At 62.9% G+C, this 57,671-nt stretch carries 46 protein-coding genes (1 of these 46 only partly in view); 24 read left to right on the top strand and 22 right to left on the bottom strand.

Annotated features, from left to right (window positions below):
* Positions 1–442 precede the first annotated feature (442 nt).
* The 5 genes from CQ14_RS12980 (at position 443) to CQ14_RS13000 (ending at position 5,709) form a co-directional block, all read left to right on the top strand.
* A complete protein-coding gene (locus CQ14_RS12980; protein ID WP_057858278.1) occupies positions 443–1,246 on the top strand; it encodes a crotonase/enoyl-CoA hydratase family protein in 804 nt (267 codons plus the stop codon).
* Position 1,247: 1 nt separating this feature from the next.
* Positions 1,248–3,137: a feruloyl-CoA synthase gene (locus CQ14_RS12985; RefSeq protein WP_057858279.1), complete on the top strand. Its 1,890-nt coding sequence runs from the start codon at positions 1,248–1,250 to the stop codon at positions 3,135–3,137.
* Between the two features lie 31 nt (positions 3,138–3,168).
* Positions 3,169–3,930 carry an SDR family NAD(P)-dependent oxidoreductase gene (locus tag CQ14_RS12990; protein ID WP_057858280.1) on the top strand — a complete coding sequence of 254 codons (762 nt, stop codon included), beginning with the start codon at positions 3,169–3,171 and terminating at the stop codon, positions 3,928–3,930.
* Between the two features lie 99 nt (positions 3,931–4,029).
* Positions 4,030–4,449: an acyl-CoA thioesterase gene (locus tag CQ14_RS12995; protein WP_057858281.1), complete on the top strand. Its 420-nt coding sequence runs from the start codon at positions 4,030–4,032 to the stop codon at positions 4,447–4,449.
* A 108-nt stretch (positions 4,450–4,557) separates the two neighbouring features.
* Positions 4,558–5,709 carry an ABC transporter substrate-binding protein gene (locus tag CQ14_RS13000; RefSeq protein WP_057858282.1) on the top strand — a complete coding sequence of 384 codons (1,152 nt, stop codon included), beginning with the start codon at positions 4,558–4,560 and terminating at the stop codon, positions 5,707–5,709.
* Between the two features lie 215 nt (positions 5,710–5,924).
* Here the strand turns inward: CQ14_RS13000 and CQ14_RS13005 are convergent, their stop codons facing one another.
* The 4 genes from CQ14_RS13005 to CQ14_RS13020 form a co-directional block, all read right to left on the bottom strand.
* The gene (locus tag CQ14_RS13005) at positions 5,925–8,498 is read right to left on the bottom strand and encodes an EAL domain-containing protein (protein WP_057858283.1); all 2,574 of its coding nucleotides are present in this window, start codon (positions 8,496–8,498) and stop codon (positions 5,925–5,927) included.
* Between the two features lie 175 nt (positions 8,499–8,673).
* Positions 8,674–9,405 (bottom strand): ABC transporter ATP-binding protein, encoded by a 732-nt coding sequence (locus CQ14_RS13010; RefSeq protein ID WP_057858284.1) that lies wholly within the window; start codon positions 9,403–9,405, stop codon positions 8,674–8,676.
* On the bottom strand, positions 9,402–11,171 hold the full coding sequence (locus CQ14_RS13015; RefSeq protein ID WP_057858285.1) for a branched-chain amino acid ABC transporter ATP-binding protein/permease: 1,770 nt from the start codon (positions 11,169–11,171) through the stop codon (positions 9,402–9,404). Before CQ14_RS13015 ends, CQ14_RS13010 begins: the two co-directional genes overlap by 4 nt.
* A 5-nt stretch (positions 11,172–11,176) precedes the next feature.
* On the bottom strand, positions 11,177–12,217 hold the full coding sequence (locus CQ14_RS13020; RefSeq protein ID WP_057858286.1) for a branched-chain amino acid ABC transporter permease: 1,041 nt from the start codon (positions 12,215–12,217) through the stop codon (positions 11,177–11,179).
* Positions 12,218–12,453: 236 nt separating this feature from the next.
* Here CQ14_RS13020 and CQ14_RS13025 point away from each other — a divergent pair, with 236 nt between their 5' ends.
* Complete coding sequence (locus CQ14_RS13025) at positions 12,454–12,912, top strand: MarR family winged helix-turn-helix transcriptional regulator (RefSeq protein WP_245320340.1); 459 nt, start codon at positions 12,454–12,456, stop codon at positions 12,910–12,912.
* A 9-nt stretch (positions 12,913–12,921) separates the two neighbouring features.
* Here the strand turns inward: CQ14_RS13025 and CQ14_RS13030 are convergent, their stop codons facing one another.
* From CQ14_RS13030 to CQ14_RS13080, 11 genes are all read right to left on the bottom strand, one after another.
* Positions 12,922–15,069: a sensor domain-containing protein gene (locus CQ14_RS13030; RefSeq protein ID WP_057858288.1), complete on the bottom strand. Its 2,148-nt coding sequence runs from the start codon at positions 15,067–15,069 to the stop codon at positions 12,922–12,924.
* Positions 15,070–15,249: 180 nt separating this feature from the next.
* Entirely contained in the window at positions 15,250–16,539 is a 1,290-nt protein-coding gene (locus tag CQ14_RS13035; RefSeq protein ID WP_057858289.1) for a glycerate kinase type-2 family protein, read from the bottom strand.
* Positions 16,540–16,551: 12 nt separating this feature from the next.
* The gene (locus tag CQ14_RS13040; RefSeq protein ID WP_430650175.1) at positions 16,552–17,727 is read right to left on the bottom strand and encodes an ABC transporter substrate-binding protein; all 1,176 of its coding nucleotides are present in this window, start codon (positions 17,725–17,727) and stop codon (positions 16,552–16,554) included.
* Between the two features lie 269 nt (positions 17,728–17,996).
* Complete coding sequence (locus CQ14_RS13045; RefSeq protein WP_057858291.1) at positions 17,997–19,223, bottom strand: ABC transporter substrate-binding protein; 1,227 nt, start codon at positions 19,221–19,223, stop codon at positions 17,997–17,999.
* 158 nt (positions 19,224–19,381) lie between these two features.
* The gene (locus CQ14_RS13050; RefSeq protein ID WP_057858292.1) at positions 19,382–20,611 is read right to left on the bottom strand and encodes an ABC transporter substrate-binding protein; all 1,230 of its coding nucleotides are present in this window, start codon (positions 20,609–20,611) and stop codon (positions 19,382–19,384) included.
* 179 nt (positions 20,612–20,790) lie between these two features.
* Entirely contained in the window at positions 20,791–22,014 is a 1,224-nt protein-coding gene (locus CQ14_RS13055) for an ABC transporter substrate-binding protein (protein ID WP_057858293.1), read from the bottom strand.
* Positions 22,015–22,061: 47 nt separating this feature from the next.
* Positions 22,062–23,081, bottom strand: a complete 1,020-nt coding sequence (locus tag CQ14_RS13060; RefSeq protein ID WP_057858294.1) for a branched-chain amino acid ABC transporter permease — start codon at positions 23,079–23,081, stop codon at positions 22,062–22,064.
* 2 nt (positions 23,082–23,083) lie between these two features.
* Positions 23,084–23,962, bottom strand: coding sequence for a branched-chain amino acid ABC transporter permease (locus CQ14_RS13065; protein WP_057858295.1), 879 nt, complete (start codon positions 23,960–23,962; stop codon positions 23,084–23,086).
* An 11-nt stretch (positions 23,963–23,973) separates the two neighbouring features.
* Positions 23,974–24,687: an ABC transporter ATP-binding protein gene (locus tag CQ14_RS13070; RefSeq protein ID WP_057858296.1), complete on the bottom strand. Its 714-nt coding sequence runs from the start codon at positions 24,685–24,687 to the stop codon at positions 23,974–23,976.
* The gene (locus CQ14_RS13075) at positions 24,684–25,481 is read right to left on the bottom strand and encodes an ABC transporter ATP-binding protein (protein ID WP_057858297.1); all 798 of its coding nucleotides are present in this window, start codon (positions 25,479–25,481) and stop codon (positions 24,684–24,686) included. Before CQ14_RS13075 ends, CQ14_RS13070 begins: the two co-directional genes overlap by 4 nt.
* A 69-nt stretch (positions 25,482–25,550) precedes the next feature.
* Complete coding sequence (locus tag CQ14_RS13080; RefSeq protein WP_057858298.1) at positions 25,551–26,414, bottom strand: IclR family transcriptional regulator; 864 nt, start codon at positions 26,412–26,414, stop codon at positions 25,551–25,553.
* A gap of 165 nt (positions 26,415–26,579) precedes the next feature.
* On the opposite strand from CQ14_RS13080, the gene CQ14_RS13085 reads away from it, so the two are divergent.
* The 8 genes from CQ14_RS13085 to CQ14_RS13120 all read left to right on the top strand — a co-directional run bounded on the left by CQ14_RS13085 (position 26,580) and on the right by CQ14_RS13120 (position 36,673).
* Entirely contained in the window at positions 26,580–28,673 is a 2,094-nt protein-coding gene (locus CQ14_RS13085; protein WP_057858299.1) for a 3-hydroxyacyl-CoA dehydrogenase NAD-binding domain-containing protein, read from the top strand.
* Between the two features lie 127 nt (positions 28,674–28,800).
* Positions 28,801–30,489 (top strand): dicarboxylate--CoA ligase PimA, encoded by a 1,689-nt coding sequence (pimA, locus tag CQ14_RS13090; RefSeq protein ID WP_057858300.1) that lies wholly within the window; start codon positions 28,801–28,803, stop codon positions 30,487–30,489.
* 165 nt (positions 30,490–30,654) lie between these two features.
* A complete protein-coding gene (gene pimC, locus CQ14_RS13095; protein WP_057858301.1) occupies positions 30,655–31,845 on the top strand; it encodes a pimeloyl-CoA dehydrogenase large subunit in 1,191 nt (396 codons plus the stop codon).
* 167 nt (positions 31,846–32,012) lie between these two features.
* The gene (pimD, locus tag CQ14_RS13100; protein ID WP_057858302.1) at positions 32,013–33,152 is read left to right on the top strand and encodes a pimeloyl-CoA dehydrogenase small subunit; all 1,140 of its coding nucleotides are present in this window, start codon (positions 32,013–32,015) and stop codon (positions 33,150–33,152) included.
* Positions 33,153–33,276: 124 nt separating this feature from the next.
* Positions 33,277–34,050, top strand: a complete 774-nt coding sequence (locus tag CQ14_RS13105; RefSeq protein ID WP_057858303.1) for an SDR family NAD(P)-dependent oxidoreductase — start codon at positions 33,277–33,279, stop codon at positions 34,048–34,050.
* A gap of 228 nt (positions 34,051–34,278) precedes the next feature.
* Positions 34,279–35,778, top strand: coding sequence for a glycerol kinase GlpK (glpK, locus tag CQ14_RS13110; RefSeq protein WP_057858304.1), 1,500 nt, complete (start codon positions 34,279–34,281; stop codon positions 35,776–35,778).
* A gap of 6 nt (positions 35,779–35,784) precedes the next feature.
* Positions 35,785–36,378, top strand: coding sequence for a GNAT family N-acetyltransferase (locus CQ14_RS13115; RefSeq protein ID WP_057858305.1), 594 nt, complete (start codon positions 35,785–35,787; stop codon positions 36,376–36,378).
* Between the two features lie 4 nt (positions 36,379–36,382).
* Complete coding sequence (locus CQ14_RS13120; RefSeq protein WP_057858306.1) at positions 36,383–36,673, top strand: hypothetical protein; 291 nt, start codon at positions 36,383–36,385, stop codon at positions 36,671–36,673.
* 50 nt (positions 36,674–36,723) lie between these two features.
* Here the strand turns inward: CQ14_RS13120 and CQ14_RS13125 are convergent, their stop codons facing one another.
* Entirely contained in the window at positions 36,724–37,140 is a 417-nt protein-coding gene (locus tag CQ14_RS13125) for a DUF6636 domain-containing protein (protein ID WP_057858307.1), read from the bottom strand.
* Between the two features lie 127 nt (positions 37,141–37,267).
* Between CQ14_RS13125 and CQ14_RS13130 the strand changes: the two genes are divergently transcribed.
* Both CQ14_RS13130 and CQ14_RS13135 read left to right on the top strand, forming a co-directional pair.
* Positions 37,268–37,900, top strand: a complete 633-nt coding sequence (locus CQ14_RS13130; RefSeq protein ID WP_057858308.1) for a glutathione S-transferase family protein — start codon at positions 37,268–37,270, stop codon at positions 37,898–37,900.
* A 256-nt stretch (positions 37,901–38,156) separates the two neighbouring features.
* On the top strand, positions 38,157–38,726 hold the full coding sequence (locus tag CQ14_RS13135; protein ID WP_057858309.1) for a M15 family metallopeptidase: 570 nt from the start codon (positions 38,157–38,159) through the stop codon (positions 38,724–38,726).
* A 29-nt stretch (positions 38,727–38,755) separates the two neighbouring features.
* Here CQ14_RS13135 and CQ14_RS13140 read toward each other — a convergent pair whose 3' ends face one another.
* From CQ14_RS13140 to metF, 4 genes are all read right to left on the bottom strand, one after another.
* A complete protein-coding gene (locus CQ14_RS13140) occupies positions 38,756–39,658 on the bottom strand; it encodes a tetratricopeptide repeat protein (RefSeq protein ID WP_245320327.1) in 903 nt (300 codons plus the stop codon).
* A 320-nt stretch (positions 39,659–39,978) separates the two neighbouring features.
* Complete coding sequence (gene maiA / locus CQ14_RS13145) at positions 39,979–40,641, bottom strand: maleylacetoacetate isomerase (protein WP_057858310.1); 663 nt, start codon at positions 40,639–40,641, stop codon at positions 39,979–39,981.
* A gap of 210 nt (positions 40,642–40,851) precedes the next feature.
* Positions 40,852–44,700, bottom strand: a complete 3,849-nt coding sequence (metH, locus tag CQ14_RS13150) for a methionine synthase (protein WP_057858521.1) — start codon at positions 44,698–44,700, stop codon at positions 40,852–40,854.
* 4 nt (positions 44,701–44,704) lie between these two features.
* Positions 44,705–45,619, bottom strand: coding sequence for a methylenetetrahydrofolate reductase [NAD(P)H] (gene metF / locus CQ14_RS13155; protein ID WP_057858311.1), 915 nt, complete (start codon positions 45,617–45,619; stop codon positions 44,705–44,707).
* A gap of 387 nt (positions 45,620–46,006) precedes the next feature.
* Here metF and CQ14_RS13160 point away from each other — a divergent pair, with 387 nt between their 5' ends.
* Together CQ14_RS13160 and CQ14_RS13165 are read left to right on the top strand one after the other, a co-directional pair.
* On the top strand, positions 46,007–47,026 hold the full coding sequence (locus CQ14_RS13160; protein ID WP_057858312.1) for an LLM class flavin-dependent oxidoreductase: 1,020 nt from the start codon (positions 46,007–46,009) through the stop codon (positions 47,024–47,026).
* A 51-nt stretch (positions 47,027–47,077) separates the two neighbouring features.
* The gene (locus CQ14_RS13165; RefSeq protein WP_057858313.1) at positions 47,078–48,355 is read left to right on the top strand and encodes a serine hydrolase domain-containing protein; all 1,278 of its coding nucleotides are present in this window, start codon (positions 47,078–47,080) and stop codon (positions 48,353–48,355) included.
* Positions 48,356–48,393: 38 nt separating this feature from the next.
* On the opposite strand, the gene CQ14_RS13170 is transcribed toward CQ14_RS13165, so the two are convergent.
* Entirely contained in the window at positions 48,394–49,254 is an 861-nt protein-coding gene (locus CQ14_RS13170) for a prephenate dehydratase (protein WP_057858314.1), read from the bottom strand.
* Between the two features lie 21 nt (positions 49,255–49,275).
* Positions 49,276–50,016: a 3-deoxy-manno-octulosonate cytidylyltransferase gene (locus CQ14_RS13175; RefSeq protein WP_057858315.1), complete on the bottom strand. Its 741-nt coding sequence runs from the start codon at positions 50,014–50,016 to the stop codon at positions 49,276–49,278.
* Between the two features lie 199 nt (positions 50,017–50,215).
* Here CQ14_RS13175 and CQ14_RS13180 point away from each other — a divergent pair, with 199 nt between their 5' ends.
* From CQ14_RS13180 to CQ14_RS13205, 6 genes are all read left to right on the top strand, one after another.
* Entirely contained in the window at positions 50,216–50,767 is a 552-nt protein-coding gene (locus CQ14_RS13180) for a c-type cytochrome (RefSeq protein WP_057858316.1), read from the top strand.
* Between the two features lie 289 nt (positions 50,768–51,056).
* Complete coding sequence (locus CQ14_RS13185) at positions 51,057–52,970, top strand: extracellular solute-binding protein (protein ID WP_057858317.1); 1,914 nt, start codon at positions 51,057–51,059, stop codon at positions 52,968–52,970.
* 14 nt (positions 52,971–52,984) lie between these two features.
* Positions 52,985–54,868: an extracellular solute-binding protein gene (locus CQ14_RS13190; RefSeq protein WP_057858522.1), complete on the top strand. Its 1,884-nt coding sequence runs from the start codon at positions 52,985–52,987 to the stop codon at positions 54,866–54,868.
* Positions 54,868–55,980 (top strand): microcin C ABC transporter permease YejB, encoded by a 1,113-nt coding sequence (locus tag CQ14_RS13195; RefSeq protein ID WP_057858318.1) that lies wholly within the window; start codon positions 54,868–54,870, stop codon positions 55,978–55,980. Before CQ14_RS13190 ends, CQ14_RS13195 begins: the two co-directional genes overlap by 1 nt.
* Complete coding sequence (locus CQ14_RS13200; RefSeq protein WP_057858319.1) at positions 55,980–57,164, top strand: ABC transporter permease; 1,185 nt, start codon at positions 55,980–55,982, stop codon at positions 57,162–57,164. Before CQ14_RS13195 ends, CQ14_RS13200 begins: the two co-directional genes overlap by 1 nt.
* A gap of 4 nt (positions 57,165–57,168) precedes the next feature.
* On the top strand, positions 57,169–57,671 hold the 5' portion of the coding sequence (locus tag CQ14_RS13205) for an ABC transporter ATP-binding protein (protein WP_057858320.1). 1,123 nt of this gene lie beyond the right edge of the window; the window shows 503 of its 1,626 coding nt (coding positions 1–503); it begins with the start codon at positions 57,169–57,171; the stop codon falls past the right edge of the window.

Consider the following 57,671-nt stretch of genomic DNA (forward strand, 5'->3'; position numbering starts at 1 on the left):
CGTGCCTCGGCTGTACCTGTATGCTCGTGTGCGCATTTTTCTACACCCATTGCACACGAGACCGCGGGTGCAGCAAGCACCCGGCATTCCCTGCTCCCTTATTCGGGGAGAGAACATCAGATGCAAACCTCGGGCGGATACGTCGCGAGAACGCGAAACTGTGTCTGCGTCATTGCGAGCGCAGCGAAGCAATCCATCTATCCCCGTGCTGAGGCATGGATTGCTTCGCTGCGCTCGCAATGACGGGGAGGGACCGGTGCCCACGGAATCTGTAGCCCGGATGAGCGCAGCGACATCCGGGTCCACTCTCACACCGCCCCGGATATCGCTTCGCTCATCCGGGCTACGGCCCTAAAACCAATGCCTCCCCGACAGCCCGCCTTGACTCCTCCCGAAATCGTTATAAAATATAACTATTCTGCAGAGGAAGTAATATACGCCCATGGGAAACGCCGGCTCCACCGCATCAGCGGGTCAATCCGACCTGCTCAAGATCGAGCAGAAGGGCGCGGTGCTGACCGTCGGCCTCAACCGTCCGGCCAAGCGCAATGCGCTGAACGACGGCATCATCCTGGCGATCCAGGATTGTTTCTCCAGCCTGCCTGACGACGTCGGGGCTGTGGTCATCCACGGCGTCGGCGATCACTTCTCCTCCGGCCTCGATTTGTCCGAACTCACCGAGCACGATGCGACCGGCGGCCTGCTGCATTCCCAGATGTGGCACCGGGTGTTCGACCGCATCCAGTACAGCCGCGTTCCCGTGATCGCGGCGCTGAAGGGCGCGGTGATCGGCGGCGGGCTGGAACTGGCCTGCGCGGCGCATATCCGTGTCGCCGAACCATCCGCCTATTTCGCGCTGCCCGAAGGCCAGCGCGGCATTTTCGTCGGCGGCGGCGGATCGGTGCGGTTGCCGCGGCTGATCGGCGTGGCGCGGATGGTCGACATGATGCTCACCGGGCGGGTCTATTCGGCGACCGAAGGCTCGGCCTATGGCTTCTCGCAATACCTCACCGAGGCCGGTGGCGCGCTGCTCAAGGCGCTGGAGCTTGCGGAGCGCGTCGCGGCGAATGCGCCGCTGACCAACTTTGCGGTGCTGCAGGCATTGCCGATGATCGCGGAGGCCAATCCGCAAACCGGTCTTCTGATGGAATCCCTGATGGCGACGGTGGCGCAAAGCGACAAGGAAGCCAAACGCCGCATTCGCGCGTTTCTCGACCACAAGACCGCAAAGGTGAAGCCGACCTGACATGAGCGCCACGCCCTCGATGTCCGCCTCGACCGATTCAGCCGCGCGCGAAAATCACCCGCTGCGTCCGATCTCGTTCGGCACGCCTGCGGTGCATATCGAGCGCCGCGACGACGGCACCATCTATCTGCGCCCGAAGGCGCAACTTACCGACTATCCGGTGCGCATCACCGACCGGCTGCATCATTGGGCAGCAAGCGCGCCCGATCGCGTCTTCATGGCGGAGCGCAACGCCGCGCGCGGCTGGCGGCAGATCACCTATGCCGAGCTATTGACGTCATCGCGGCATATCGCCTCCGCATTGCTCGCGCGTGGGCTCTCCGCCGAGCGGCCCGTGGTCATCCTGTCCGGCAATTCGATCGACCATGCGCTGGTCGCGTTCGGCGCGCTCTATGCCGGCATTCCCTTCTGCCCGGTATCGCCGGCCTATTCGCTGGTGTCGCGCGATTACGGCAAGCTCAGCTATCTGATGAAACTGCTGACACCCGGCCTCGTCTTCGCCGACGACGCCACGAAATTCGCCGATGCGCTCACGGCCAACGTGTCCCCCGGCACCGAGATCGCGGCCTCGCGCGGCACGGTGGCGAGACGTGAGGTGACTAGCCTGGCCGATCTGATGGCGACGCCGCTGCATCCGCGCCTTGACGCTGTCCACGATGCCATCGGCCCGGACACGATCGCAAAGTTCCTGCTGACATCAGGTTCGACCGGCAATCCAAAAGCCGTCATCAACACCCAGCGCATGATCTGCGCCAACCAGGTGATGCTGCGCGATACGCTGGCCTTCCTGAAGGACGAGCCGCCGGTTATCGTCGACTGGCTGCCGTGGAATCACACCTTTGGCGGCAATCACAATATCGGGCTGACGCTGTACAATGGCGGCTCGATGTATCTCGACGAGGGCAAGCCGATGCCCGGCGGCATCGAGGAGACCGTGCGCAATCTCCAGGAGATTTCGCCGACGGTCTATTTCAACGTGCCCAAGGGCTATGAATCGCTATTGCCCTATCTGCGCGACGATGCAGCCTTGCGCAAAAAATTCTTCGCCCGCCTCCATGCCATGTTCTTCTCGGGTGCCGCGCTCTCGGCCTTCGTCTGGAACAGCCTCGACGACTTGTCCGTTCGCGAAACCGGCTATCGCGTGCCGATGCTGACCGGGCTTGGCGCCACCGAGACCGCGCCGTTCTTCATGTCGGTCAATCCGCACACCAGCCGCTCCGGCCATGTCGGGTTGCCGGTGCTGGGCAACGACGCGAAGCTCGTACCCAACAATGGCAAGCTCGAGGTTCGCGCCAAGGGGCCGAACGTGATGCCGGGCTATTGGCGTCAGCCTGATATCACGGCGAAGTGTTTCGACGAGGAAGGCTTTTACAAGCTTGGCGATGCGCTCAAGCCGGCCGTTGCAGATAATTTCGACGCCGGTTTCGATTTCGATGGCCGCATCGGCGAAGACTTCAAGCTCGCCAGCGGCACCTGGGTCAGCGTCGGCCCGTTGCGGGCGCGCTTCGTCGCGGCCTGCGCGCCGCTGGTGCGCGACGTCGTCATTGCCGGCATCAACCGCGACGAAATCTCGGCGCTGGTGGTGCTCGATCTCGACGGCTGCCGCCTGATCAATCCGACGCTTCCATCCGATGATCTCGCCGCTGTGGCGTCCGATCCGCTGATCGTGGCGGCTTTCCGCGAACGCTTTCAGCAGTTGCTGGCGGGTGCGACAGGCTCGTCGACCCGGATCGTGCGCGCGGTGCTGCTCGATACGCCGCTGTCGATCGACCGCGGCGAGGTCACCGACAAGGGCTCGATCAACCAGCGCGCGGTTCTGGAGAACCGCAGCGCGCTGATCGAGGAGATTTACTCGCCCGCGCCGCCGGCACGGGTGATCACGCTGTACTGAAGTCGAACAAGCGTTTCGTAGGGAGAGCACCATGCAGTTGAAGGATCAAGCCGCCATCGTCACCGGTGGTGCATCGGGATTGGGCGCAGCGACCGCGCGCCGGCTCGCGGCGCAGGGCGCCAAGGTCGCGGTCTGCGATCTCAACGCCAAGCTTGCGGAGTCTGTCGCCGCCGAGATCGGCGGCACAGCCGTGATCTGCGACGTTTCAGATGCAGCCTCGGCCGAGGCGGCCATCGCCAAGGCAGAGGCGGTCCACGGTCCGGCGCGCGTGCTGGTGAACTGCGCCGGCATAGGCGTTGCCAAGCGCGTGATCGGCAAGGACGGCCCGATGGCGCTCGGCGATTTCGACAAGGTGATCAAGGTCAATCTGATCGGCTCGTTCAACATGCTGCGGCTGGCGACGGCGCCGATGTCGAAGCTGGAGCCGCTTGCGACCGGCGAGCGCGGCGTGGTGATCTCCACCGCCTCGGTCGCGGCCTATGACGGCCAGATCGGTCAGTCGGCCTATTCGGCTTCCAAGGGCGGCATCGTCGCCATGACGTTGCCGATCGCGCGCGAATTGGCGCAGTTCGGCATCCGCGTGCTGACGATCGCACCCGGCCTGTTCCTCACGCCGCTGCTCGCCAACCTGCCGCAGGAAGCGCAGGATTCGCTCGCGGCCGCGATCCCGTTCCCGCGCCGGCTCGGTCAGGCCGACGAGTTTGCCTCGCTGGCGCTGCACATGATCGACAACCCGTATCTCAATGGCGAAGTGGTGCGGCTCGATGCCGCGCTCCGCATGGCGCCGCGCTAGCGCATGATCGCTAGAAAGTGCGAAGCGGATTTCATACGTAAACAAGGAAAGGAGATCATGATGCGACCTGTAAAATCGTATCATGACCGGGGGTAATCCATGTTCGTCAACCGGCGCGACGTGCAGATCCAGTGGGGCGATTGCGACCCCGCCAACATCGTCTACTACCCGCGTTACTTCGCGATGTTCGACGATTCGACCTCGATCATGTTCGAGGCCGCCGGCTTCTCGAAACAGGACATCATCCACAAATACGGCCTGGTCGGCATCCCCATGGTGGACACGCGGGCGAAATTCCATATCCCCTCCACCCATGGCGACTGGATCAGGATCGAAAGCCGGATCGAGAGCTTCAAGCGCTCCAGCTTCGAGGTGGTCCATAACGTGTTCAAGGGCGATGCGTTGGCGATCGAGGCGTTCGAGACCCGCGTGCTGGTCGGCAAGCATCCGGACGATCCGGCGAAGCTGAAATCGGCGCCGATGCCGCCGGAGATCATCGAGCGGTTCATGCGGGGCTGACTCGATGTCCCGGGGGCTGACTAAGTTCCCGGCATGACCTAAAGAAGGGGCTGAATAGTCCAACGAGTTTTGCTTAAGACAATAAAGAGATAATCAAGGGAGGAATGAATGAAGAAGGCCTTTCTGTCCGCAGCTTCCGCCGTAGCGGCGCTCGTTCTGGCGGGGTCGCCGGTGGTCGCGCAGACCAACGAGATCGTGGTCGGCATTTCCATCACCACTACCGGCCCGGCGGCGGCGCTCGGCATTCCCGAACGCAACTCGCTCGACTTCGTGCCGAAGGAAATCGGCGGCGTGCCGATCAAGATCATCACGCTCGATGACGGCGGTGATCCGACAACGGCGACCACCAATACGCGGCGCTTCGTCACCGAGTCCAAGGCCGACATCATCATGGGCTCGTCGACGACGCCTTCGACGGTCGCGGTGGCAACCGTTGCCAACGAGGCGGGCATTCCGCATATCGGCCTCGCGCCGTTCCCGATCACCGAAGCGCGCGTCAAGTGGTCGGTCGCGATGCCGCAGCCGATCCCGATCATGGGCAAGGTGCTGTACGAGCACATGAAGGCGCACGGCATCAAGAGCGTTGGCTATATCGGTTACTCCGATTCCTACGGCGATCTCTGGTTCAACGACTTCAAGGCCCAGGCGATCCCGATGGGCATGACGCTGGCGACCGAGGAACGCTTTGCGCGCCCGGATACGTCGGTGGCGGGCCAGGTGTTGAAGCTCGTCGCCGCCAATCCCGACGCCGTTCTCGTCGGCGCCTCCGGCACCGCCGCGGCGCTGCCGCAGACCACGCTGCGCGAGCGCGGCTACAAGGGCCTGATCTATCAGACCCACGGCGCCGCCAGCATGGACTTCATCCGCATCGCGGGTCCAGCGGCCGAGGGCGTCATCATGGCCTCGGGTCCGGTGATGTCGCCGGAATCGCAGCCCGATAGCGCGCTGACTAAGAAGCCGGGTCTTGCGCTCAATGCCGCCTATGAAGCCAAGTATGGCGCCAACAGCCGCAGCCAGTTCGCCGGCCACTCCTACGACGCCTTCGAAGTGCTCAAGCGCGTGGTGCCGGTGGCGCTGAAGACGGCGAAGCCCGGAACGCCGGAATTCCGCGAAGCGATCCGCCTGGCGCTGATCTCGGAGAAAGAAATCGCGGCCAGCCAGGGCGTCTACAACTTCACCGAAAAGGATCGCTACGGCCTCGACGACCGCTCGCGCATCATTTTGACGGTGAAGGACGGAAAGTACGTCCCGGCGAAGTAGGCTGGCAACCCTCATGGTGAGGAGGCGCGCAAGCGCCGTCTCGAACCATGAGGCCCGGCTCGTGCCATTCATCCTTCGAGACGGCGCTGACGCGCCTCTTCAGGATGAGGTCGGACAGTATGGGAGGGTGGGCAAAGCGATAGCGTGCCCACCATGGAGCGGCGAATGGGAGAGATCGTCGGCACGGCGCTAGCGCGCCTTTGCCCACCCGACAGCTAACCGCCCGTCGACGCGACCAGCAACGACGGCTTCGGCTGCGAACGGGCTTCATCGACATTCTTGCGCATCGCCCGCGCTTGCTCGGCGGCATGCTCGACCAGCCATCGCTCGAACGCTTGTGGCGCCATCGGACGCGCGCAGAGATATCCCTGCACGACGTCGCAGCCGAGTCCGGCCAACAGCTTGCGCTGCCCCTCGGTCTCGACGCCTTCGGCGACCACGGCCATCTTCAAGCTCTGGCCGACACGGACGACGGCGGTCGCGACCGCGAGCGCGCTGGCGTCGCGCTCGATGTTGCGCATGAAGCTGCGATCGATCTTCAATTCGCGGATCGGCAGATGCGCCAGCCGGCTCAGGCTCGAATAGCCGGTCCCGAAATCGTCCAGCGACAGGCCGACGCCAAGCTTGCGGATCGCATTCATGGTCTCGATCGCGACCGTACGCTCGTTGACGAGCACGCCCTCGGTGATCTCGAGCATCAAGGCTTCCGGCGGCAGGCCGTTGGCCGCGATGGTCTCAGCCACCACGGCCGCGAGCTTCGCGTTCTGGAAATTGAGCGGCGACAGGTTGACGGCCACGCAGGGCACGTCCAGTCCGGCGCGGCGCCACGCGGCCATCTGCCGGCAGGCCTCGCGGATCGACCACAGGCCGATCTGCTCGATCAGGCCGACCTCCTCGGCCAGCGGGATGAATCTCGAGGGCGGGACCTCGCCGAGCTCGGGATCATGCCAGCGCGACAGCGCCTCGACGCCGTAAAGCGCGCTGTCGACGGTTCGGGTCTGCGGTTGATAGACGAGCCTCAATCCGTCATTGGCGATGGCCTGGCGGAGCGCCGTGCTGAAGACGAGCCGTTGCTCGGCGAGCCGGTTCATGTCGGCGCTGAAAAAGCGGTGTGTCGAACGGCCGGCCTGCTTGGCCTGGTGCATCGCCGCGTCGGCCTGCTGCATCAAGGTATCGATGTCGGTCGCGTTGTCCGGATAGATGCTGATGCCCATGCTGGCGGAAATCGGCACCTGGCGGTTGTCGATCCATATCGGCGAGGTCAGCGCCGCGGTGATGTTGGAGGCGAACAACGAAGCGCGGGCCGGGTCGCAATTCGGCAGGACGATGACGAACTCGTCGCCGCTCAGTCGTCCCAGCAGGTCGGTCGGCTGGATGCGGGCGCGCAGGCGTTTGGCAAATTCGACAAGCAGCGCGTCGCCGGCCGAGTGCCCGAGCGTGTCGTTGACGTCCTTGAAGTGATCGAGATCGAGAAAGATCAGCGCAAGCTGCTTGCCCTGGCCATCGTCGATTGCCTGGTTGACCAGTTGGCGGAATTGCGCGCGGTTCGGCAGCCCGGTCAGCATGTCGTGATAGGCGAGGCGGGCGATCTGGGCGCGCGCCTCCTTGCGCTCGATCGCCAGCGCACCAAGCTGAACGCAGGCGTCGACGATGCGCTGATGCCAGCGGCTCGGGGCGCGGTGCTCCCGGAAATAGAAGGCAAAGGTTCCGATCACGCGGCCGTCCTTGGCCTTGATCGGCGTCGACCAGCAGGCCTTCAGGCCGACCGCGAGCGGCCTCGTCTTGAACGGCTGCCAGCGCGGATCGGTGTCGAGATCTTCGGCCAGTACCGGCGTGCCGTAATACGCAGCCGACCCGCACGAGCCGATGTTCGGACCGATGGCGACACCTTCGAGCGCGCGGCAGTAGTCGTCGGGCAGGCTGGGGCCTCCCAGCGGATGCACCAATCCGTCGGAGTCGACGTGCAATACTGAAGCAACGACATCGGGTGCAATGACTTCCACGCGCCGGCAAAGCCGGTCGGCGATCTCGGTGAGCGGAAGTTCGTCGGCCAGCGCGCCCATGATGAGTTGCTGCAGCGACCGCAGTTGCTTGCTCTCGGAGATATCGCTGAGCAGGGCGAACACGTATTTGATGCGGCCGCGATCGTTACGGAACGCCTTGACCGTGGCCGAGACCCAGATCTCATTGCCATCCCTGTCGTAGGCGAGGATCTCCTCCTCGTCGCCGCGTCCGTCGCAGATGCGGCGGCGCAACCTCGCCAGGGTCTTGCGGTCGGTGAGCTGCCCGGCGAGCAACTCATTGGCCTGCCGTCCCTGCGCCTCCGCGGCCGAGTATCCGAAAACGCCGGAGAACGCCGCATTGGTATAGACGACGCGCAAGGCCCGATCGGTGACGACGACCGCGCGCGTGGTCTTGTCGGCCACCAGGTTCAACAGCGCGATCCGCTCGCGCCGTTCGACCTCGGTCGTGATGTCGCGAACGAAAACCATGTAGCTGCTTCGGCCGCCGATCTCGACGCGCGAGACCGATACGGATGCCCGAAGCCGGGTGCCGTCGCTGCGCGGGATGGTGATTTCAGAGTGCGGCTGCAGGTCCGCGAGACCAAGACAGCTTGCATCGAGACCCAGGATATCCGCACGGGCGACACCCCAGATCGATTCCGCCGCGGCGTTGAAATGGCTTACATGCAGATCAGCGTCGACAATGACGACAGCCTCGCTGGCCTGCTCAAGCGCCGCCAGCAGGAATTCGGTGGTCTCGACATCAGGGTAATCGGAGGCGCGCATCGTCTGACCTTGTAATCCCCCAGCCGCCCTCGACGCCCGGCGTCGGGCGGAAAGTGGTTTGCAGTACTGCAAATTAGGAGATCGCGAGCGTTCAGGAAGTTGTGCAACTCACCCGATAGGGGCGGAACTCATATCATGCTTAAGATTGTGTAAGTAAAAGTAGTGCGTGCCGCGCCTAAATTTCGCTCGCGCCTTCGTGCTGGAAGCCGAGATAGCTCGCCGCGACGCGCTGGTTGCTCGCAATATCGCTCGCCGATCCCGACAGGATGAATTCCCCGAGTTCCATAACATAGGCGCGGTCGGCGATCTTGAGGGCGGCTTGCGCGTTCTGCTCGATCAGGAGCACCGAGACCCCGGCGGCGCGCAGTTCGCCGATGGTGCGGAAGATGTCGGCGACGATGATCGGCGCGAGCCCCAGGCTCGGTTCGTCCAGCATGAGCAGCTTTGGCGCGCCCATCAGCGCGCGGCCCATCGCCAGCATCTGCTGCTCGCCGCCGGACAGCGTGCCGGCCAATTGCTTGCGCCGCTCCTTCAGCCGCGGAAACAGCGCATAGACGCGCTCGAACGATTGTGCCGCCGTCGCCTTCGGAATCCGGAAGGCCCCGAGCAGCAGATTGTCCTCGACATTCATGGTGCCGAACAATTCGCGGTGCTCGGGCACGAGGCTGAGCCCTGCTGCGACGCGGTCCTCGATGTCGAGCGCGGCCATGTCCATACCGGCGAAGGCGGTGGTGCCCTTGAGCGGCAGCACGCCCATGATGGCGTTCAATAGCGTGGTCTTGCCGGCGCCGTTGGCGCCGATGATGGTGACGATCTCGTTGTCGGCGACGTCGAGCGACACCGAGCGCACGGCTTCGACCTTGCCGTAGGAAACATGGGCGTCGGAGACCGATAACAGCGCGCTCATGCGGTAGCTCCGAGATAGGCCTTGATCACGTCGGGATTGGTCTTGATCGCGGCCGGCGTGCCCTCGGCGATCTTGGTGCCGAAATCAAGCACCACCACGCGATCGGCGAGATCCATCACAAAACCCATGTCGTGCTCGACCAGCAGCACCGACATGCCGCCGTCGCGCAACTGGCGGAGCAGGGCGGCGAGCCGCTGTTTCTCCATGTGGCGCAGTCCCGCGGCCGGCTCGTCGAGCAGCAACAGCAGCGGATCGACGCACAGCGCGCGCGCGATCTCCACGATGCGCTGCTGTCCCAGCGACAGGCTTCCCGCCAACTGGTCGATCTGGTCGCCGAGGCCGACGCGCTCGATCTGGCGCGCGGCTTCCGCCAGCAGCTTTGCCTCGTCGGCGCGGTCCAGCCGGAACATGCTGGAGATGGCGCCCGAGGACCCTCGCAGATGGGCGCCGATCGCAACGTTCTCCAGCACGGTCATGTCGGGCACCAGCTTGACATGCTGGAAGGTGCGGGCGACGCCGAGCTTGACGACTTCTTGCGGCGGGGCGTTGTCGACCTTGTGACCGAGCACCGAGATGGTGCCGCCGGTCGTGGTCAGTACGCCCGTGATCAGGTTGAAGGTGGTGCTTTTGCCGGCGCCGTTGGGGCCGATCAGGGCGACGATCTCGCGAGCCTGGACGTCGAAGGAGACGTCGTTGACGGCGATCACGCCGCCGAACTGCTTGCGCGCCTTCTCGATCTGCAACAGCGTCCCAGCAGAGGCCGGCGCTCGCTCGCGCTTGGCAAGCGGGAGCGATGTATCGGGCTCCTTGCGCGCAGGCTTCAACGGCAATCGCGCCGTCAGCCAGGGCCAGACGCCGGTCGGCGCCAGTTGCAGCAGCACCACCAGCAGGATGCCGAACACGATGGTCTCGAGCTGGCTCTGGCCGCCGAAGACATAGGGCAGGTAGCTCTGCAGGATCTCCTTGAGGATCACGACGATGCCTGCGCCAAGCACCGCGCCCCAGACATAGCCGGCGCCGCCGACCACCGCGATGAAGAGATATTCGATGCCGGCATGCGCGCCGAACGGGGTCGGATTGGCCGCGCGCTGGAAATGCGCATAGAGCCAGCCGGAGAGGCCGGCGAGAACCGCCGCATAAACGAACACCAGCAGCTTGGCGCGCGGCGTCTGCACGCCGAATGCTTCACCGGCGATATGGCCGCGCCGCAATGCGCGGATCGCCCGGCCGGTGCGGGAATCCAAAAGGTTCATGGTCAGCAACGCCGAGACCAGCACCCCGATCCAGATCGCGAAATAGATCGTGCCGGGATCGAGCATGCGGAAGTTGCCGATCGAGAGTGGTGGAATGCCGGAGATGCCGTCATTGCGGCCGAGGAATTCCAGCTTGCTGAACAGATAGAACAGGCCGATGCCCCAGGCGATGGTGCCGAGCGGCAGATAGTGGCCCGATAGCCGCACGGTGATGATGCCGAGTAGAACGGCGGCGATGCCGCTGACCAGAAGCGAGAGCGGCAGCGTCAGCCACGGCGAGACGCCGTAGGCCGTGGTCAGTACCGCCGTGGTATAGGCGCCGAAGCCGCAGAAGGCGGCCTGGCCGAATGAGGTGAGGCCTCCGACGCCAGTCAGCAGCACGAGCCCCATCGCCACCAGTGCGGCGAGGCCGATATTGTTGAGCAGCACGATCCAGAACGGCGGGATGCCCGGAATGAACGGGATCGCCGCCATGACGAGTGCGAAGATGAGGAGAGGGGTTCGCTGCTTCATCGCCGTCAGTCCTTCTCTTCCTCAACCGCGGGCGCTGCGAGCGAGCGCAGCACCAGCACGGGCAGGATCAGCGTGAAGACGATGACCTCCTTGAAATTGCTGGCGTAGAACGAGGAGAACGCCTCGACGCTGCCGACGATGAGCGCTGCGACCGCGGTCAGCGGGTAGCTGACGAGGCCACCAATGATCGCGGCGATGAAACCTTTCAGGCCGATCAGAAATCCTGTGTCGTAATAGAGCGTGGTGATCGGCACGATCAGGATGCCAGAAATCGCGCCAATCAACGACGCCAGCAGGAAGGCGATCTGGCCCGACAGCGTGGTGCGGATGCCGACGAGTCGGGCGCCTAGGCGGTTGACGGCGGTGGCGCGCAGGGCCTTGCCCATCAGCGTGAACCCGAAGAACAGCCAAAGTGCTACGATGAAGGCGATCGTCAGCCCGTAGACTGCAAGGCTCTGGCCGGTGAAGCGGAGCGGGCCGATGGTCAGCGCCGCGCTCGACAGCGCCGGGCCGCGCAGACCTTCGGCGCCGAAGAACACCAGCCCGAGGCCCTGCAGCGCGAGATGGCAGCCGACGGAAGCGATCAGCAGCACGAGCACCGAGGTATGAGCGAGCGGCTGAAACGCGATGCGGTAGAGGAACAGTCCGATCGCCGCGACGATCAAGAGCGACAACGCGATGTTGACCGCAATCGGCGTCCTGGGACCGGCGAGGCCGTAAGTCAGGGCCAGGATCGCGGCGGGGAGAGCGATGTTGAGGGCAAGGGAGCGCAGAATCCGCTTGAGCCGTAGCGATCGCCGCGCGTCGAACAGATCGAGGGCAAAGGCCGCCGCGCCCATGGCAAGTGCCAGCCACGCCGTGCCCGGCACCTTGCCGGTCGCCAGCACGGCGTAGCTCAGTGCACCGAAGGTGACGAATTCGCCCTGCGGGATTAGGATGACGCGCGTGACGGCAAACACCAGCACCAGCGCAAGCCCGAGCAGCGCGTAGATCGCGCCATTGGTGATGCCGTCCTGTAGCAGGAACAGCATGATCGTCGTATTCAAGACTGGCGCTCCCCCTAAAAGCGTCGCCGGTCCTGACCTCACGTGGTCTGCCGGCCGTCCCATATCTCGGCAGTTGAAAAGGCGCCGATATTTGATATATTCAATAACAATTATCAAATATAACATCAAGGCCCCGGCTATCTGCCGAGGCGCTTTCCGGGTGCGAGCCTCACGCCATGACAGTTTCCAAGGCAGCGACCGATGCCGTCAAGCCGTCGCGCAGCAGTGGCAAGGAGATGGCCGATGGCGGCGCTGACAATGCCGGGCTGCAACTGGGTGAGCTGGCCGAGCTGCTCGGCTATTCGCTCAAGCGTGCGCAGCTCAAGGTGTTCGAAGACTTCCTGCATTGCGTCGCGCCGCTGCAACTGACGCCGGCGCAGTTCTCGGTGCTGCTTTTGCTCGACCGCAATCCCGGGCGCAACCAGACCGAAATCGCCAATACGCTCGGCATCCTCCGGCCGAACTTCGTCTCGATGCTGGACGCGCTGGAGAGCCGTGATCTGTGCACGCGGATGCGTTCGACCAACGACCGCCGCTCGCACATCCTGGTTTTGACCGACAAGGGAAGGGCGGTGCTGGCGCGCGCCAAGAAGCTCGTTGCCTCTAAGCACGAGGCGCGGCTCAACGAATTGCTGGGGCCGGCTAACCGTGTCGCGCTGCTCGAAATGCTGTCGAAAATCGCGACGGAGTTTTGAGCGACGCGATCAGGCCGCGACGATGCGGCCCTGAATTTCGCGTGGCCCGCGGCCCGACAGGAATTGCCGCTCGATCTCGGCGGCGGGAAGTGGCTTGCTGAACAGAAAACCCTGCATCTCTGTGCATCCCTCGGAAGCGATGCTGTGGAGCTGCTCCGCGGTTTCGACGCCCTCGGCGGTGGCCGTCATGCCCATGCCATTGGCGAGCGCGGCAACCGCCCGCACGATGTTGAGCGAGCTCGAATCCTCGGTGATGTTCTTGACGAACGAACGGTCGATCTTGATCTTGTCGAACGGAAAGCTCTGCAAATACGTCAGCGACGAATATCCGGTGCCGAAATCATCCATCGCGATCCGGATTCCGAGCTCGCGCAACTGATGCAGCAGTGCGAGCGTCGCTTCCTTGTTGTGGAGCAGGACGGTCTCGGTGATTTCGATTTCGAGCCGCGTGGGCGCAAGGCCGGAAGCGGCGAGCGCGCTGACGATCACTTGCATCAGGCCGGGACTGCGAAACTGGATCGCTGAAATGTTGACGGCGACGTGAAAGTTGTCGGGCCATTGCGCCGCGGTGGCGCAGGCCTGCCGGATCACCCACTCGCCCATCGGCACGATGAAGCCGATCTCTTCGGCCAATGGAATGAAGGTGGCCGGCGAGATCAACCCCTTGGCCGGATGATTCCAGCGTATCAAGGCTTCAAAACCGCTGATTTCCTTGCTCGCCAGGTTGACGACCGGCTGATAGTGCAGCTCGAACTCGCCTGCCGGCAGCGCCTTGCGCAGGTCCTGCTCCATGATGCGGCGGGTCTGCATCTGCAGGTCCATCGCGGGCTCGAAGAAGCGGAACGTGCCACGGCCGTCGCTCTTGGCGCGGTAAAGCGCGAGGTCGGCGTTGCGCAACAATTTGTCCGGGTTCGATCCGTCGCCGGGGCCGACCGAAATGCCGATGCTGACGCCGATCACGGCCTGCTGGCCATCGATGTCATAGGGCTCGCTCAGCGCGTCGATGGCGCGCTGCGCCAGCGAAGTGGCGTCGGCGGGATCGGCGATCGCGGCCTGTACGATCACGAACTCGTCGCCTCCCATCCGCGCGATCGTGTCGGCCGCGCCGACGAGGACGCGCAAGCGGTCGGCGACGATCCGGAGCAGCTTGTCGCCGCAGGGATGGCCGAACGTGTCGTTCACGGCCTTGAACTGATCGAGGTCGAGATGATGCACGGCGACCATTTCACCGTTCTGAATCCTGTCCAGCGCATATTCGAGCCGCTCGTTCAGCAGCACGCGGTTGGCAAGGTCGGTCAGCGCGTCGTGATGCGCCATGTATTCGATCTTGACCTCGGACTGGCGCTGCTCGGTGATGTCCTCATGGGTCGCGACCCAGCCGCCGCCCGGCATCGGGCGATGGCGGATCTTGAAGGTGCGCCCGTTCATCAGTTCGACGATGCTGTCTTTCGCTTCGTTGGAAACCGCCACGTTGGTACGCCACTGCAGATATTCGTCCCGCGTCATGGCGGGGAAGCTGCCGGCTTCGAAGCGCAGATCGACGATTTCGACCAGCGACATGCCGGGGCTGACGCGCTCGGGCGCTATATCGTACATCTCGACAAAGCGATCGTTGCAGACGATCAGGCGGTGGCCGGAATCGAAGAAGCACAGCCCCTGCGACATGTTGTTGATCGCGGTGTCGAACTGGAAGTTCCTGACGCGCAGGGCCTCTTCCTGCTCACGGCCGAGTTCGTATTGCTTCTTCAGCCGCGCATTGATCTCTTCGCGTTCGGTGACGTCCTCGTGGGTCGCCATCCCGCCGCCGCCGGGTATCGGGTAGACGGTGTAGGCGATGATCCGGCCGTCGGTGAATTCCTGCATCGTGGTGTCGAGCGCGATCTCGCGGCCGACACGCTCACGGATGTAGTCATCTCCTGCGACCTGCACCTTCAGGCCGAGATTGAGCCGGTGTCGGATCAGTTCATGGGTCGGTGTGCCCGGCTTCACCTGTTCAGGCGAGAGCCCGTACATTTCCCGGTAACGCCCGTTGCAGAAAACGACTTCGCGCTTGTCGTCGAAGATGACTATTCCGAACGACAAATGGTTGATCGCCTCTTCGAGCCGCGCGCTCGACTGCGCCGACCGCGAGGCCGTGACCTGGCCGTGATCCGTCATGTAGCATTTCCCCGGCCGCGATGGCGGCTCTCCTCCCCCAGGAGAGCGGGTCATTAGAAGACCATGCTGGTGAATCGCAGCTTCGAGGCTGGCGGGTGTACGCCTGTTCCTCGCAACATGCTCAACCAAGCGTTAACGCCGTTATCGCACGTACAGGATGCCGGCGACCGCCCGAAAAACCTAGGCGGGGTCCACCAGGATCACCCTGACGTCATTGACGTTGGTGAGCGTTGGGCCCGTAAGCAGGAGATCGCCGGTGGCTGAAAAGAACGCGGTGGCGTCGTTGTTGGCGAGATAGGCCGCGGGATCGAGGCCGAGCGATTTCATCTTCGCAAACGTCGTCTGATCGATCACGGCACCGGCCGGATCGGTCGCGCTGCCGGCGCCACCGTCGGCGCCGTCGGTATCCGCGGCCAGCGCCACGATGCCGGGCGTGTCCTTGAGAAGATCCGCCAGCGCCAGCGCATATTCCTGGTTGGGACCGCCGCGGCCATTGCCGCGCACGGTTACCGTGAGTTCGCCGCCGGAGAGGATCGCGATGCGCTTGCCTTCGCTGCGCGCCTTCAGCGCCAGCCGCGCATGGTCGGCCGCAACCTCGCGCGCCTCGCCTTCGAGATCCGCGCCGAGGCCGATCACCTCATATCCCGCGTCCTTCGCTACCTTGATGGCGGCATCGAGCGATGCCTTCGGTTTTGCGATCATCTCGAAATGCGCGCGGGCAAAGGCGGGATCGCCGGGCTTGCAGCTCTCATTCCCAGAATCTTCGAGCGCGCGCCTGACCGCGTCGTCGACCGTGAGATTGTACTTGGCCACCAGCGCGCGGGCGTCCGCCAGCGTGCTCGGATCCGGCACCGTCGGTCCCGATGCAATCGCGGACGGATCGTCATGGGGCACGTCGGATATCGCGAGCGTCACGATTTCAGCGGCGTGCTGTCCGGCGCGGGCCAGCCGGCCGCCCTTGATCCGCGACAGATGCTTGCGGACGATGTTCATCTCGCCGATCGGCGCGCCCGAGCGCAAAAGCGCGCGGTTCACTTGCTGCTTTTGCGCGAACGAAACGCCGTCGGCCGGCGCGATCCAGTTCGCCGAGCCGCCGCCGGACAGCAGCACCAGCAACAGATCGTCCGCGGTCGCCTCGGCGGCGAGCCGCAGCGTTTCGTCGGCAGCCTTCAGCCCGGCTTCGTCGGGCACGGGATGGCCGGCCTCGATCACCCTGATCCGCCGCGTCGGCACGCCGTGGCCATGGCGCGTGGTGGCAAGCCCAATCAGTCGTAACGGATCGAGCCCCAGCGTATCGAGGTAGTGCCGTTCGGCCGCGGCCGCCATCGCCGCCGCGCCCTTGCCGGCGGCAAGGCAGATCACCTTGCGCTTCGGCACCGGGCGCAGATGCGCCGACAGCACGACGTCGGGATGCGCGGCTGCAACCGCTGCATCGAAGATCGAACGCAGGAAGGGGCGTCGGTCGGTCATGGCAATCCTGTCCTAATGGGCGAGTTCGCCGCTGATGACATCGCCGAACAACTGCCAGCGCCCGTCCTTGAACTGCATCAATTGCAATTGCTCGATCGGCTGGAAGTCGTCCGGCCCGGTGGAGATGGTGACGCCCGGCAGCAGCCCGCCTTGCGGGAACTGCTTCAGGCTCGCAGCCTGCTTCATCACGTTCTCGCGGGTCAGACTATCACCGCAACGCTTCAATACTTCGACCATGGTGGTCGCCATGTTGTAGCCGGTCATGGCCGATGAATCGACGCGATTGACTTCCGGCAAATATTTGGCCAGCAGCGCGTCGAACGCCTTGATGCCGGCATCGCCTTCCCACTGGGGATCGCTGGCGTCCTTGGCGTAGGCGGCCGAGATCACGCCCTGCGAGTTCTCCAGCCCCGCGGGCCGCATCACGGTCGCGGTGGACGCGCTGACATTGGAGATGATGGTGACCGGCTTCCAGTTCATCTCGCCGAGCTTCTTGATCGCCTGGGCGCCGAACTTCGGCGTGGTGAAGAACACCACGACATCCGGATTGGACGACTTGATCCGCACTACGTGCGAGTCGATGGTCGGCTCCGACACCTCGTAGCTTTCCTCCCCAACGACGCGGGAGGCCTCCTTGGCGAGGCCGTCCTTCAGGCCCTTCAGATAGTCCTTGCCCATGTCGTCGTTCTGGTAGAGCACGGCGATCCTGGTCGCCGGCTTCTCCTTCGTGAGATACTTTGCGTAGATGCGCGACTCGCTCTGGTAGCTCGGCAGCCAGCCCATGGTCCAGGGAAACGTCTTCGGGTCGTTCCACTTGGTGGCGCCGGTGGCGACGAACAGCTGCGGCACCTTCTTGCCGTTGACGTATTTCTGGATCGCAGTGTTGGAGGGGGTCCCGAGCGTGCCGAACAGCAGCAGAACCTCGTCGCTCTCGATCAGTTTGCGCGCCTGTTCGACGGCCTTTGGCGGCGAGTAGGCGTCGTCATAGGAGATGAAATTGATCTTGCGGCCATTGATGCCGCCCTCGTCGTTGACCTTCTTGAACACCGCGCCCATCGCCTTGCCGACCACACCATAGGCCGACGCCGGGCCGCTATAGGGCACGATGTTGCCGATTTTGATCTCGGTGTCGCTGGCGCCGGTGTCGTACTTCTTCTGCGCCAGTGCGGCGGTAGCGCTCATGGCCATCGCAAGGCCGAGCAGGGTGGTCACGATACGGCGTCGGGTCAGCGGGGGCATTTCGCAAAGCTCCTTGTTTTTTCGCGCCCGAGGAAACAGGCGCTGCGGCTTCTTGTTGGGGGTGCCGGGCTGATACCTAGCGCATGATCCGCCGAAGTGTAAGCGGTTTGGCTGGCCAATCGGCTTTTCCGATCGGGCGATAGCAGAAGGCTCACGAAAAGGCCCCCCGCGGCGGTGCTGCAGGGGGCCTGATGCGGTTGTTGGTTTTGGAGACCAGACTAGCCGCCAGCGTCACCCGAAAGGATTTCGCCAAAGCGCTCCCAGGTCTCGCCCTTGAACTTGATCAGTTGCACTGACGAGATCGGGGCAAAGTCGGTCGCCGAGGTATTGACCTTGATGCCCGGCAGCAACCCGCCGAGTTCGAGGTCCTTGATGCTGGCGGCCTGCTTCATCACGTTCTCGCGCGTGAGGTTGTCGCCAGCGGCTTTCAGCACATGCACGAGGCCCTGCGCGACGGTGTAGCCGAACATCACCGAGGCGTCGGCGCGGTTGGCTTCCGGATAGTATTTGTCCAGGAACTCGTTCCACGCCTTCATCCCGGCGTCGTCCTTCCACTGCGCATCCGTCGGATCCTTCAGATACTGCGAGGAGATGATGTCCTGCGCGTTCTCCATGCCGGCCGGCTTGATGACGCTGCCGATCGAGGCCGAGACGTTGTTGAGGAAGTGCAGCGGCTTCCAGCCGATTTCGGCGTTCTTCTTGATCGCCTGCGCCGCGAATTTCGGCGTGGTGATGTTGATGAACACGTCGGCGCCGGTCGCCTTCAGCTTGACGATGTGGGAATCGATGGTCGGTTCGGAGACTTCATAGCTTTCCTCCAGCACGATCATCGACGCCGCCTTGGCGCCGAGCCCGTCCTTGAAGCCCTTCAGATAGTCCTTACCGTAGTCGTCGTTCTGGTAGAGGATGCCGATCTTGGCGTCCGGCTTCTCCTTCAGAATGTACTTCGCATAGATCTGGGTTTCGCTCTGGTAGTTTGGCTGCCAGCCCATCGTCCAGGGGAAGTTCTTCGGGTCGTTCCACTTGGTGGCGCCGGTGGCGACGAACAGTTGCGGCACCTTCTTGCTGTTGAGATATTTCTGGATCGCCGTATTCGGCGGCGTGCCCAGCGGATTGAAGACCAGCAGCACTTCGTCGCTCTCGACCAGCTTGCGTGCCTGCTCCACCGTCTTCGGCGGGCTATAGGCGTCGTCATAGCTGATGAAGTTGATCTTGCGGCCGTTGATGCCGCCCTCGGCGTTGATCTTCTTGAAGTAGGCTTCTTCGGTCTTGCCGATCACGCCATAGGCGGAAGCCGGTCCGCTGTAGGGCATGATGTTGCCGATCTTGATCTCGGTATCGCTGGCGCCGGGATCGTATTTCTTCTGTGCGAGAACGCCGCTCGACGATGCAGCGAGCAGTCCAAACGCGGCCGAAGCGACCGCAAGTTTTTTCATTGTGGACATTTCTGTCTCTCCCTTTTGATTTATTAAACGTACCGTCAGGCCTCTTGAATGAAGCTCTTTTAACGGCATCGTGGTTAGCATCTTGCTGGAAGCCTCACAACAAAAAGCCCTGCGGCAAAGCCGCAGGGCTTGCATCTTTGACGGGCGGTGCCGGCTTACTAGCCGCCGACGTCGCCGGAGAGAATCTCGCCGAAGCGCTCCCAGGTCTCGCCCTTGAACCTTATCAATTGCAATTGCGAGAGCGGAGCAAAATCGGTCGCCGACGTGTTGACCTTGACACCAGGCAGCAGGCCGCCGACTTCGAGGTCCTTGATGCTGGCCGCCTGCTTCATGACGTTTGCACGGGTCAGGTCGTCGCCGCAGGCCTTCAGCACATGGACCAGGCCTTGAGCGACGATGTAGGCGTACATCACCGACGCATCGGCCCGGTTGGCTTCCGGATAATACTTATCCAGGAACTCGTTCCATGCCTTCATCGCGGCGTCGTTCTTCCATTGCGCGTCGGTCGGATCCTTGAAGTATTGCGACGAGATGATGTCCTGTCCATTCTCGAAGCCGGCCGGCTTCATCACGCTGCCGATCGAGCCCGAGACGTTGTTGAGGAAGTGCAGCGGCTTCCAGCCGACCTCGGCGTTCTTCTTGATCGCCTGCGCCGCGAATTTCGGCGTGGTGATATTGAAGAAGACGTCTGCCCCGGTCGCCTTCATCTTGACGATGTGGGAATCGATGGTCGGTTCGGAGACTTCGTAGCTTTCCTCGATGACGATCATCGATGCGGCCTTGGTGCCGAGCCCGTCCTTGAAGCCCTTCAGATAGTCCTTGCCGTAGTCGTCGTTCTGATAGAGCACCGCGATCTTGGCGTTGGGGTTGTTCTTCAGAATGTACTTCGCATAGATCTGCGACTCGCTCTGGTAGTTGGGCTGCCAGCCCATCGTCCACGGGAAGTCTTTCGGATCGTTCCACTTGGTGGCGCCGGTCGCGACGAACAGTTGCGGCACCTTCTTCGAGTTCAGATATTTCTGGATCGCGGTATTCGGCGGGGTGCCCAATGAATTGAACACGAGCAGGACTTCATCGCTCTCGACCAGCTTGCGCACCTGTTCCACCGTCTTCGGCGGAGAGTAGGCATCGTCATAACTGACGAAGTTGATCTTGCGGCCGTTGATGCCGCCCTCGGCGTTGATCTTCCTGAAATAGGCTTCCTCGGTCTTGCCGATCACGCCGTAGGCGGAAGCGGGTCCGCTGTAGGGCATGATGTTGCCGATCTTGATTTCGGTATCGGTGGCGCCGGTGTCGTATTTCTTCTGCGCAAGCGCGCCGCTGCTGGTCGCAGCAAGCAATGCGAGGGCGGCCGAAAAGGCTCCCAAGCGCAAGTTGATGGCGAGCATTTTTTGATCTCCCTGGGATCGATGACTGTGTCATTGTTTTTGATTGGAGCACTTGGCGGCTCTTGACTGCATTGAATACCTTTCGGCTTCGTCCAGCAACAAAAAGCCCCCCGCGACGGTGTCGCGGGGGGCGATATTTAGTCTGATCCCCGGGAAACTACCGCCCGGCGGAATATTGGTTAATGGCTGAGTTCGCCGTTGATCACTTCGCCGAACAGGTCCCACTTCTCGCCCGAAAAGCGCATCATCTGAAGCTGCTCGATTGGCGCAAAGTCGGTGGCCGAGGTGTTGATCTTGACGCCGGGCAACAGCGTGTCCGGCGTGAAGTCCTTCAGGTTCGCGGCCTGCTTCATGATGTTCGCGCGTGTCAGGTCATCGCCGCACATTTCCAGGATTTTCGCCAGAGTCTGTGCCGCACCATAGCCATAGACCACGGAGCTGTTGAGCCTGTCGCCTTCCGGATAATACTTGTCGAGGAAGGCGAAGAACTTCTGCATGCCGGGATCGCTTTGCCATTGCGGATCGCTGGCGTCCTTGGCGTAGGCCGCCGACAGCAGCCCCTGTGCGTTCTCGAAGCCGGCGGGCTTGAGCACGCTGCCGACGGAAGCCGAGACGTTGGCGACGATCTGCAGCGCCTTCCAGTCGATCTCGGCGGCCTTCTTGATCGTCTGCGCCGCGAACTTTGGCGTCGTGATGCTGATCAGGACGTTGGCGCCGGAGGCCTTGAGCTTGACGACATGACTGTCAATCGTCGGCTCCGAGACCTCGTAGCTGGCCTCGGCAATGATCATCGACGCCTTGCCCTCCAGGCCGTCCTTCAGGCCCTTGAGGTAATCCTTGCCGAAATCGTCGTTCTGGTAGAGTACGGCGACCTTGGCATCCGGCTTTTCCTTCAGCAGGAATTTCGCGTAGATGCGGCCCTCGCTCTGGTAACTCGGCTGCCAGCCGATGGTCCATGGGAAGTGCTTGGGGTCGTTCCACTTGGTGGCGCCGGTGGCGACGAACAGTTGGGGGACCTTCTTGGCATTCAGGTATTTCTGGATCGCGGTGTTGGAGGGCGTGCCGAGCGCGTTGAACACCAGCAGCGCCTCGTCGCTCTCGACCAGCCTGCGCACCTGCTCGACCGCCTTCGGCGGGCTGTAGGCGTCGTCATAGGAGATGAACTTGATCTTGCGGCCGTTGATGCCGCCGTTCTCGTTGATCATCCTGAAGTAGGCTTCTTCGGTCTTGCCGATGACGCCGTAGGCCGAAGCGGGGCCGCTATAGGGGACGATGTGGCCGATCTTGATCTCGGTATCGGTCGCGCCGGTGTCGTATTTCTTTTGCGCGAATGCGGCGCCGGAAGTGCAAAGAAAAGCGCCGACTGCCGCCGAGATGGCGGCAGTCCGTAGAGTTGCAAGCATAGTTGCTCCTTAAGTTTCTTCTTTTTGGTTGGTCGTTCTTTTGGTTCTTAGTTCTTCCTGAGATTGCCGAGCATCTGCTGCGCAACAATCGCAACCTGCCTTGCACCGTGCGGCACGAGGAAGATGACGAGGAACAGGAGCACGCCGAACACCGCGCCGGAGAGGCCCTTGGAGATGCTCTCCGCGATATTTGGCACGAAGATGATGAAGGCCGCACCGACGAACGAGCCCGGTAGCCAGCCGACGCCGCCCACGACCATGCCGAGGAATAGCGCGATCGCCAGGTTGATCGTGTAGCTGTCGGGCGCGACGAACGCCACGACGATGGCGCTGAGCCCGCCGGCGATACCGGTGATGGCCGCGGATACGCCGAAGGCGAGCGTCTTGTACTGGGCGACGTCGACGCCCATGGCGGAGGCCGCGATCTCATTGTCGCGGATCGACATGAAGGCGCGGCCCGAGCGTGAGCGCAGCAGGTTGACCGACCCGATATAGATCGCCAGCGCGATCACCAGCGTGAAGTAATAGAGCCACTTGTCCTGTCCAATCGGCAGGCCGAACGGCGCATCGGGTTTCATGACGGTGAGGCCCTGCACGCCGCCGGTCCACTGCTCGAGGAAATGCAGCTTCAGGAGTTGCGGCATGGCGACCGCCAGCGCGAAGGTGGCTAGCGCCAGATAGATGCCGGAAAGCCGCAACGCGGGTTTGCCGAACAGGTAGCCGGCGCCGAACGAGACAAGCCCCGCGATCGGCAGCGTCAACGCGTAATTCACGTTGAAGTTTTCCATCAGGACCGCCGACGTATAGGCGCCGAGCGCGTAGAACGCGCTCTGGCCGAGCGAGAATTGCCCGCTGCCGCCGGTCAGGATGTTGAGCGCCAGCACCGCGATCCCGTAGATCATGACCATCGTCATCTGGAAGACGACGAAGTTCTTCACGAACACCGGGGTGACGAGCAGTGCGGCCAGGATCACCAGCGAGGTGCCGGTGCCCAGCGTCATGGCGCGCTTCGGAACGGCCTCGACGGCCGGGGCTTCTGTAACAGTGTCTTCTGCAGCGGCGCTCATGATCAGACTCGCTTGACGATGGCTCGGCCGAAGAGACCGGCAGGTTTGAAGACCAGGACGGTGATGATCAGCGCAAGCGCGATCGGGAGTTTCAGTTCATTGCCCACGCCGGGGATGTAGGTGCCGGCGAGGTTCTCGAAGACGCCGACCAGGAAGCCGCCCACGACGGCGCCGAGCGGCGAGGTAAGGCCGCCGAGCACGGCTGCGGCAAAACCGTAAACCAGAACGCCGCCCATCATGTTCGGTTCGAGGAACACGACTGGTGCGATCAGGATACCGGCGACAGCGCCGATCGCAGAGGCCATGCCCCAGCCGAGCGCAATCATCCAGGAAGTATTGACGCCGACCAGGCGCGCCGATTCCGGCAACGCTGCCGCTGCGCGCATCGCAAGGCCGATCCGGGTGAACTGGAAGAAGATGTAGAGCCCGACCAGCATCAAGAGAGTGACGCCTACCATCCCGGCCTGGTGGGTCGAGATCAACTGGCTGCCGAGGAACGGCGCGGAGCCGAACGGGGTCGGATACTGCTTGATGGTGAAATCCCAGATCAGGCCGGCCACCGAGTTGACGATCGCAAACAGCGCGATGAAGCCGGCGACGTTGGTCAGCACCGGCGCCTTGGCGAGCGGCTTGAACAGCAGCCGCTCGATGATGATGCCGCCGGCGAACGAGATCGCCAGTGTCAGCACGAACGACCACCAATAGGGCACGCCCCACTGCATCAATTGCCAGGAGATGAAGGTCGAGAACATCGCCATTTCGCCCTGGGCGAAATTCAGATGGTCGATCGCCTGGTAGATCATGACCACCGCAAGCGCCATGCAGGCGTAGATCGCGCCCGTGGCAATGCCGGCCAGGACTTGGTTGGTAAACAGCTCCATTGTCCTGCTCCTCAGTAGCCGAGATAGGATTTGCGGACGTCTTCGTTGCTCGCGATTTCCTTCGCGTTCCCCGACATCACTATCTTCCCGGTTTCAATCACATAGGCCTGGTCGGCGAGCTCCAGCGCCAGTTGCGCGTTCTGCTCGACCACCAGGATCGTGACCTTGTCCTCGCGGTTGATCTTGCCGAGAATCTTGAACAGCTCGCGCACGATCAGCGGCGCCAGGCCAAAGGACGGCTCGTCCAGCAGCATCAGCCGCGGGCGCAGCATCAGCGCGCGGGCAACCGCGAGCATCTGCTGCTCGCCGCCCGACAGCGTGCCGGCCTGCTGGGTGTGGCGCTCCTTGAGCACCGGGAAGTGCTCATACATGCGCTCGATATCGGCGACGATGTTCTTCTTGTCGGTGCGGGTGATGGCGCCGAGCTGCAGGTTCTCCTCCACCGTCATGGTGGTGAAGGTGCCGCGGCCCTGCGGCACATGCGCAATGCCGAGCCGGACGACGTTTTCGGTGGACTTGCCGGAAAGCGGCTTGCCCTCGAACTCGATCGCGCCGGTCGAGCGCACCATGTTGCAGATCGCCCGCAGGGTGGTGGTCTTGCCGGCGCCGTTGGCGCCCAAGAGCGTGGTCAGCGAACCCTCGTTGAGCGCAAAGGTGAGGCCGTGCAGAGCCTGGACCTGACCGTAATAGGCGCGCAGGTCCTTGACGTTGAGCATCGCGGTCATTGGTCCTTGCTCCCCAGATAGGCTTTGATGACATCCGGGTCGGCCTGGACCTGGGCCGGCGTTCCCTCGGCGAGCTTGCGGCCGAAGTTGAGGGCGACGACGTGATCGGCGATCGACATCACCAGACCCATGTGATGCTCGACCAGCAGCACGGTGAGGTGACGCTCGTCGCGAAGCTTCTTGATCAAATCGCCGAGCACATAGACTTCCTCGTGGTTGAGGCCGCCGGCGGGCTCGTCAAGCAGCAGGATCTTCGGATCGGCGGCGAGCGCGCGCGCCAGCTCGACACGCTTCTGGGTGCCGAACGGCAGCCCCGACACCACGGTGTGCCCGACCTCCTCGAGATCGAGATAGGCGAGGATCTCGTGGACCTTCTTGTTGACGTCGGCTTCGCTGCGGCGAACCCAGGCGAGCTTCAGCGAGTCCGAGATGATGTCGCTCGACGTGCGCGAATGGCAGCCGACGCGGACATTGTCGAGCACCGAAAGGTTGGGAAACAGCGCGACGTTCTGGAAGGTGCGGCCGATGCCGATCTCGGCGATCTTGTGCGCCGGGCGCGTCAGGATGCTCGCGCCTTCCATCAGGATATCGCCGGAGGATGGCTGATAGAGCCTGGAGAGACAGTTGAACAGTGTCGTCTTGCCGGCGCCGTTCGGTCCGATCAGCCCAAGGATATTTCCCTTGTGCATGTTAAAGGATACGCCGTTGAGCGCGATGATGCCGCCGAACACGACACTGACGTCGCGAACCGCGAGCAGGGGTGAATTGCCCTGCGCGAGCTGTGCCTGCGTCATCGCGTCCCGCCCGCCCTGATCACGGGGCGGGAATGGCCGTGCGAATTTTTTCGCCGGTCACGGTGAACGCTATCTGATCCCCTCGGCCAAACGTGCAACTTTTCCTCCTGCTTTGGGCTTCTTGTTTTCTGTTTTTTTGGATTGCGGTGCTGCGCCGCCCAGCGCCGTCTCGATGTTCCTTACCATCGTGACAAGGCGAGGTCCAATGTCGTTGACCAGGCGATCTTCCGTGAAGCGGAAAGCGGGCGCGCCGCAATTGAAGGCGTACGGTCCGGTTCCGTCGCTGAGCTTCAGCGGCACGCCGACCGCGTGCACGTCTTCCTGCCATTCGCCGGCGGAGATGGTGAAGCCGCGGCGCGCGAGCATTTCGCCCGCGCGTTCGATGCCGTCGCGCATTTTGGACCAGCGATTGCCGTAATGGTCGCGCAGTTCGCGCAACAACGAGGCGCGTTCGTCGTCGGGCAGGGCCCAGATATAGGCGCGTCCCATCGCGGTGGTCGCGATCGGTACGTGCGAGCCGACGTCAAGCTGCACACCGAGCAGCCCGGTGCGGCTCTGCCCGAAATAGATCATGCTGTGACGGTCGCGCCCGCCGACCGCGACGGCGCCGCCGGTCTCGCGCATCAACGCTTCGCGATAAGGCTCGGACAAATGCCGAACGCCGAGATTGGCGAGCGCGGCATACCCCAGCGCCATGGCTGATGGCGCGAGCTGATACTTCTCGAAGCGCGGAACGGGTGTAAGATAACCGAGCTTGGTCAGGGTGTAGGTCAGCCGGGAAATGGTTGGCTTCGGCAAATTAGTACGGGCGGCAAGTTCTTGATTGCCCAGAAGTCCGTCGTTGGGATGAAATGCGCGCAACACATCCAGTCCGCGGGAGAGTGCGACGACGAAGCTGCGATCAGTCGCCACTTTCTTCCCTGGACGCTTCATTACCCGCTACTGCTGCTGATGAGCTCGTTGACAACGGACGTGCTTCAAAATAACCCTCCCTGTCAAGATGTGGAATTAAATTTCGCAGTGCGAAATTGATGAAAACCGTAGCCACTTAACGCAAGTTGGTGGCATCCAAGAACAAGCGATCCAAGGGAGAGTCCCGTGAGCGAAGTGGTAAAACTCGAGCGTCATGACGTCATCGCCCTCGTCACGGTTGACAGTCCTCCGGTAAACGCGCTCAGCGCCGCCGTGCGCGGCGGTATTTTCGAATGCATGAAAAGCGCGATCGCCGATGCCGAAGTGAAGGCAATCGTGCTTACCTGCGCCGGCCGCACCTTCATCGCCGGCGCCGACATCACTGAATTCGGCAAGCCGCCGAAGTCTCCGGGCCTCGCCGAGGTGCTGGAGCTGATGGAGAAGTCGCCGAAGCCGATCATCGCCGCCATCCACGGCACGGCGCTCGGCGGCGGCCTCGAAGTTGCGCTGGCATGCCACTATCGCGTCGCGGTCAAGGAAGCCAGGCTCGGCCTGCCCGAGGTAAAGCTCGGCCTGCTGCCGGGCGCCGGCGGCACCCAGCGGCTGCCGCGCGCGGTAGGCCCCGAACTCGCGGTCAAGATGATCGTCAGCGGCGATCCGATCAGCGCGGCGGATGCGCTCAAGAACGGCCTGATCGAGGAAATCGTCGAGGGGCCGGCATCGGGTGGCGAGGCCTTCGCCCGCAAGGTGCTGGCGGAGAAGCGTCCGCTGCGCAAGCTGCGCGATGACGACAGCAAGCTGGCGGCCGCCAAGGCTGACATTTCGATCTTTACCAACGCGGTCGCTGCCTTGACCAAGAAGGCGCGCGGGTTGGAAGCGCCGTTTGCGGCGGCAGACGCCGTGCGCGCCGCCATCGAGCTGCCGTTCGACGAAGGTTTGAAGAAGGAGCGCGAAGGTTTTCTCAAGCTGGTGTCGAGCGATCAGTCCAAGGCACAGCGCTACGCCTTCTTCTCGGAGCGCGAGGCGGCCAAGATCGCCGGGGTTCCGGAAGGAACGAAGGCGCGCAACGTTTCGCGCGTTGCCATCATCGGCGCCGGCACCATGGGCGGCGGCATCGCGATGTCGTTCGCCAATGCCGGTATCCCGGTGACGTTGATCGAGACCGGCGAAGAGCAGCTCAAGCGCGGCTTGGGCGTGATGCAGAAGAACTACGAGGCGACTGCCGCCCGTGGCGGCATTCCGGCCGATGCCCCGGCCAAGCGCATGGGCCTGATCGACGGCAAGGTCGGTCTGGAGAACGTCAAGGACGCTGACCTGGTGATCGAAGCCGTGTTCGAAACCATGGCGGTGAAGAAGGAAGTGTTCGAGGCGCTCGACAAGCACGCCAAGCCGGGCGCGGTGCTGGCCAGCAATACGTCGTATCTGAACATCGACGAAATCGCGAAAGTGACAAAACGCCCGCAGGACGTGCTCGGCATGCACTTCTTCTCGCCGGCCAACGTCATGAAGCTGTGCGAGATCGTGCGCGCCGACAAGACCGCGCCGGATGCGCTGACCACCGCGGTGTCGATCGCGCGCAAGATCGCAAAGGTGCCGGCCGTGGTCGGCGTCTGCGACGGCTTTGTCGGTAACCGCATGCTGGCACAGCGCGGCAAGCAGTCGGAAAAGCTCCTGTTCGAAGGCGCATTGCCGCAGCAGGTCGACGCCGTCGTGACCAAGTTCGGCATGCCGATGGGCCCGTTCGCGATGAGCGATCTCGCCGGCCTCGATATCGGCTGGCGTTCGCGCAAAGACCGCGGCATCAAGTCGGAAATCGCCGACGCGCTGTGCGAAGCCGGACGTTTCGGCCAGAAGACCGGCAAGGGCTACTACAAATATGAAGCCGGCTCGCGCGCGGCGCTGCCGGATCCCGAGGTCGAGAAGCTGATCGACGAGACGCTGCAGCGTCTGGGGCGCAAGAAGCGTGTCGTCAGCGACGACGAAATCCTCGAGCGCATGATGTACCCGATGATCAACGAGGGTGCCCGCATCCTCGAAGAGGGCATTGCGGCGCGGCCGAGCGACATCGACGTGATCTGGCTCTACGGCTACGGCTGGCCGATCTATCGCGGCGGCCCGATGTTCTATGCCGACCAGGTCGGGCTGAAGCACATCGCCGATCGTCTCTCCTATTACGCCAAGGAGACCAACGATCCCTCGCTCGAACCGGCGCCGCTGCTCAAGCGCCTCGCCGCGGAAGGCAAGACGTTTGCGTCGCTGGCGCAGTCGAAAGCGGCTTGATGGCGACGATCGGCACACTCTCTCCGTTCCCTCCCCCCTTGCGGGGGAGGGCTAAGGAGGGGGTAGCCGCATCGGGACTGCCCGAGCCGTTCGTTCCGTGCTCACCTCACCAATCGCCTAACCGCGCATGACCCATCCCGGCGAACAATTCTATCCGCAAGGCGTCCGCTGGGACGACGCGATCGCGCGCGGCACGCTGCCGGATCTGTTGTCGGATGCGGCCGCCGAGTTCGCCGCGCGGCCCGCGCTGGAATTCCGTGATCGGCCGATCAGCTACAGCGAACTCGAGGCGCTGGTGGAAACCGCGGCCAGCGCCTTTCTCCGCGCCGGTTACGGCAAGAACAGCTCGGTCGCGCTGTTCCTCGGCAACTCGCCCGATCATCCCGTCAATTTCTTCGGCGCGCTGAAGGCCGGCGCCCGTGTCGTGCATCTCAGCCCGCTCGACGGCGAGATCGCGCTGTCGCACAAGCTCACCGATTCCGGTGCGCGCGTGCTGGTCACCAGCAATCTGTCGGCGCTCTTGCCGACCGCGCTGAAATTCCTCGACAAGGGTTTGCTCGATCGCCTGATCGTTTGCGAGGACGATCATTGGGGCAAGGTCGGCACGCCGCAGACCGCGCTGCCTGACAATCCGAAGATCATCACCTACAGGCAATTTGTCGTTGGCGCTGAAAAGCCCGGGCAGTGGCCGCCGATCTCGGCCGATGACGTTGCCCTGCTGCAATACACCGGCGGCACCACCGGCCTGCCGAAGGGCGCGATGCTGAGCCACGGCAATCTGACCTCGGCGGTGTCGGTCTACGACGTCTGGGGCAGGCCGTCGCGCGACGAGCGCAATGCGATCGAGCGCGTGATCTGCGTGCTGCCGCTGTTTCACATCTACGCGCTGACGGTGGTGCTGCTGTCGTCGATCCGGCGCGGCAATCTGATTTCGCTGCATCAACGTTTCGATGTCGAGGCCGTGATGCGCGACATCGAAGTGAAGCGCGCGACGGCGTTCCCCGGCGTGCCCACGATGTGGATCGCGATCGCCGCCTTGCCGGACCTCGACAAGCGCGATCTGTCCTCGCTGGTCAGCGTTGGCTCCGGTGGCGCGCCGCTGCCGGTTGAAGTCGCGCGGATCCTGGAGCACAGGGTCGGCATGAAGCTGAAGAGCGGCTGGGGCATGACCGAAACCTGCTCGCCCGGCACCGCACACCCGAAGGAAGGGCCTGACAAGCCCGGCTCGATCGGCCTGATGCTGCCCGGCATCGAGATGGACGTGGTGTCGCTGGAGGATCCGACCAAATTGATGGCGGTTGGCGAGACCGGCGAAATCCGCATCCGCGGCCCGAACGTTACCAAGGGTTACTGGAACCGGCCGAAGGAAACCGCGGAGGCTTTTGTCGGCGACCGCTTCCTCACCGGTGACATCGGCTACATGGACGCCGACGGCTATTTTTACCTGGTCGACCGCAAGAAGGACATGATCATCTCCGGCGGCTTCAACGTCTATCCGCAGATGATCGAGCAGGCGATCTACACCCATCCTTCGGTGCAGGAAGTGATCGTGATCGGCATTCCCGATGATTACCGTGGCGAGGCGGCGAAGGCCTTCATCAAACTGCGCGACGGCGCAAAACCGTTCACGCAGGATGAACTGCGGGCCTTCCTCACCGGTAAGCTCGGCAAGCATGAACTGCCGGCGGCCGTCGATTTCGTCGACGAACTGCCGCGCACGCCGGTCGGCAAACTTTCGCGCCACGAATTGCGTATGCAGCAATCGCAGCCGCAAGGCGCTCAGAGACAACAATTCGCAACAGGAGGCCGCTCCTAACCCCGCTGTCGTCCCGGCGAAGGCCGGGACCCATACGCTGCGGCTTTGCTCGAGGCGCAATGGAAGACGGCTTTCGCAATAGCAGAGTTCGGTGGTTATGGGTCCGGGCCTTCGCCGGAACGACAATGAGAGACAAGTAAGTTCATTCGCTCACAGGAGGATCCGATGGATCTCGCTTTCAGCAAGGAAGAAATCGCGTTTCGTGAAGAAGTAAGGGCCTTCTTCCGGGACAAAGTGCCGCCGGAGACGCGGCGCAAGATGGTCGAGGGCCGTCATCTCTCCAAGGACGAGATGATCGCCTGGTGGCGCATTCTCAACAAGAAGGGTTGGGGCGTCTCGCACTGGCCGAAGGAATATGGCGGCACGGGCTGGACCTCGGTGCAGCACTACATCTTCAACGAAGAGCTGCAGATGCATCCGGCGCCGGCGCCGCTCGCCTTCGGCGTCAGCATGGTCGGCCCGGTCATCTACACCTTCGGCAACGAGAAGCAGAAGCAGCAGTACCTGCCGCGCATCGCCAATGTCGACGACTGGTGGTGCCAGGGCTTCTCCGAGCCCGGCTCGGGATCGGACCTCGCCTCGCTGAAAACCAAGGCCGAGCGCAAGGGCGACAAGTACATCATCAACGGCCAGAAGACCTGGACGACGCTCGCCCAGCACGCCGACATGATCTTCTGCCTCTGCCGCACCGACACCAATGCGAAGAAGCAGATGGGCATCTCCTTCATCGTCTTCGACATGAAGTCGAAGGGCGTCACCGTGCGCCCGATCGAGACCATCGACGGCGGCCATGAGGTCAACGAAGTGTTCTTCGACGACGTCGAGGTGCCGGTCGAGAATCTGATCGGCGAGGAGAACAAGGGCTGGGACTACGCAAAGTTCCTGCTCGGCAATGAGCGCACCGGCATCGCCCGCGTCGGCGTCTCCAAGGAGCGGCTGCGCCGCATCAAGGATCTCGCCTCCAAGGTCGAACAGAACGGCAAGCCGGTGATCGAGGATCAGGGCTTCCGCGAGAAGCTCGCCGCTTGCGAAATCGAGCTCAAGGCGCTCGAACTGACCCAGCTCCGCGTCGTCGCCGATGAGGGCAAGCATGGCAAGGGCAAGCCCAATCCGGCGTCTTCGGTGCTGAAGATCAAGGGCTCGGAAATCCAGCAGACCACCACCGAGCTTCTGATGGAAGTGATCGGCCCGTTCGCCGCACCTTATGACGTGCATGGCGACGACGGCTCCAACGAGACCATGGACTGGACCGCCCAGATCGCGCCGAGCTACTTCAACAACCGCAAGGTTTCGATCTACGGCGGCTCCAACGAGATCCAGCGCAACATCATCACCAAGGCGGTGCTGGGGCTTTAGCCACAAGAACGCTTGTCGTCCCCCGCGAAGGCGGGGGACCCAGTACGCCGCGGCGGTCGGGCTTACGGCAGGCGCCTGCGATTACTGGATCCCCGCATTCGCGGGGATGACAATCGAGAGCGCGGCAACGGCGTTGCCCGAATTGAATTCTGGAGAGAGTAACGAACATGGATTTTGATTTGTCCGAGGAGCAGCGCCTTCTCAAGGAAAGCATCGACGGTCTGTTGACCGACTCCTACGATTTCGATGCGCGCAAGAAGTACCAGAAGGAAAAGGGCGGCTGGAGCAAGGCCGTCTGGGGCAAGCTCGCCGAGCAGGGCCTGCTTGGCCTGCCGTTCGCGGAAGCGGATGGCGGCTTCGGCGCCGGCGCGGTCGAGACCATGATCGTGATGGAGGCGCTCGGCAAGGCGCTGGTGCTGGAGCCGTATCTGGCGACCGTCGTGATCGGCGGCGGCTTCCTGCGCCATGGCGGCTCGGCCGAGCAGAAGGCCGCGCACATCCCCGGCATCATCGACGGGAGCAAGACGTTTGCCTTTGCGCAGCTCGAGAAGAACTCGCGCTATGACCTCGCCGATGTCTCCACCACTGCCAAGAAGGGTTCGGGGTGGGTGATCGACGGCGAAAAGTTCGTCGTGCTCAACGGCGAGAACGCCGACACCCTGATCGTCACCGCGCGCACCAAGGGTGGCCGGCAGGACAAGACCGGCATCGGCGTGTTCCTGGTGCCGGCCAGTGCCAAGGGTGTCACCCGCAAGGGCTATCCGACCCAGGACGGCCTGCATGCGGCCGACATCACCTTCACTGGCGTCGAGGTCGGCGCAGATGCTCCGATCGGCGATCCCGAGAACGGCCTGGCGCTGATCGAGCGCGTGGTGGACGAAGCCCGCACCGCGATGTGCGCAGAGGCTGTCGGCGCGATGGACGAATCGCTGAAGTCGACCGTCGAATATCTCAAGACGCGAAAGCAGTTCGGCGTTGCGATCGGCACCTTCCAGACGCTGCAGCACCGCGCCGCCGATATGTTCGTGGCGCTGGAGCAGGCCCGCAGCATGTCGATGTTCGCGACCATGGCGGCCGATTTCGACAGCGCCAAGGAGCGCGCGACCGCGGTCGCCGCCGCCAAGGTGCAGATCGGCAAATCAGGCAAGTTCATCGGCCAGCAGTCGATCCAGCTCCACGGCGGCATCGGCATGACCCAGGAAGCCAAGATCGGCCACTATTTCAAGCGGCTGACCATGATTGAGAATACGTTTGGCGACACCGACTACCACCTCCGCCGCGTCACCGATGCAGGCGGGCTAGTGTAGTTTCAACTGTCATTGCCGGGCTTGAACCGGCAATCCATCGCCCTTCGAAAAGATGGATGCCCGGGTCAAGCCCGGGCATGACGAGTCGTTGTGACGAGAGACAGATAACAGGGAGGCAACAACAATGAAAAACACCCCGTTCGATCTCACCGGAAAAGTCGCCATCATCACCGGCTCCAGCCGCGGCATCGGCCGTTCATCCGCCGAACTGCTGGCCAAGCTCGGCGCCAAGGTCGTGATCTCCAGCCGCAAGGCCGACGCCTGCCACGAAGTGGCCGAAGGCATCAAAAAGGCCGGCGGCGACGCCCATGTCATTCCCTGCAACATCTCCCGCCGCCAGGAAGTCGAGGCGCTGGTCGCAGGCACCACGAAGCATTACGGCAAGGTCGACATCCTCGTCTGCAACGCCGCGGTGAACCCGTATTACGGCCCGCTGCTCGACATCAAGGACGAGGCCTTCGACAAGATCATGGGCTCCAACGTCAAGAGCAACATCTGGCTCTGCGCACTGGCGATCCCGCAGATGGCGGAGCGCGGCAACGGCTCGGTGGTGATCATCTCTTCCATCGGGGGCATGCGCGGTTCCACCGTGATCGGCGCCTACGGCATTTCGAAAGCAGCCGATTTCGCGCTCTGCCGCAGCCTCGCCGGCGAATGGGGCCCGAAGGGCGTCCGCGTCAATTGCGTGGCGCCGGGCCTCGTCAAAACCGATTTCGCCCGCGCGCTGTGGGAAGACCCCGAAAACCTCAAGCGCCGCACATCAGGCACGCCGCTGCGCCGCATCGGCGAGCCCGACGAAATCGCCGGTGCAGTGGCCTATCTGGCGTCCGACGCGTCGACGTTCATGACCGGCCAGACCATTGTGGTGGATGGCGGCGTGACTACGGCGGCGACGTGATGCGTTTCGTCCCCCTCTCCCCTTGTGGGAGAGGGTGGATCGAATGAGCGAAGCTCATTCGANCTGTCTCCGCAGAGAGAACCCCTCATCCGGCGCGGAGTGCCTCCGCGCCACCTTCTCCCACAAGAGGAGAAGGAAGAAAGGGGCGGCATCACTTCCACAACTTGACCTTCGCCCCCCAATCGGATTGCTTCAGGCAACCAACAATCCTCCCGGGGAAGCAACGTCATGTCCTTTGTGCTGGCCATCGATCAGGGCACCACGTCCTCGCGCGCCATCGTGTTCCGCAGCGACATTTCCATCGCCGCCACGGCGCAGCAGGAATTCCAGCAGCATTTCCCGGCCTCCGGCTGGGTCGAGCACGAGCCGGAGGACATCTGGACCTCGACAGTGGCAGTCTGCCGCCAGGCGCTGGAAAAGGCGAGCCTGACGGCCAAGGACATCGCCGCCATCGGCATCACCAACCAGCGCGAGACGACCGTCGTCTGGGACCGCGCCACCGGGCAGGCGGTGCACCGCGCCATCGTCTGGCAGGACCGCCGCACCGCCGACATCTGCGCCAAACTGAAGAACGAGGGCCACGAGCCCGCGATTTCGGCCAAGACCGGCCTGATCATCGATCCCTATTTTTCGGGTACCAAAGTCGCCTGGATCCTCGACCACGTCCCCGGCGCGCGTGAACGCGCCGCGCGTGGTGAACTGATGTTCGGTACCGTCGATTGCTATCTGCTGTGGCGGTTGACCGGCGGCAAGGTGCACACGACCGACGCCACCAACGCCTCGCGCACGCTGCTGTTCAACATCCACACCGGCGAATGGGACGACGAGCTCTTAAAGCTGTTGCGCGTGCCGCGCTCGATGCTGCCGGAGGTCAAGGACTCCTCCGCCAAGTTCGGCGACTGCGTGCCTGATCTGTTCGGCGGTTCGATCGCCATTTCCGGCATCGCCGGCGACCAGCAGGCCGCGACCATCGGCCAGGCCTGCTTCGAGCCCGGCATGATCAAGTCGACCTACGGCACCGGCTGCTTCGCGCTGCTCAACACCGGCACCACGCCGGTCGCCTCGAAGAACAAGCTGCTCACCACCATTGCCTATCAGTTGAACGGCAAGCGCACCTATGCGCTGGAAGGCTCGATCTTCGTCGCCGGTTCCGCCGTGCAATGGCTGCGCGACGGGCTCGGCATCATCAAGCAGGCATCCGAGACCGGCCCGCTCGCCGACAAATCCGATTCCATGCAGAGCGTCTATCTGGTGCCGGCCTTCGTCGGCATGGGCGCGCCGTACTGGAATCCCCGCGTGCGCGGCGCGCTGTTCGGGCTAACCCGCAACACCGGCCCCGCCGAGCTCGCGCATGCGGCGCTGGAGAGCGTCTGCTACCAGACCTTCGATCTCCGCGAGGCGATGCGCGCCGACTGGCCGGGCGAGAAGGCCGCCAACGTGCTGCGCGTCGACGGCGGCATGACCGCATCCGACTGGACCATGCAACGCCTCGCCGATCTGCTCGACGCGCCGGTCGACCGCCCGGTGATCCAGGAGACCACCGCGCTCGGCGCCGCCTATCTCGCCGGTCTGCATGCCGGCGTCTATCCCGAGCCCGCCAAGTTCGCCGACAACTGGCGTCTCGAACATCGCTTCAAGCCGAACATGAGCAAGGCGACGCGGGATCGCAAGCTCGCCGGCTGGGCGAGGGCGGTGAAGGGCGTGCTGGCGAGCGATGAAGGGGAGTGACGTCAGTTGATCGTGCCCGACGGCTATTCCGATATTCCCGCCGGCAAGGTCGCCGCCGTCGTCACGCATCTGGAGATGACCGTGCGCCCCGCGCCGCGTCCTGATCCACCCGGTGCGTGGACGCTGCGCCGTGTCGAGATGCCGCCGCTCGACTGGTTTCGCGATCTCTATCGCCGTGTCGGCGAGGAATTTTTGTGGGTCTCGCGGATACGGATGCCTGACGCCGAGCTTGCGGCGATCATTCAATCGTCTTTGGTGGAAGTCTACGCGCTGGTGCATGACGGCCGCGACGAAGGCCTGCTAGAGCTGGATTTCCGCATTCCCAGCGAATGCGAGATCGTCTTCTTCGGCGTCACCGCAAAACTGGTCGGCACCGGCGCCGGCCGCTGGCTGATGAACCGCGCATTGGAGCTCGCATGGTCGCGGCCGGTCACGCGCGTCTGGCTGCATACCTGCACCTTCGATCACCCCGGCGCAATCGCGTTCTACCAGCGCTCGGGCTTTCGCGCCTTCCGGCGGCAGATCGAGGTGAGGGACGATCCCAGGCTCGACGACGCCGCGCCGCGCGATGTGGCGAAGCATGTGCCGGTGATTGAGTAGCAGCATGTCGCCTTTTTCGTTTGATTTGCCAGCAGACTTCGCGGACTACGAATGGGAAGTCGAGGCGAAAGGTTGGTATTCCGATGCGCGGATCATTGTTTCAGGGAAGCGATATCGCTTGAACTTCTACGACCCTGTGCGCCTCGGCCAGGAGATCGAAAGCGAGCTTCAGCGTGAGGGCTCATTTTTCGAGCCGAACTTGGTGATCGTTCAATCCGTCACAAGAGCAAATATGGAGCGAGCTGCGGTTCTGTTGGCGCAGTCAAGTCAGCTGGCCTGCCTTGTAGAGGAATAGTGTAAGGAAATGTCTGCGGAGCCTGAATTGCGTCAGATGTTTCCGTGACCTCAAAACAGCTCCTGCTTCGCCCGCGCCAGCGAGAAGCCGCGGCGATCCGCATTGAAGCACGTCACACCCGTCTGCTCCGACTTGCACGTAAACCCGCCGCGCTGCCAGACCTCGCCATAGCCAAGCACTGGCAGCGATTTGTCCATCACGGTGTCGCCGTGGCAGATGCGGGCGGCCGCGCCCTTGGCGTTCATCTCGAAGGCGCCGCCGTAATCGAGTTCACAATCGGCAGGGCGGCGTGGCTTGGTTTCCATCGCGCTGATGTCGCAACGGAGCACGTTCTGCTTGTCGTAGTCGAAATACTGGCAGGCGACGTTTTTGGATGGCGACTGGAAGCCGATGGGAGCGGATTGAGCGTGCGACGTGGCAGCAAATGTCAGCAAGAGCAGCGCGGCTGGTGGCAGTGAACGCAACATGGTCAATTCCTAGCTCGGATTGTCATGCCCGGACTTGATCCGGGCATCCATCAAACTAAGATTCTATCTGAAGAAGAATGGATGGCCGGGTCAAGCCCGGCCATGACAAGCTGAGAGTACAACGACCATGATCCTGATCGGCCAATTCGACTCCCCCTTCGTTCGCCGTGTCGCCATCGCCATGCGGCTCTATGGCGTCGAATTTGAGCACAAACCGTGGTCGACCTTCGGCGACGCCGATGAGATCGCGGCCTACAATCCGCTGCGGCGGGTGCCGACGCTGGTGCTGGACAGCGGGGACGCGCTGATCGAGAGCGCGATGATGCTGGATTATCTCGACGATCGCGTCGGCGCCGAGAAAGCGATGATCGCGCGGAACGGCGAGGCGCGCTGGCGGCATTTGCGCATCTGCGCGCTGGCGATGGGGCTCGGCGACAAGGGGGTGAGCCTGTTGTACGAGCGCGTGCTGCGCAAGGAGAAGCAGCTCCATCTCTGGGTCGCGCGCTGCAATGCGCAGATCGCGGGCGTGCTGGAGGTGCTGGAGAAGGAGCGGGCCGCGGTCAAGACGCCGTATTGGTCCGGCGACAAGATCGGTCATGCCGATATCGCGGTGGCTTGCGTGCTGCGCTTCACCGGCGAGGCGCATCCGGCATTGTTCGGCGATCGCTATCCCGCGCTGCAGGCGCATTCCAAGCGGTGCGAGGCGCTGCCGCCGTTCCAGGAGATCGTGCAGCCGCTGGCGCCGCCGAGCGGGGATTGAGCGAGCCTTGATCTTCTGAGCGAACTGGTGTTTGAGGCGGCGCGAGCGCCGCGTGGGTCGGGCGCAGAATTGCGCGAACAATTCATTTGCCGAAAGTGTCCTGCAGGCTTGACAGCTACGTCAACCGTCGGTTGATTTATCGGATTGCATAATTTTTTTTACGGCGACGCTCCTGGCAAGCTCAGGTCGGCCAACGATCTCTCTATGCCGCTCTGGGCTCAGATCTGATCGCTGCATCGATAAGGAGTTGGTCAAAATGACAAATTTTCTTGAGTTGATTGCGAGACCTGATCCCTCGACGGTCAATGTCGGCCTGTCATCGCCGAAGCTGGCGACGCTCCGGCGCATCCTGGGAGAGCCTCGCGCGAGTTATACCGGAGAATGTCAGCCGGTAACCGGTTCCTTCAAGAAGCGCATCGTCACCAAATCGGTCGGTCCTTTCAGGTGCACCGGCGTTGATGTGGCCGTCGAAGCGCTGAAGGACATCTTCGCCTCCGTGAAGCGGGAGGTTCCTGATCTCCATGCGATCGTGGGCACCGCCGGCATGACGTGCGCGCGGAAGGTAAAGATCCGGCAACCTAACGGTACGATCAAACTGGGCAGGAACCCGTCGAATCATTCATGGGGCCTGGCGGTCGATATCAAACTGAACGGTGCTCTCGACCTGCAGGGTGACAAGAAGTGCTTTCGGGGACTGCTGATCCTGTCGCGCTACTTCAATGCAGCGGGCTGGTTTTGGGGCGTTTCCTTCCCGACCGAGGACGCCATGCATTTTGAGGTCGCCGAGAGCACATTGCGGCGCTGGAAGAAGGACGGAAAATTGTAGCCTTCGTTCGTTGAACGCTTGCAAGCCGCCTATCTTTGTTCGCTCGGGCTCATTCGAGACGGGCGTTCAAGCCGGTTGGCTTGCAGATACTCATCGACGTCAAAACCTGAAACCTCGGCGCGCTTGAGGAACGCTTCGGCTGTTTCCGGATCGCGCGCCATTCCTTCTCCGCGCAGCGCCATGACACCGAGGGCGGCGGCGGCTCTGGCCACGCCAAGATCGGCGGCGCGCTTGTACCAGCGGACTGCTTCAGTGAGGTCCTTGTCAATTCCCGGCAGCTGCCCAGTCGCATAAAGCGCACCGAGATTGGCGCAGGCGCGGGGCTGATCGCGTTGCCCGGCTTCCTTCAGATAAAAAGCCGCCTTGCTGCGATCTCCTATGCCGTTCATGGCATAGACGAAGAGCTCGAAATAGGCGTCGGCATTTCCTCGTTGAGAGGCTTCCAGATGCAGCCGACGGCTTTCTGCGACGTCTTTCGATCGCCCGCGACCATGATACGCCATGATGCCGAGGAGATAGCGAACGGCTCCGTCCGGGTCCCCGGCCGTCAGCAGCGCCCGGGATGCGTAAGCGTGGGCTTCGTCATATCTCCCGAATGTCCAATAGAGATTGTAAGCCGCGAGATAGGCTGCATAGTCCGAACCGAGGTCGGCAGCACGCTTGTAGGCAGCGAGTGCTGCTTCCCGATCTTCGGGGACGCCCCAGCCGTTCCAGAGGCAGCGGCCATAATCGATCCATGCGTTCGCATGGCCGCCCACCGCCACCTCATGTAGCGCCTTGGCCAGCATGTCACGGCTTTCGGCGGGCTCCTGTCCAGCCTCGATCGCCTTGAACAGAGCGAGCGCGGCGGCATAAAGCTGATCGTCGCGGGAGGCTGTACGGTTCTCTGACAACAGTTTCTGGATCGTTGGCAGCATGGATTTTGCGGCCATGTGTGCCTCCGTTTCAGCAACGAGTTCGCGACCGGAAGCCGCCACTGCAAATTGGCTGATCGCAAGGAGATAGATGATCAGGAGTTTAAGCCCGGTTTGAATGACGACCTCCCCGCAGCGTCAGCGCGACTGGCGTTTTGTCGCCCGGACGAGAACGCGGGTTCAAGGGAGAGGTCGCCTCAGGCATGGATCAGGAAGCGTGGGGTGGGCAAAGCGGCTTGTCCGCCGTAGCTCAACGAGCGAAGGCGGAAGCGTGCCCACGACCCAGGATGGATCTGCCGATAAATGGTGGGCACGGCGCAAGAGCGCCTTTGCCCACCCTACTGCTTCGCCCGCATCGCCTCCGGCGTATCCGGCTGCGCCAGCGGATGCGCCTTCGCAAATTCCGGCAGCGCCATTGCGGTCTCGAAGATGCGCTTCACGGTCGGATAGATTTTCAAATCGATCTGCTGCGAGATCGCGAAGGTGACGTGGCCGACCATGCAGATATCGGCCAGCGTCGGCGCATCGCCATGGCAGAATTTTCCGGTGTCCTTGTTATCGGCTAGATGGCCCTCCAGCGCCGCCAGCGTCTCCACGATCCAGTGCCGCCGCCAGGCCGCCTGCTGGGTGTCGCGCAGATTGAGTTCGTGATCAAGATAACGGCGCACCCGCGGCGTCAGCAGCGGATGGCCCTCGCAAGCCACCATCAGCGCCAGCGCGCGCACGCGGGCGCGGCCGGCGGCATCGGCAGGCAGCAGCGGCGGGGAGGGATACTTTTCGTCGAGATACTCGAGAATGGCGAGCGACTGGACCAGAATGGTGCCGTCATCTTCCACCAGCGCCGGCAGCGCCATCTGCGGATTGATCTTGCGGTATTCGGGATCGCGATGCGCGCTGGCGTCGATGTCGACGAAGACCACCTCGGCCGGGACATTTTTCAGATTGAGCGCGATGCGAACCCGAAAGCTCGCCAGCGATCGCCAGAACGAGAAGAATTTCATGGGGGACCCCGCACTTCTCTTCCCCTCTCCCCTTGTGGGAGAGGGTGGATCAATCGTGCGAAGCACGATTGAGACGGGTGAGGGGTTCTTTCCGCGGATAGAGACCCCTCATCCGGCGCCATAGCCGATGCAAAGCATCGGCGTTAAGTGACGGCGGCCAAAGGCCGCCTATGCCACCTTCTCCCACAAGGGGAGAAGGGAAGGAAGTCTCTACCCCGCCCCCACCGCCTTTTTGCGCCAGGCGAGGTGCACGGCGCAGGTGCAGCCGGGCGGATGCGAGGCGACGTCGTTGGCGGGGATTATTTCCGCCACCGGTGCCTTCGCTGCCGCCTGCTGGGACGGAATGTAGTTCAGCACCGGCGCCAGCCAACGCTCGGTCTCCGCCACCGCCATGCCCTTGCGCGCGGCGTAGTCCTCGACCTGGTCGCGTTCGATCTTGCCGACGCCGAAATAGAAGCTTTCGGGATGGGAGAAATAGAGCCCCGATACCGACGAGCCCGGCCACATCGCAAAGCTCTCGGTCAGCTTCACGCCGGCGGTGTTTTCCGCATCCAGCAGGCGGAACAGTGTCGCCTTCTCGGTGTGATCGGGCTGCGCGGGATAGCCCGGGGCAGGGCGGATGCCCGCATATTGTTCCAGGATGAGTTGGTCGGAGGTCAGCGCCTCGTCCGGCGCGTAGCCCCAGAACTCCTTGCGGACGCGCTGATGCATCCGCTCGGCGAAGGCTTCGGCCAGACGATCGGCCAGCGCCTTGCACAGGATCGAGGAGTAATCGTCATTGGCGTTCTTGAAGCGGTCGGCCACCGCGTCCTCGCCGATCCCCGCGGTAACGACGAAGCCGCCGATATAATCCGATACGCCCGAAGGCACGGGAGCGATGAAATCCGACAGCGCCGCGTTGAAGCGGCCTTCGCGCTTCTCCAACTGCTGGCGCAGCGTATGGAGGGTCGCGATCTTCTTCTTGCGCGTATCGTCGGCATAGACCGCGATATCGTCGCCGTCGGCATTGGCCGGCCAGAAGCCGATGGTGGCGCGCGCGGTAAACCATTTCTCCTTGATGATGCGGTCCAGCATCTTGCGCGCGTCGTCATAGAGCGAACGCGCGACTTCGCCGATCTTGGGATCGTCGAGGATGGCCGGGAAACGCCCGGTCAGTTCCCAGGTCTGGAAGAACGGCGTCCAGTCGATGTATTCGGCAAGCTCCGCCAGATCATAGGCGTCAAAGCTCTTGATGCCCAGGAATGCCGGCTTCTTCGGCGGCGTTTTCGTAAAGTCGGCCTTGACCGCGTTGGCGCGTGCATCTGCCAGCTTCAGCCGCTTCTTGTCGGCCTGCGCGCGGAAATGCGCGTCGGAAATCTTGGCGTATTCGGCGCGGATGTCGGCGGCATAGGCCTCGCGCTTGTCGGGCGAGAGCAGCGACGACGCGACGCCGACGGCGCGGCTGGCGTCGTTGACGTGAACCACCGGCCCGCCCTTGTAGTTCGGGTCGATCTTGACCGCGGTGTGCACGCGGCTCGTCGTGGCGCCGCCGATCAACAGCGGCATCTTCATGCCCTGCCGCTCCATTTCGCCGGCCAGAAAGCTCATCTCGTCGAGCGAGGGCGTGATCAGGCCTGATAGCCCGATGATATCGGCGCCTTCGGCCTTGGCGGTCTCGATGATCTTGTTGGCGGGGACCATGACGCCGAGGTCGATCACCTCGAAATTGTTACATTGCAGCACGATGCCGACGATGTTCTTGCCGATATCGTGGACGTCGCCCTTCACGGTCGCGAGCACGATCTTGCCGGCGGCGTTGCGGCCGTCGCCGGTCACGCCATTGGCGAGGTTGCGCGCCTTTTCCTCTTCCATGAACGGCATCAGATAGGCGACCGCCTGCTTCATCACGCGGGCGGACTTCACCACCTGCGGCAGGAACATCTTTCCGTCGCCAAAGAGATCGCCGACGACATTCATGCCGGCCATCAGCGGCCCTTCGATCACGTTGAGCGGCCGCTCCACCGTTTTACGCGCGGCCTCGGTATCCTCTTCGATGAATTCGGTGATGCCGTGTACCAGGGCATGCGACAGCCGCTTCTCGACCGGCCATTCGCGCCAGGCGAGATCCTGCTCCTTGCTCTGCTTCTCCTTGCCGCGGAACTTTTCCGCCAGCGCCAGCAGCCGCTCGGACGCGCCGGGATCGCGATTGAGGATGACGTCCTCGCACACCTGGCGCAATTCAGGGTCGATGTCGTCATAGACGATCATCTGCCCGGCATTGACGATGCCCATGTCCATGCCGGCATGAATGGCGTGATACAGGAACACCGAGTGCATGGCTTCGCGCACCGGCTCATTGCCGCGGAACGAGAACGAGAGATTCGACACGCCGCCGGAGACATGCGCGCCCGGCAGGTTCTGCCGGATCCAGCGCGTCGCCTCGATGAAATCGACGCCATAATTGTTGTGCTCTTCGAGGCCCGTCGCGATCGCAAAGATATTCGGATCGAAGATGATGTCCTCAGGCGGGAAGCCGACCTCGTTGACGAGAATGTCGTAGGCGCGCTTGCAGATCTCGGTCTTGCGCGCGAACGTGTCGGCCTGTCCGACCTCGTCGAACGCCATCACCACGACGGCTGCACCATGGCGGTGCGCGATGCGGGCCTCGTGGATGAATTTCTCTACGCCCTCCTTCATCGAGATCGAGTTCACGACGGGCTTGCCCTGAACGCATTTCAGGCCGGCTTCGATCACGTTGAATTTCGAGGAGTCCACCATGACAGGGACGCGGGCGATGTCGGGCTCTGCGGCGACGAGGTTGAGGAACGTCACCATCGCGGCTTCCGAATCCAGAAGTCCCTCGTCCATGTTGACGTCGATGATCTGCGCGCCGTTCTCGACCTGGTCACGCGCGACCTGCAGCGCCGCGGTGTAGTCGCCCGCGGTGATCAGCTTGCGGAATCTTGCCGAGCCGGTGACGTTGGTGCGCTCGCCGACGTTGACGAAGGGAATCGCAGGTGTCAGCGCGAACGGCTCCAGCCCCGACAGCCGCAGGCGCGGCTCGATCACGGGCACGATGCGCGGCTTGTGCGGGGCGACGGCTGCGGCAATCGCTGCGATATGGTCCGGCGTGGTGCCGCAGCAGCCGCCGACGATGTTGACGAGGCCGGCCTCGGCGAACTCGCCGATCAGCCGCGCCATGTATTCGGGCGTCTCGTCATACTGGCCGAATTCGTTGGGCAGGCCGGCATTCGGGTAAGCACAAATCAAAGTATCGGCGACGCGGCCGATATCGGCGATATGGGCGCGCAAGTCTTCCGCGCCGAGCGCGCAGTTGAAGCCGACGGTGATCGGCCGGGCGTGGCGGATCGAATTCCAGAACGCTTCCGGCAATTGCCCGGAGAGCAGGCGGCCGGATTTGTCGGTGATGGTGCCGGAGATCATCACGGGAACGTCGATGCCGCGTTCTTCCGTTATTTCGGAGATCGCGTAGAGCGCGGCCTTGGCGTTCAGCGTGTCGAAAATGGTTTCGACCAGCAGTAGGTCGGCGCCGCCGTCCAAGAGGCCGTTGACCTGTTCGCCATAGGCCTTGCGAAGGTCGTCGAAGGTCACGGCGCGATAGCCGGGATTGGAAACATCGGGCGAGATCGATGCGGTGCGGTTGGTCGGGCCCAGCGCGCCGGCCACGAAACGCGGCTTGCCGTCCTCGGCCGAGACGCGCTCGGCGGCAGCACGCGCCAGCCTGGCGCCATCGCGGTTCAGCTCATAGGCGAGGTCCGACATGTCGTAGTCGGCCTGCGCAATCGAGGTCGAGGAGAAGGTGTTGGTGGCGACGATGTCGGCGCCCGCGCGCAAATAGGCGGCGTGAATATCCTCGATCGCCTTTGGCTGCGTCAGGATCAGCAAATCGTTGTTGCCTCTGACGTCGCGATGGAAGTCCTTGAATCGTTCACCGCGAAACGCGGTTTCGTCGAACTGCAGGCCCTGGATCATCGTGCCCATGGCGCCGTCGAGCACCAGGATGCGCTCGCGCGCGGCGGCGAGCAGGGCGGTACGCTTTGGCGAAATAGAGGACGTCATCGGATCAAGCGGCTTTCTGTGCGCCATTGGGGCGAATGCCCAGCAGATGGCTGATCGCGAACACGAGGTCCGCGCGGTTCATGGTGTAGAAGTGGAAGGTGTCGACGCCGTGCTTGGCGAGTTTGTGCACCTGGCCGGCAGCCACGGTGGCGGCAACGAGCTTGCGCGTGTCGGCGTCGTCATCGAGGCCTTCGAACTTGTCGGCGAGCCATGTCGGCACCGTCGTGCCGGCACGGGTCACGAAGCTCCGCGCCTGCTTGAAATTGTGCATCGGCATGATGCCGGGCACGACCGGAATATCGATGCCGCGGGCGCGCACGCGATCGAGATAGCGGAAGTAGAGATCGTTATCGAAGAAGACTTGCGTGATGGCCCGCGCCGCGCCGGCATCGACCTTGGCCTTCAGCGTATCGATATCGGCGTCGATGGTCGGGCTCTCCGGATGCTTCTCCGGATAGGCCGAGACCGAGATCTCGATATCGGGATAGCGCTTCTTGATGCCTGCGATCAGGTCGGGCGAGCTTTGATAGCCATCGGGATGGGCGTGATAGGCGGTGCCGATGCCGGTGGTGGGGTCGCCGCGGAGCGCGACGATATGGCGGACGCCGATCTCGTGATAGCGCGCCACCACGTCGTTGATCTCGCCCTTCGGTGCGCCGACGCAGGTCAGATGCGCCGCCGGGACCAGGCTGGTCTCCTTCAGGATGCGGGCGATGGTCGAATGGGTGCGCTCCCGGGTCGATCCGCCGGCGCCATAGGTCACGGAGACGAAATTAGGCGCGAGCGGCGCCAGCCGGTTGATGGTCTCCCACAGGCTGCGCTCCATCTCCTCCGTCTTGGGCGGAAAAAACTCGAAGGAGATTTTTGGCGAATGCAGCGCGCGATGGCCGTCGAAAGCGGGGGGCGTAACGTCGGTCATGGCACTCACAAAGCTCCGAAAAGGAAAGGGCGAACATCAGGCCTTAGCGGCGGTCAGCTAAAATAGGCCAAATGGGACCGACCAAACAGCCCATCGGATATGGGAAGTAGCCCACTTTATGCAAAATAGTCGAAATGTAAGCCGTTTTAGAAAAAATAGTGGGCTGAGGTGTTTATATATTTTATCTAGCAAAAACAATATATTGAGTGAAGTTTGGCTTTACGTCAGGCTTGCGTAGGCGCGTTGGGCTGAGCTAGTTGAATTGATTCTGTTGCACTTTGTCCCACTTCTCAAGGAGCTGCCCAGTGCCGGCTTTCCCACAATCGCGGCCCTGATCTGCGCCGGCCGGGCCTTTGTCGCCCCCGATTGCCGCACTAGTTTAGCGCCATGATCCCGCTTTCCGTCCTCGACCTCTCCGTCGTCACCACAGGCACCCGTCCGGCCCACGCCCTGCAGAACAGCATCGATCTGGCGCGCCATGTCGATGGGCTCGGCTATGTCAGGTACTGGCTTGCCGAGCACCACAACCTGGCCTCGGTGGCGAGTCCCGCGCCCGACCTGATGATCGGTCAGATCGCGGCGGTGACGAAGAACATCCGCGTCGGCTCCGGCGGCGTGATGCTGCCCAACCACGCGCCGCTGGTGGTGGCCGAGCGCTTCAAGATGCTGGAGGCGCTGTTTCCCGGCCGCATCGACCTCGGCCTGGGGCGCGCGCCCGGCACCGACGGCGCCACCGCGCATGCGCTGCGCAGCCGGCTCGACCGCCGCGAGGGCGACGATTTTCTCGAACGGCTGAGCGAACTGGTGTTGTGGGAAACCCGCGGTTTCCCGGCCGGCCATCCCTACAACAATGTGGTGGCGATGCCCGACGATACGCCGCTGCCGCCGATCTGGCTGCTCGGTTCGTCCGACTACAGTTCGGAATTGGCCGCGCAGGTCGGCATGGGCTTTGCGTTCGCGCATCATTTTGCGTCCTATGACGCGATCGCCGCGATGACCAACTACCGCAGCCACTTCAAGCCGTCCGGCTGGCGGGAGGGCCCGCACGGCATCCTCGCCGTCGCCGCGGTCGCCGCCGAAACCGATGCGGAAGCCGAACAGCTTGCGACCTCGATGGACCTCAACCGCCTGCGGCGCGACCGCGGACAATATCTGCCGTTGCCGAGCGTCGAGGAAGCGCTGGCCTACAACTATACCGACTCCGAGCGCGCTTCGATCGCTCGCAACCGTTCACGCTTCTTCGTCGGCAGCCCGGCAACCATCATGGCGAAGCTGCAGCCGATGATCACGGCGAGCCAGCCGGATGAACTGATGATCATCACCGCGGTCTACGACCACGACGCGCGGAAGAAATCGTATGGTCTCTTGGCGGATGCGTTCGGCCTGAACAAGAAGGTGGCTGCGTAAATCGATGTCGTCCCTGCGTTCGCAGGGACGACTAGTTGAGAGAGCTGTCCCATGTCGAGTGAGCAGCGCACCACTCTGTCCCGTCGGACGACGCTAGCCGGCCTTGCCGCGACCTGTGCCGCAGGCCTTGCCGCTCCAACGCGCCGGGCGTGGGCGGACGCGGGGCCGATCTTCTCTCCTACCGGTCCCAACGCCGAGTTCTACGGCGCTGAGGCCGGATACCCGGTCCCCGATGCCGTCAAGGCGCGATGGCAGGGAAATCCCTGGCAGCCCGCCGAGCGCGTCGGCGCGTTCACCCACATCGACGAAATCTATCCGACCCGGCAGGTGAGGCACGCTGCAACGCCTTGGACGTTCAAGCGCGCAACCGCGGATTTGTCCGATTCCTTTCGCCCCGAAGTGACCTCCTATCTCGTGTGCAACCCCGTCACCGGTCTCCTGATCGCCAAAGACGATCAGATCCTGTTCGAGCATTACCAATACGGCCGAACCGACCGCGACCGGTTCGTTTCCCAATCGATGGTCAAGTCGATCACCGGCCTGTTGATCGGCCTCGCGGTTGCCGAAGGCGCCATCAAATCGGTCGACGACACGGCCGAAACCTACGTGCCTGGTTTTCGTGGATCCGAATATGGCCGCACGCCGATCCGCGATCTCCTTCACATGTCCTCCGGCGTCGACTTCGGCGAAGAGGCGGAGGGCGGGCGCGATCTCAATCGGCTGTGGCGCGATATGGTCGCCGGCGGCTGGATTTCGGACAAAGGCACCGTCAACAGCATCATCCAGTTCAATCATCGGATCGCACCGCCGGGGACGCGCTTCCATTACGCCAGCATCGAGCCGGATGTACTCGGCATGGTCCTGCGTAGCGCCAGCGGCAAATCGCTGTCCGACTATTTGCAGGAAAAAATCTGGCAACCCATCGGGACCGAGGCCGATGCCAAATGGCTGCTGGATGCCGAAGGGTTCGAATTGCCCCACTTCGGCTTCAACGCGGTGCTGCGCGACTATGCCCGGCTCGCGCGCCTGCTGGCGCATGATGGGGTGTGGGACGGACGGCAGATCATCCCGGCGCAGTGGCTGATGGATGCGACGACGGTGCGGTCGTCCGACGGCCATCTCGCGCCGGGCAAAGCCGATCACGATTTCGGCTATGGCTACCTGCTGTGGCTGTTGCCCTGGGGACAGCGCCAGTTCGCGATGTTCGGCGATTTCGGCCAGCGCATCTGCGTCGATCCGGCCTCGAAGATCGTGATGGTGCACACCGGGCTGGAGCAGACCACGGAAATCTGGGAGCTGTGGTTGGCAGCTCTGAAGCGGTTCGGCTAGGACACATGGGGGCACGCTTCGCGTGCCCCCATAACGATCTAATCCTGCTTTTCGCTGAACGTCGCGCGGAACGGATGGGCCGGGTAGACGCCGACGATGCGGAATTCGCGCGAGAAGAACTTCAGTTCCTCCAGCGCAAAGGCGAGACCCCGGTCGTCGGGGTGGCCATCGACATCGGCATAGAACTGCGTCGCAAAGAAATTGCCGTCGACCATGTAGCTTTCCAGCTTCGTCATGTTGACGCCGTTGGTGGCAAAGCCGCCGAGCGCCTTGTAGAGCGCGGCGGGCAAATTGCGCACCCGAAAAACAAAAGTGGTGACCAGCGGGCCGGAGTTCTGCTTGGCCCAATCCGCCTCGCGCGCCAGCACCACGAAGCGGGTGGTGTTGTGGGCTTCGTCCTCGACATCCTCCGCCAGGATATCGAGCCCGTAGATCTCTGCCGCCAGGCGGGAGGCGATCGCGGCAACACTCTTGTCCTTGCGCTCGGAGACGTCGCGGGCGCTGCCGGCGGTGTCGGCCGCCACGATCGGCTTGATGCCGAGCTTGCGGATGATGCGCCGGCACTGGCCGAGCGCATGGACATGGCTCTCGACCGTCTTGATGTCGGAGAGTTTCGTTCCCTTCGGCGCCATCAATTGATGGCGGACCGGCAAGAACCATTCGCCGATGATGAACAGGCCGGACGCCGGCAACAGATGGTGGATGTCGGCAACGCGCCCGGCGACCGAATTCTCGATCGGGATCATGCCGAGATCGGCCTCGCCCGAGGAGATCGCCGACAGCGCGTCCTCGAAGGTTGCGCACGGCATCGGTTCGGCGTCCGGATAGGCCTCGACGATGGCAATATGGGAATTGGCGCCAGGCTCGCCCTGGAATGCGATTTTGAGCTTTTTGGTCATATCGGGCCTTTTAACAGCGGCTCAGGCTTTTGCCAGTATGCGGCGGGCGGTTTCGAGGTCGGCGGGCGTATCGACCCCCCGCGGCACGCTATCGACGAGGGTAATGTCGATCCGCATCCCGGCTTCCAGCGCGCGGAGTTGCTCGAGCTTTTCCTGCTGCTCCAGCGGCGAGGGGGGCAGGGCCACGAACCGCTCCAGCGCGGCGCGGCGGTAGGCATAGAGGCCGATATGGTGATAGCGGGGACCGTCACCGTGGGGCGCTGTGGCGCGGGTGAAATAGAGCGCGCGCAGCCGGTTCACCCCGATCGGCGAGCCGACCGCCTTCACCACGCTGGGGGCCTGGTCCTCTTCCTGGGTGTGGATCTGCGAGGCCAGCGTCGCGATGTCGACGGCGGGGTCGTCGAGCGGCGGCAGCGCGGCGCGGATGGTGTTCGGCGCGATGGTCGGGAAGTCGCCCTGCAAATTGACCACGATCTCGGCCTTACCCGACGGATCCAGCGTCTGCATGGCCTCGTGGATCCGGTCGGAGCCGGAAGGATGGGAGGCGCGGGTCATCACCACCTCGCCACCGGCGGCCCTTACCGCATCCGCGATCTCGGGGGTATCGGTCGCCACCGCGACCCGGCCGATTTTGGCCTCCTCGGCTCGCCGCAGCACGTGCACGATCATGGGCAGGCCGGCGATATCCAGGAGCGGCTTGCCCGGCAGCCGGGTCGCCGCCATCCGGGCGGGGATCAGCACCAAAATGCGGGAATCGGTCATCGTCGGAGGGCCTGGCCGGACTAGTGGATTTGGTGGGGATGGGATGAAATTCGGCGCGTTTATACGGGTTGCCAGAGCCCGGGCAAACCGATATCTCAACCCTGCTGAGGGTGCGGCGCAAAAGCTGATTCCTCGCGCCCACCCGCGGCCGTTTTGCCGGCCTTCAGTCGACCTTCCCGGCCCTGGAGCCTGATCCGTTATGGACTCCTTCGAACTCAACAAGATTCTCGGCGCCATCCTCGCCACCTGCCTTGTCGTTCTGGTAACGAGCTTTGCCGCCCATGCGATTTTCACCCCCGTGAAGCCGGAAAAGCCGGGCTTCGAGATTGCGGTGAAGGAAGACGCCTCTCACGGCGGAGCCAAGGAAGCCGCAGCTCCCTCCGAGCCGATCGAGAAGCTGTTGCAGACGGCCTCCGTCGAGAAGGGCGCAGCCGCCGCCAAGAAGTGCGGGGCCTGCCACACCTTCGAAAAGGGCGGTCCCAACCGCGTCGGCCCGAACCTCTATGGTGTCGTCAACGAGCCGAAGGGCGCAGGTCACGGCGGGTTCAATTTCTCGGCTGCCATGAAGGGCAAGGGCGGCAACTGGACCTTTGACGATCTCAACAAGTTCCTCACCAACCCCAAGGCTTTCGTTCCGGGCACGGCCATGGGCTTCGCTGGTATCCCGAAGGACAGCGAGCGCGCCGACGTCATCGCCTACTTGAATTCGCTGTCGGAAAAGCCGGCGCCGCTGCCGACCGCGGCGAAGTAAAATCTTTGACCGTCCGGCAGGGACGTTGTCACGACATGACGGCCAGGCATCGCCTGGCCGTTTCGCTATGCGGGATCGCATCTTCGCTAGCGGAGTTGTTACCGGGACTATTCGCCGCAGCGGCGGTATTCCCAAGCTGCTATCATGAGGAAAAAGCAACGTAATTCGTCGAACCCTTGCCTTATATTGGGTCCTCACTAGCTCGACCCTGTGCTTGTGGGTTTCGCGTCTGGGGCCGCCGCGGACCTCGACAGCACGGATACTGGTATCAGCAACAGGAATTCTGCATTTGGCCATTACCCGACGACATCTTCTCCAGGGCGGCGCAGCTGCCGCCTTGGCTCCTGCGCTGGGCATTGCGACGGCGCTTCCCGCGATCGAAACCGCAAAGGCGCAAGGCGCAGGCGGCGAGCCGGCCTGGCGGCACGCGCTGTCGCTGTTCGGCGATATCAAGTATCCGGCCGACTTCAAGCGGTTCGACTACGTCAATCCGGACGCGCCCAAGGGCGGCACGGTCCGGAACGCCGCCTTCGGGACCTTTGACAATTTTAATGTTGTCGTCTCCGGCGTGAAGGGCGCGCTCGCCGGTGGAGTCCAACTCATCTATGAAACTTTGACCACACAGTCACTTGATGAGGCTTCGACCGAGTATGGCGAACTGGCCGAGGCCGTCAGCCATCCCGACGATTTCTCCTGGGTAATCTATCGCCTGCGGCCGGAAGCCAGATGGCACGACGGCAAGCCGGTCAGCGCAGATGATGTCATCTTCTCGCTGGAGGCGTTCAAGAAACATCATCCGCAATATTCGGCATACTACCGTCACGTCGTGAAGACCGAGAAGTTCAGTGACCGCGAAGTCAAATTCACCTTCGATGGTCCTGGCAACCGCGAGCTCCCGCTGATCGTCGGCCAGCTGACGGTCCTGCCCAAACATTGGTGGGAAGGCACCGACGGAGAGGGCCGCAAGCGCGATATCTCCGCAACCACCCTGGAAGTGCCGCTCGGGTCTGGCCCATATCGGCTGAAGGAGTTTGTTGCTGGCAGGTCAATCACGTTCGAGCGTGTGAAGGACTATTGGGGCCGTAACCTTGCTGTCAATGTCGGCCGTGCCAATTTCGACGAACTCCGGTACGACTATTTTCGAGATGCAATTGTCGCGCTCGAGGCCTTCAAGGGCGATCAGGTCGATTTTCGTGTCGAGAACAGCGCGAAAAACTGGGCGACAGCCTATGATTTTCCTGCGGTGACCGACAAGCGCGTGTTGAAGGAGGAATTCCCCAACAGTCGATCGGGAGTGATGCAGGCGTTTGTGCCGAACACGCGTCGCAGCAAATTTGCCGATCCCCGGGTACGACTGGCATTGAATTTCGCGTTCGACTTCGAGGAGATGAACAAGCAGATTTTCTTCGGGCAATACACGCGGGTCAGCAGCTATTTCCACGGCATCGACGAATTGATGGCAACCGGGCTTCCGACCGGAAGGGAGCTGGAGATTCTCGAGTCCGTGCGGGCGGAGGTTCCGAAGGAGGTCTTCACGACCGCCTACTCCAATCCAGTTGGAGGAAGTCCGGAAGCGGTCCGCAGCAATCTGCAGCAGGCGCTGAGGCTGATGAAGGAGGCGGGCTTCGAGGTTCGTGATCGAAAGCTCGTCAACGCCACAAGCGGTGAGCCGTTCTCAATCGAGCTGTTTTCGCGTGCCGATGATCCGGCTTTCGAACGCGTCGCCCTGTTTTACAAGCCTTCTCTGGAACGGCTGGGCGTTTCGGTCTCTGTTCGTAGTGTCGATGCGATCCAGTATCAGAACAGGCTTCGCAACTGGGACTACGACATGTTGACGATTCAATCGTGGGGCCAGTCGCTGTCGCCGGGCAATGAACAACGTGAGCACTGGAGTTCGAAGTCTGCTGACCAGCCCGGATCGGACAACTACATTGGAATCAAGAATCCGGCGATCGACAAGCTGATCGAGCGCGTCATCTTCGCGACGGATCGGCAAGACCTCATTGCGGCTACCAAAGCGCTCGACCGGGTGCTGCTGTGGAACCACTACGTCGTGCCGCAGTGGACCTATTCGAAACAGCGCACGGCGCGTTGGGATCGCTTCAGCCGTCCCGCGGAAATGCCAAAATATGGCTTGTCGTCCTTCCCCGACATCTGGTGGTACGATGCGGAGAAGGCTGCCCGGATCGGCAAGCGCTCTTGAAGGATATTTCGCGCATGGCGCAATTCTCCCGCCGGCACGTCCTCGGCCTTGGCGCAGGCGCGCTAAGCGTTCTGAGGTTTGGCTCCGTCCGCGCTACAGAGGAAAACGGCGCCGAGGTGCACGGCATCTCGGCATTCGACGATCTGAAATATCCGGCCGACTTCAGGAATTTCGACTATGTGAATGTCGCGGCCCCCAAGGGCGGCATGTTCTCGACGATCCCCTCGACACGCGCCTACAATCAGTCCTACCAGACCTTCAACTCGCTCAACGCCTTCATCCTCAAGGGCGAAGGCGCGCAGGGCATGGATCTGACCTTCTCAGCGCTGATGGTGCGGGCCGGCGACGAGCCGGATGCGATGTACGGACTCGTCGCCAAATCGGTGCGGATTTCGCCGGACAAGCTGATCTACCGCTTCACGCTCCGTCCGGAGGCCAAATTTCACGACGGCGCGAAGATATCAGCGCATGACGTCGCCTGGTCGATCAATACGCTAAAGGCAAAAGGCCATCCGCTGATCCAGGTTCAGATGCGCGATGTGAAAGGCGCCGAGGCGGTGGACGATACGACCGTTGCCGTCACCTTCGCCGAAAAGCGCGCCCGCGATGTGCCGCTCTATGTCGCGAGCCTGCCGATCTTTTCGAAGAAGTATTATGAGACGCGGCCGTTCGATGAATCGACGCTCGACACGCCGCTGGGTTCGGGGCCGTACAAGGTCGGCAAGTTCGAGGTCAACCGCTTCATCGAGTACGAGCGCGTCAAGGACTGGTGGGGCGCGAACCTCCCGGTCTCTCGCGGTCACTACAATTACGATGTGGTCCGCTACGAATTTTATCGCGACCGCGACGTCGCGTTCGAAGGCTTTACCGGCAAGAACTATCTGTTCCGCGAGGAGTTCACCGCGCGCATTTGGGCGACGCGCTACGACTTCCCCGCGATCAAGGACGGCCGCGTCAAGCGCGAGCAGGTGCCGGACGAAAGACCGTCGGGCGCGCAGGGCTGGTTCATCAATACCCGTCGCGACAAGTTCAGGGATCCCCGCGTGCGCGAGGCGCTGATCAACGCCTTCGATTTCGAGTGGACCAACAAGACCATCATGTACGACGCCTATGCGCGGACGCATTCGCCGTTCCAGAATTCGGACATGATGGCGATGGGGCCGCCCTCGCCGGACGAGCTGAAGCTGCTCGAGCCGTTCCGCGGCCAGGTGCCCAACGAAGTGTTCGGCCAGCCCTACGCGCCCCCGGTTTCGGACGGCTCGGGGCAGGACCGCAGCATGCTGCGCAAGGCGCAGCAATTGCTTAACGAAGCCGGCTTCGTCATCAAGGACGGCAAGCGGATGACCCCGAGCGGCGAAGTGTTCCGGATCGAATTCCTGTACGAGGAGCCCTCGCTGAATCCGCATCACGCGCCCTACATCAAGAACCTGGGCACGCTCGGAATCGAGGCGAGCCCGCGCGTGGTCGATGCTGTGCAGTACCGCGCAAGGGTGGAAGATTTCGATTTCGACATGACGATCACGCGCTTCTCGATGTCGACGACGCCGGGCGACTCGATGCGCGCCTACTTCTCCTCGCATGCCGCCAAGACCAAGGGCTCGTACAATCTCGCCGGTATAGAGAGCCCGGCCATCGACGCGCTGATCGAAAAGATGATTGCGGCCGAGAGCCGCGCCGAGCTGACCGTCGCCTGCCATGCCTTCGACCGCGTTTTCCGCGCCGGGCGCTACTGGGTGCCGCAGTGGTACAACAAGACCCATCGGCTGGCCTATTGGGACATATTCGATCGCCCGAAGAACCTGCCGCGCTATCAGATCGATGCATCGGGGTCCGGCGAGCGCGTTATCTGGTGGTATGACGCCGCCAAGGCGGGCAAACTCGAGCAGGCAAAGCCATAATGACTGCCTATATCGCCCGCCGCATCCTCCTGATGTTTCCGACCTTGCTCGGCATCCTCTTCATCTCCTTCGTGGTGGTGCAGTTCGCGCCGGGCGGCCCGGTCGAGCGCGTGATCGCGCAACTCTCCGGCGCCGACACCGGCGGCTCCTCGCGCATCTCAGGCTCTTCCTCTGGCGACTTTGCCGGCCGTACGCCACAGGCTGGCGCCTCCGCCGACGCCGTCAATTCGAAATACCGCGGCGCGCAGGGACTTGATCCGGATTTCATCAAGAACCTCGAAAAGCAGTTCGGCTTCGACAAGCCTGCGCATGAGCGGTTTGCGCTGATGGTGTGGAATTTCGCCCGTTTCGATTTCGGCAAGAGCTATTTTCGTGACGCCAGCGTGATCCAGCTCATCAAGGAAAAGCTGCCGGTCTCCATCTCGCTCGGGCTCTGGCTGACGCTGCTCACCTATCTGATCTCGATCCCGCTCGGCGTGCGCAAGGCGGTTGCCGACGGCTCGCGCTTCGACACCTGGACTTCGGCGGTGATCATCATCGGCTTCGCGATTCCGGGCTTCCTGTTCGCGATTCTCCTGATCATCCTGTTTGCGGGCGGCTCGTTCTTCAACTGGTTCCCGCTGCGCGGCCTGACCTCAGATGGATGGTCGAACTTTCCCTGGTACTGGAAGATCATCGACTATTTCTGGCACCTCTCGCTGCCGCTGATCGCGATGGGTCTCGGCGCTTTCGCCACCATGACGTTGCTGACCAAGAACTCGTTCCTGGACGAGATCAGAAAGCAGTATGTGATGACCGCGCGCGCCAAGGGCTGCAGCCAGCGCCAGGTGCTCTACGGCCACATCTTCCGCAACGCGATGCTGATCGTGATCGCGGGCTTCCCCGGCGCATTCATCCACGCGTTCTTCTCCGGCTCGCTCCTGATCGAGACCATCTTCTCGCTCGACGGGCTTGGGCTGCTCAGTTTCGAAAGCGTGCTCAACCGCGATTATCCCGTCGTGTTCGGCAATCTCTTCATCTTCTCCCTCGTCGGTCTCGTGATCGGCCTGGTCTCCGACCTCACCTATATGTGGATCGATCCCCGGATCGATTTCGAGGCGCGGGAGGTCTGATGACAATGCTCGCGCCGCAACCGGTCGAAACCTCGACGCAGTCGCCGCTAGGCACCGCCGTGCCGGTAACGCGGCATCCCTTTGCGATGTCGCCGCTGAACCGCCGTCGCTGGCAGAACTTCAAGGCCAACCGCCGGGGATACTGGTCGCTCTGGATCTTCCTGGCGCTGTTCATGATCTCGCTGTTCGCGGAACTGATCGTCAACGACCGCCCCTTCATGATCAAGTATGACGGAAGACTCTATTGGCCGGCTTTCGTCAGCTATTCCGAAACAACCTTCGGCGGCGATTTCGAGACCGCGGCCGATTACCGCGATCCCTATCTGCAGAAGCTGATCGCGGACAAGGGTGGCTGGATCGTCTGGCCGCCGATCCGCTATTCCTACGCGACCCATAATCTCGACCTGCCGACGCCGGCGCCGTCGCCGCCGACATGGATGTTGACGGAAGAGCAGTGCAAGCCCGTGCTCGAGAAGAAGGGCCTGAAGAGCTGCCGCGACCTCGAATATAACTGGCTCGGCACCGACGATCAGGGCCGCGATGTGGTGGCGCGGCTGATCTATGGCTTCCGCATCTCGGTGTTGTTCGGCCTGACGCTGACCATCCTGTCCTCGATCATCGGCGTCATTGCCGGCGGCGTGCAGGGCTATTTTGGCGGATGGACCGATCTGATCTTCCAGCGTGTCATCGAAATCTGGAGCGCGATACCCTCGCTCTATCTGCTGCTGATCCTGTCATCGGTGCTGGTGCCCGGCTTCTTCGTGCTGCTCGGCATTCTCTTGGTGTTCTCCTGGACGTCACTGGTGGGCCTCGTGCGCGCGGAGTTTTTGCGCGGGCGCAATTTCGAGTACATCCAGGCCGCGCGTGCGCTCGGCGTCTCCAACGGCGTCATCATGTTCCGGCATTTGCTGCCGAACGCGATGGTGGCGACCATGACTTTCCTGCCGTTCATCGTGTCGTCCTCGGTGATGACACTGACCGCGCTGGATTTCCTCGGCTTCGGCCTGCCGCCGGGCTCGCCGTCGCTCGGCGAGCTGCTGGCGCAAGGCAAGGCCAATGTGCAGGCGCCCTGGCTCGGCTTTACCGGCTTCTTCTCGGTAGCGATCATGCTGTCGCTGCTGATCTTCATCGGCGAGGGCGTGCGCGACGCCTTCGATCCGCGCAAGACATTCCGGCAGGGATAGCGGCATGGACGCCATCAACCAACCGCTGCTCGATGTCCGCGATCTCTCGGTCGCGTTCGGCAACAGCACTGCCGTCGATCAAGTGTCGTTCTCGATCAAGCGCGGCGAGTGCGTGGCGCTGGTCGGTGAATCCGGCTCCGGCAAGTCCGTCAGCGCGCTGTCGGTGCTGAAGCTGCTGCCTTATCCGACCGCCTCGCATCCCTCCGGCACGATCCATTTCAAGGGCCGCGAGCTGCTCAATGCCTCGGAACGCGAGATGCGCGAAATCCGCGGCAACGACATCTCGATCATTTTTCAGGAGCCGATGACCTCGCTCAATCCGCTCCACACCATCGAGGCGCAGATCGGGGAAATTCTCTCGCTGCATAGGGGCATCGGCGGGTCGGCGGCGCGGGCGCGCACGCTCGAACTGTTGACGCAGGTCGGCATTCCCGATCCGGAAACGAGGCTGCAAAGCTATCCGCATCAATTGTCCGGCGGCCAGCGCCAGCGCGTCATGATCGCGAT

It is taken from the genome of Bradyrhizobium lablabi (genome assembly GCF_001440475.1).
GTDB classification, from domain to species: Bacteria; Pseudomonadota; Alphaproteobacteria; order Rhizobiales; family Xanthobacteraceae; genus Bradyrhizobium; species Bradyrhizobium lablabi.

Bases quoted from the DNA above. Each gene is read 5' to 3' on its own strand.
- CQ14_RS12980 (WP_057858278.1), top strand. From the start codon at position 443: ATGGGAAACGCCGGCTCCACCGCATCAGCGGGTCAATCCGACCTGCTC.
- CQ14_RS12985 (WP_057858279.1), top strand. From the start codon at position 1,248: ATGAGCGCCACGCCCTCGATGTCCGCCTCGACCGATTCAGCCGCGCGC.
- CQ14_RS12990 (WP_057858280.1), top strand. From the start codon at position 3,169: ATGCAGTTGAAGGATCAAGCCGCCATCGTCACCGGTGGTGCATCGGGA.
- CQ14_RS12995 (WP_057858281.1), top strand. From the start codon at position 4,030: ATGTTCGTCAACCGGCGCGACGTGCAGATCCAGTGGGGCGATTGCGAC.
- CQ14_RS13000 (WP_057858282.1), top strand. From the start codon at position 4,558: ATGAAGAAGGCCTTTCTGTCCGCAGCTTCCGCCGTAGCGGCGCTCGTT.
- CQ14_RS13005 (WP_057858283.1), bottom strand. From the start codon at position 8,498: ATGCGCGCCTCCGATTACCCTGATGTCGAGACCACCGAATTCCTGCTG.
- CQ14_RS13010 (WP_057858284.1), bottom strand. From the start codon at position 9,405: ATGAGCGCGCTGTTATCGGTCTCCGACGCCCATGTTTCCTACGGCAAG.
- CQ14_RS13015 (WP_057858285.1), bottom strand. From the start codon at position 11,171: ATGAAGCAGCGAACCCCTCTCCTCATCTTCGCACTCGTCATGGCGGCG.
- CQ14_RS13025 (WP_245320340.1), top strand. From the start codon at position 12,454: ATGGCCGATGGCGGCGCTGACAATGCCGGGCTGCAACTGGGTGAGCTG.
- CQ14_RS13030 (WP_057858288.1), bottom strand. From the start codon at position 15,069: ATGACGGATCACGGCCAGGTCACGGCCTCGCGGTCGGCGCAGTCGAGC.
- CQ14_RS13035 (WP_057858289.1), bottom strand. From the start codon at position 16,539: ATGACCGACCGACGCCCCTTCCTGCGTTCGATCTTCGATGCAGCGGTT.
- CQ14_RS13040 (WP_430650175.1), bottom strand. From the start codon at position 17,727: ATGGCCATGAGCGCTACCGCCGCACTGGCGCAGAAGAAGTACGACACC.
- CQ14_RS13045 (WP_057858291.1), bottom strand. From the start codon at position 19,223: ATGTCCACAATGAAAAAACTTGCGGTCGCTTCGGCCGCGTTTGGACTG.
- CQ14_RS13050 (WP_057858292.1), bottom strand. From the start codon at position 20,611: ATGCTCGCCATCAACTTGCGCTTGGGAGCCTTTTCGGCCGCCCTCGCA.
- CQ14_RS13055 (WP_057858293.1), bottom strand. From the start codon at position 22,014: ATGCTTGCAACTCTACGGACTGCCGCCATCTCGGCGGCAGTCGGCGCT.
- CQ14_RS13060 (WP_057858294.1), bottom strand. From the start codon at position 23,081: ATGAGCGCCGCTGCAGAAGACACTGTTACAGAAGCCCCGGCCGTCGAG.
- CQ14_RS13065 (WP_057858295.1), bottom strand. From the start codon at position 23,962: ATGGAGCTGTTTACCAACCAAGTCCTGGCCGGCATTGCCACGGGCGCG.
- CQ14_RS13070 (WP_057858296.1), bottom strand. From the start codon at position 24,687: ATGACCGCGATGCTCAACGTCAAGGACCTGCGCGCCTATTACGGTCAG.
- CQ14_RS13075 (WP_057858297.1), bottom strand. From the start codon at position 25,481: ATGACGCAGGCACAGCTCGCGCAGGGCAATTCACCCCTGCTCGCGGTT.
- CQ14_RS13080 (WP_057858298.1), bottom strand. From the start codon at position 26,414: ATGAAGCGTCCAGGGAAGAAAGTGGCGACTGATCGCAGCTTCGTCGTC.
- pimA (WP_057858300.1), top strand. From the start codon at position 28,801: ATGACCCATCCCGGCGAACAATTCTATCCGCAAGGCGTCCGCTGGGAC.
- pimC (WP_057858301.1), top strand. From the start codon at position 30,655: ATGGATCTCGCTTTCAGCAAGGAAGAAATCGCGTTTCGTGAAGAAGTA.
- pimD (WP_057858302.1), top strand. From the start codon at position 32,013: ATGGATTTTGATTTGTCCGAGGAGCAGCGCCTTCTCAAGGAAAGCATC.
- CQ14_RS13105 (WP_057858303.1), top strand. From the start codon at position 33,277: ATGAAAAACACCCCGTTCGATCTCACCGGAAAAGTCGCCATCATCACC.
- glpK (WP_057858304.1), top strand. From the start codon at position 34,279: ATGTCCTTTGTGCTGGCCATCGATCAGGGCACCACGTCCTCGCGCGCC.
- CQ14_RS13120 (WP_057858306.1), top strand. From the start codon at position 36,383: ATGTCGCCTTTTTCGTTTGATTTGCCAGCAGACTTCGCGGACTACGAA.
- CQ14_RS13125 (WP_057858307.1), bottom strand. From the start codon at position 37,140: ATGTTGCGTTCACTGCCACCAGCCGCGCTGCTCTTGCTGACATTTGCT.
- CQ14_RS13130 (WP_057858308.1), top strand. From the start codon at position 37,268: ATGATCCTGATCGGCCAATTCGACTCCCCCTTCGTTCGCCGTGTCGCC.
- CQ14_RS13135 (WP_057858309.1), top strand. From the start codon at position 38,157: ATGACAAATTTTCTTGAGTTGATTGCGAGACCTGATCCCTCGACGGTC.
- CQ14_RS13140 (WP_245320327.1), bottom strand. From the start codon at position 39,658: ATGGCCGCAAAATCCATGCTGCCAACGATCCAGAAACTGTTGTCAGAG.
- maiA (WP_057858310.1), bottom strand. From the start codon at position 40,641: ATGAAATTCTTCTCGTTCTGGCGATCGCTGGCGAGCTTTCGGGTTCGC.
- metH (WP_057858521.1), bottom strand. From the start codon at position 44,700: ATGACGTCCTCTATTTCGCCAAAGCGTACCGCCCTGCTCGCCGCCGCG.
- metF (WP_057858311.1), bottom strand. From the start codon at position 45,619: ATGACCGACGTTACGCCCCCCGCTTTCGACGGCCATCGCGCGCTGCAT.
- CQ14_RS13160 (WP_057858312.1), top strand. From the start codon at position 46,007: ATGATCCCGCTTTCCGTCCTCGACCTCTCCGTCGTCACCACAGGCACC.
- CQ14_RS13165 (WP_057858313.1), top strand. From the start codon at position 47,078: ATGTCGAGTGAGCAGCGCACCACTCTGTCCCGTCGGACGACGCTAGCC.
- CQ14_RS13170 (WP_057858314.1), bottom strand. From the start codon at position 49,254: ATGACCAAAAAGCTCAAAATCGCATTCCAGGGCGAGCCTGGCGCCAAT.
- CQ14_RS13175 (WP_057858315.1), bottom strand. From the start codon at position 50,016: ATGACCGATTCCCGCATTTTGGTGCTGATCCCCGCCCGGATGGCGGCG.
- CQ14_RS13180 (WP_057858316.1), top strand. From the start codon at position 50,216: ATGGACTCCTTCGAACTCAACAAGATTCTCGGCGCCATCCTCGCCACC.
- CQ14_RS13190 (WP_057858522.1), top strand. From the start codon at position 52,985: ATGGCGCAATTCTCCCGCCGGCACGTCCTCGGCCTTGGCGCAGGCGCG.
- CQ14_RS13195 (WP_057858318.1), top strand. From the start codon at position 54,868: ATGACTGCCTATATCGCCCGCCGCATCCTCCTGATGTTTCCGACCTTG.
- CQ14_RS13200 (WP_057858319.1), top strand. From the start codon at position 55,980: ATGACAATGCTCGCGCCGCAACCGGTCGAAACCTCGACGCAGTCGCCG.